Raw genomic sequence first — 56,559 nt, 5'->3', positions numbered from 1 at the left:
CCGCTGACGCGGTTGTTAAACCAGTTGTACATCACCCAGCCGTCAACATAGACGCCTTCGCGGGAAACGGCGTTCTGGTACCAGGTGCCGTAAGCCCCGACGCTGTAACCGTCCAGCTCGGACTCAGAGCGATAGCCGGTCAAATTTGAACGTGAGTTGCCCTGCACGTTGCCATAGCCTGCCATCAGCCCAGCGCCCCAGCGGTCGGTCTGATTGCTGGTGCCGTGCAGGAATTCATTCCCCAGTTGCGCAACGTAGCGGTTGGCGCTGGAGCTTACCTGGCCTTCCCCGGTGCGGAAGCGGTTCTGCCCGCCCTCCTGACGCAGCCAGAAAGTGCTGCGGGCCATGCCGCGTTCATCCAGCGGGGCATGGTATTCTGTGGCACCTTCGCGATCGTCCAGCGTCAGGTTGAAAAGCGTATTCGCCGCCGTCAGGTTCACCAGATAGCTGCCCGCCTCAGGCCGATAAACCGGCACCGGATCGGGCTGGATCGGTGGTACCGTAGGCCTGACAGGATCGACTGGTGGTGTCACAGGATCAACAGGCGGTTCCGGAGGTAGATTGCTCATAGAGGTCAGATACCAATTCTGCCCCTTCTGCACCAGGCTGTAGTCCCATGCCCCGGCAACAATACGCCCGGATTGAGTGAATACGCCTGACGCAGAGTTGCCGCCCACGGCCACCACTTCTATCCCCTGCTGTGTTTCAGCCCCCTGGCCGCCAACGTTGTTGACCGCCAGCACGGTTGAACCAGACGTCGCCCCCTGAATCACTAGCTTGTCAGTGACAGATGCATCATCCCCCAACACGGTATTCACGTTCAGTTGGCTGTCGGTGCCGCCTGTATAATCGCCGCCGACATTCAGTGTGTTACCGACGATATCGGCACGGCGAGAAAGATTCACAAGTCCGCTGTTATTCAGATCGCCGTTCACGGTGAAACTGGCTGCGTCGTCGTTTGTCTGCTGCGGGCTGCCGATGGTTAAGGTACTGCCGGTTTCCAGCGTGGCTGCGCCGATACTGCCCGTACCAGAAAGCAGAGTCGCGCTCTTAGCCATAACATCGCTGACCAAAGATCCCGTCACGTCCAGGCTCCCTTCCGCCAGCGTGGTCGCGCCGGTGTAGGTGCTGTCCCCGGCCATGGTCAACGCCCCGCTGCCAAGCTTGGTCAACGCCCCGCTGCCGGTCACGCCCTGATTGATGGTTGTATTGAACCCCTGAGTGTCCAGCGTCCCACCCGCGTTTTCCAGCGTGATGGGGCGCTCTAAATCAAAGCTATTAGTTACCTGCAGCGTACCACCGTCGAAGGTCAACAAACTGGTGTCGGCCCCCAACGCACCGTTCTGCGCAATCTGTAAAATGCCGGCGTACAAAGTCCAGGGCGTGGCCGCTGCCGTGGTATTGTTCAATGCCCAAGTGCTCGCCCCCGTTTTATGGAAATGTTCGAACCCTTGATACTGGACGCTGTCGCCAATCTTGGCGGCATCGAACTGGCTATTGGCATCACCGCCCAAAATAAGCGTGTCATCACCGGCCGTAGCCTGCACGGTGCCCTGCACGTTATAGCCGTCGCGCAGCTCCAGGGAGTTGGTTCCGCCGTTAAAAAGAATGGCCTGCGAGTGGTTTTGCCCGTTGAAATCCAGCCCACCGCTGATGGTTCCGCTGTTGACGATAGTCATATCGCTGCCGCTGATCCCGACTCCGCCGACGCCAATATCCCCGACGCCGTTTATTCCGCCTGCTGTACCGGGTTCACCGCCGTTACCGCCCGAAATCCTGCCGGTATTAACGACGCTCCCGCCGCCGGAGGTCATGCTGATCCCAGCGCCACCAGCGCCACCGGCATTACCTCCCCCGCCTCCCCCGCGGTTACCCGTGCCGCCAAGGATATCGCCGTTATTTATGACCTGGCCGCCAGCGCCAATCAGGACGCCACTCCCGCCTTGACCGCCGCTACCGCCGCGGCTGGTATCACCGCCGCTGCCGCCCCCGGTTCCCCCCAGGCCACCGGAGATACTCGCGCCATTGTCGTTAGTCAGCGTACCGTTGCCGTCAATGGACAAGCCGTTCCCGCCTTTTGCGCCGATCCCGCCGTCGGAGGTCGGGCTGTTACCGTTCGCCCCCGCGCCACCGTCGCCGCCCACAAACGCGCTGTGGTTGGTCACGCTCCCGGCTCCGACAATGGAGACTGCATCACCGCCTGCGCCACCTACGCCGCCGCCGCCCGCAGAATCATCCCCACCTTTACCGCCGGTGACGACGCCGCTGGCTTCGTTGACAACATCCCCGCCACCGTTGATTTCAATTCCAATGCCCCCGGCACCGGAGTCACCGCCCTGCGAGGTACTTAAGTTCCCGCTACCGCCTCCGCGGTTGCCGAGCCCGCCGGTCACTTCGCCGAAGTTACTGACGCTGCCGCCGCCTTCAAGCTCGATCCCGCTGCCGCCTTTCCCGCCGTCACCGCCGTCACCACCGCTGAGATTATCCCCGGTACTGTTAGAGTTACCGCCGCCACCGGTCCCGGCGTTGCCACCGATAATATGGCCGCCATTGTTATTAATGACGTTGCCGCTGCCTTTAACCGTAATCCCGCTGCCGCCGTTGCCGCCTGCAGAACCATACCCTACAACGCCTGTTCCCTGGCCAGACTCAACCGCCCCGCCGTTACCACCGTCGCCGCCGCCGCCGCCCAGGATTCTGCCGCTGTTGGTTATCGTACTGGTGTCGCTCAGCCAGACCCCGCTCCCGCCTTCGGCCGCCTCACCGCCGCTTCCGCCAACGCCGATCACATTGGCGTTGCTTTTGGTGTCGGCATTAGCCGCAAGGCCGCCCGTGGCCCCCCGCCCACCGGTAATTTCCCCGGTGTTAGTGACATTCCCGCCCTGGGTCAACATGACGCCATCCCCGCCCGCGCCGCCTGCTCCACCGCTGCCGCCGTGGAGCGTTTCTCCCGCCGTCGTTTGGTCGTTTGCCGCTGCGCTTCCGGTGTTACCCCCGGTACCACCGTCGCCGCCGGTGATGGAACCGCCGTTGGTATAGCTGCCCGTGCCGGTGATCAGCACGCCAGCGCCACCGTCACCACCGTCACCGCCGTTACCCCCGTTGCCCGCATCGGCCACGTCCGTGGTATTGCTGCCGCCGTTGCCTCCCCGACCACCATTTCCGCCTGTGATATCGCCGCTATTGCTACCGCTGCTGCTGTTCAGCACCGACCCGGCTGAGCCGCCACCGCCGCCGCCGCCGGCAGAACCGCTGCCGTTGGTGGCTGTCCCGTCTGGCTGCTGGCCTGTGCCTCCGGTAGCGGTGCCTGGAGGGAGTGAATTATCCACGCCATTCACGCTTCCTGCGCCGCCATTTTCCCCCTGGCTGCTCCCCTGCCCACGCTCACCGGAACCACCGTCACCGCCGTTGCCGCCGATGCCCGTTGTGGTATCCATTGTGCCGCCACCGCCGCCCTGAGCGCTGTCAGAAGAGGTCGCCGGGCCACCGGTCTGGCCATCTGCGGCAAACGTTAGCTGTGGAATGGCGCTTAATAAGGCGGCACTGATAGCGGTGGCAATCAAGCGTCGCTTGCCGGGGTTCGGTAATATACGGGGCATTTGCATCCTCTTTAACTCTGCGGAGTCTGTTGATTCGAAATATCAGAAACAGGCGTGCAACAATTTATTTAAAATTGCCTTCGGGTTTTAAAAGACGAACGAAAACAACTTTCAAATGAAAGATAAAATCACTAAAAAATGTTTCTGGTGTTAATTTAATGTAATTACAAAAACACCAGAGCGATGACGAAATTAACATTTCACGGCCATATATTTCATGAAAAAAATTTATTTCGACGACTAATTTTAACACCGCAAAAATAGACTTAAGCAAAACTAAATTGTATTACAATTTGATTTGACGCATGGAATGAATAATAAGGAGAATTTGAGCGAGGATAAAAACTGATGTTCCAAGACAAAAAACACAGAGTAACTAATTGTTTTTATTTACCTTAAAACCATTAAACACCCATAGGCGTGAAATACTCAAAAACGACAACTTACAGATTAATCCTATTAGCAAGTGAGCATTAATTTTGTTTTTGAAAGCAAAAAATCAATTTAGCTATCAAAAAAACATGAATAAAAACCCTGACTTCAGTGCAACAAATAAACCATTAACAAGTTTAAAAAGCCCCAGCAAAGTCTATTTAATATCACGTAAATGCGTCGCAATCCCCCATTTAACCAATTTGATACATTCACCTTCAATATTCATGATGCTATAACTGCAGTTTTGATGTCCATATTGTCTGAGATCGTCGGTAATTAAAGCGCCTTTCAATTGCCAGATGACAATTTCCAAAGCATGGCCGTGAGTCACAATAATCACCGTGTCGTTCCGGTGGCGTTCATTCAAATCGTTCAGGCAGGAAAACAGGCGGCGACTAACGTTATCCAGGCACTCCCCTTCAGGAGTCACCCGGTGCGGCTCGCCCGATAGCAGGGTATTAAACAGCCCGGGATGTGTTTTTTGCGCCTCGATAACATTTAGCCCCTGGAGTGGGCCAAAATCACGTTCCTGTAGACGTTCATCCACGGTTGTCTGGCTGCGCAATTCACTGGCCAGCACATTAGCCGTGCCCTGTGCACGCAGCGCCGGTGACGTATAAATATGGGGGGCGGATAAATCGGCCAACTCGGCAGCCAGCGCAAAGCTCTGCCGGAGCCCCCGCGCCGTGAGCTGGCTTTCCAGCCTCCCCTGAATAATCCCCTGTTGATTCCCCTCACTTTCGCCATGCCGTACCAGAATTGCCCGCACGCTCTTTCCTTTGTTGAAAATTTAATTTAGCATTTACTAAATTTAGAGTTATCTAAAGTAAAAATCATGACACCTGAACTTTCCCAGCTTCAGTCCAGTGCGGACGAAGCCGCCAAATTGCTAAAAGCCATGAGTAATCCCCGGCGTTTGCTGATCCTCTGCCTGCTGCTCGACTCCCCAGGCACCGGGGCCGGAGAACTTGCCGCCGCCGCAGGATTGAGCCCCTCAGCGACCTCCCAGCATCTGACGAAAATGAAGGATGAAGGGCTCATAGCGCACCAGCGTAATGCTCAGCGTGTGCTCTATTTCATCAAAAATAGCGCGGTACGCGAAGTGATCGCGACGCTGAAAACCATTTACTGCCCCTGAGGAACATCATGACTATTTCATCCATCTTGCCAGAAGAAGCGAAAAAGCTCATTGCCGGCGGTGCCGCGCTGATCGACATCCGCGAACCGGATGAACATGCCCGTGAGAACATTCCAGAGGCGCATCTGATGCCGCTTTCCGCCATTGAAAACGGCGCCAGGCTGGGGCCGCTAGATCCTCACGACGTGGTGATTTTCCACTGTCAGTCCGGAATGCGTTCTTCTCAGCATGCCCAAAAGCTGGCGGCGCTTGCCGAACCGGCCCAGGTCATGCTGCTGGCTGGGGGCCTCGAAGCATGGAAAAAAGGCGGGCAGGAGATTCTGGCGGATAAAAGCCAGCCTCTGCCAATCATGCGGCAGGTACAAATTGTGGCGGGGACGTTAATCCTGCTTGGGGTCGTGCTCGGGTACAGCGTTAATAGCGGATTTTTCCTGCTTTCCGGCTTTGTTGGAGCAGGTTTGTTGTTCGCAGGTATCAGCGGATTTTGCGGTATGGCACGTCTACTGGCCTGGCTGCCGTGGAACCGGCGCTAGCGTATCTTGCTTTATCCGCCTCGATTTCTGATCTATGGTTATCAGGCGGCAAAACCGCATTAAATTCCCTTAGCATTCAGAGGTTTTTCTATGTTCAAACCAGGTGATGTGGTGCAGCCCAAACAGGGCGGCCCTAAGCTACAGGTGGTTGAGGTTCAGGGAGAAGATTTGATTTGCGTCCCGGCCGCGACCTTAGGTGCGGATCAACTGACGCTGAAAGCAGATTCGGTTTCGCTGTACCAGGAAGAAGGCGATTTCGGCGTTTGCTAAGCAACAAAAAACGGCGTGAGGTTAATCACGCCGTTCTTCTCAATAAAAGTGCCCCTATCCTTGTCGTCGCCATTCATAAACAACCGGGCACGGCGGCAATCCAGGCCAGCAATCAATAGCCCTTCTCATAACCCGCAAAGAAACATCGAACCACAACGTCCGCGTTGACCTCTTTCAGAAAGTCAGCCACAGACTCTTTATCCAGCTGATAGCGGCGAGTTAACACCCCGGCTTCCCAGGCTGCACGCTGGCGATCGCCGGTCTGCTCGGCCATATGGTGAGTAAAGCCCAGCACAAAGCCGCGTTTGTAATCCGCGCAGAAACGCTCCACGTTAACTGCGCTGTCGGCCTGTCGGGCTTTCATTCCGGCCATCAGGCCCTTACCAAAATGGTTATCCATCAGCGACTCCTCATCACTCGCTATATAAATAATTATATAACGATTCTAAGCGCGATGGATATCCCTAAAACCCGGAGTTTTGGGGGATGTTGTGCATTAAGACGTAATTAAATCATCTCGTTGATAATCAATAAGAAATTAAAAACGGAACCACAAAATCAGGAAATGCCAGCGGCAAAGTGTGTTTCAACGCACTTTATCGACAAAAAACCTATAAATAAAAATTTATAGCTAATTGATGAAAACATTGCAGTGACATACTCTACACACAGTGATTTACATGTTTTATAACACCAATAATTAGCCATAAAAGTAGCGCAAGCGACTACTTTTAAACCGGAGTCAACATTATGTTTTCCCCTGAGTCACGCTTACGCCATGCCGCCGCAGATATTTTTGCAATGGTAGTGTATTGCTCGGTAGTGAACATGATGATTGAGATCTTCCTCTCAGGCATGACCTTCGAGCAGTCGCTCTCTTCCCGCCTGGTCGCCGTGCCGGTCAACATTATTATCGCCTGGCCCTATGGCTTCTACCGCGATGCCTTTATGCGTACCGCGCGCCGCATGACCCCGGCGAGCTGGGCGAAAAACCTGGCTGACGTGCTGGCTTATGTGACTTTCCAGTCCCCGGTTTACGTGCTGATTTTATGGAGCGTGGGCGCTGACTGGCACCAGATTGTGGCTGCCGTGACCTCGAACCTGTTGGTGTCGATGATGATGGGTGCCGCTTACGGCTACTTCCTGGATTTCTGCCGCCGACTGTTTCGCGTCAGCGGCCAGATGGGCGTGAAAGCGGGCGCCTGAGTCCCGACATGCAAAGGCGACTGGCCTGAAGCCAGTCGTTCACTTATTCAGATTCGCCAAATAACCCTGTCAGATATCTTTCCAGCGCAATACGGGAACTGAAACCATGCGGAATACCGTAGTGCTCGTGCGTTTCGCCGGCAAGATAGAGCGGGAACTGCTGGTAGTGATCGCAGGTTTTCATCTCTGAAGCCGGTTCGGCCAGCGACTGGCTGCGCTCTCTCAGGGTAGGGTGAATAATCAGAGCGGTGCGCCCCATGCGCGCTTCGCGGTTAACATAAACGTAATTCTCACCACGACGGTAGCCGTAGGTTTTTTCCGTTACCACATCCATGGTAAAACCCGATTTCTCAAGTACTCGGGCCACCTCATCCGGTCGTAAATACATAGATTTTCCTCGTCATCATTTACTGCATCGCAACCATACAATAAGCAGCATTGGCAACGCTTTCGGAATTGTCCAGAAAGGCCGGCAAAGGCTTTGCGCCGCCCCATAACTAAAATCCATGGTCTACACTTAGCGTTACATCTTAAAAAGGGAGACAATAATGGCTAGCCGAGCAAACAAAAATAACGTTGACGATCAGGTAGACGAAATCAATAACGATGTCAGTCAGCTGGCAGATACGCTGGAAGATGTATTGAAATCCTTCGGTAGTGATGCGAAAGATGAAGTTGATGCCGCACGTAAAAAAGCCGAAGCGCTTCTGAAAGAGACTCGTGCAAGGATTAACGGTAATCAGGGCCGAGTGACGCAAGCCGCGCGAGATGCTGTTGGCTGCGCAGATTCCTATGTTCGCGATAAACCCTGGCAGAGCGTGGGGATTGGCGCGGCGGTAGGTATTGTCCTTGGGGCATTGCTGGTGTCACGCCGCTAACCCCAGGCGTTTAACAGTCGATAAATGAGACTAAATGCGCGTTGTAACCCCGGCCCATTCGCCGGGGTTTTTACTTTATGGCCAACCGCAGTTGAAGCGCATAGCGCTGGGCCATTTCATACGAACTGATATTGGTAAAACTCAGCAGCAAACCACCGGGCCCATGATGTTCAATTCGCCAGTGGCTGAGTGCCTGGACGGCAAGTCCTGCGGCTCTGGCTTTGCCCTCGATAATCAACTCGTCACCTTCGACTTGCATCACCATCTGAATGCCGCCTTCCTGAGGCACAACCGTAAACCCTTGCTCACGTAGCGCCTCCTCGAGCCATAACCGGCGTTCGGCGTAGCACTGACGCATTTTTTTTAAGTGCCGCCAGAAATGCCCCTCCCGCAAGAAGTCGGCGATAGCCTGCTGAATAAGTATTGGAGCGGTACAGGGTTGCCTGCGAGCCTGACGCTGAAAATCTTCTACCGCGTGGGAAGGCACCACCAGCCATGCAACACGCAGGGCCGGAAACATCGACTTACTGAAAGTCCCCGCGTAAATAACCCTCTGCGGGCTGTCCAGACTTTTTAGCGGCGGCAAGGGCTTGCCGTGGTAGCGAAACTCGCTGTCGTAATCATCTTCAATGATCCAGCTTTGTTCCCGACTGGCCCATTCCAGCAGCGCGTGTCGCCGTGAAAGAGAGAGCGCCACGCCTGACGGACTTTGGTGCGCAGGCGTCAAAAGTGCAAAACGGGCATTGGGAAAATGGTTCACGCCGTAATCAACCTGCATGCCCTCATCGTCCACGGGGATCGCCCGGATCGCCATCCCCGCTTTTACAAAATCAGGCCGAACAAAGCGGTAGCCCGGATCTTCCAGCCAGATGCCATCCCCGGGCCGCGCAAGCGTGGCGAGGATCAGGGCAATACCAGCCTGGAAGCCGGGGGTAATAAAGATTTGCTCCGGCTGGCAGTCAATGCTGCGGGAGAAGCGCAGGTAATCCACAATCGCCTGCTTCAATGAGGCTTCCCCGCTGGGTTCCGGCAGCATCAGGTCAAAACGAGTTTGCTGCCGCAAACGCCGCCCCATAAGCCTCGCCCAAATAGCCCGGGGGAAGAGATCCAGCGCGGGCAGCCCCATCTGAAAAGGCCTGGGCGCGCCCTGCGGATGAGCGGCCGAAATGTTTTGACCACCGGGATCGTGCTTCACCGATGGACTCACAAAAGTGCCCGCCTGCCCACGTCGCTCCAGCCAGCCCTGAGCCACCAGGTCGCCATAAGCGTTCTCAACCGTGGCTCTGGCAACCCCCAGCTCTAGCGCCAGCGTCCGGCTGGACGGCAGGCGACTCCCTGCCGCCAGTTCACCGCTGTTTATCGCCTGCTTTAGCTGACGGGCAATTTGCTGGTAGCGCGGCTGAGCGGGATGAGAGGTCACGGTAAGCGGCGCAAATTTTTGTTTCATGGTCTGGTTTTTTAGTTAATTTATGGCTCTCTTTGATAGTCCATCATAGTGGTAAATTGTCCTCACACCAACCTGAGGAGCCACACCATGATCGAATTACGTCAGCCTTACTATGAACTCTCCCCCAACGTGATCAAACCGATGCGGCAGGCGCTGCAGGGGCTGGAAAACGGCCCCTTGAGCAACGAGCTGATCGAGTTGGTTTTCCTGCGTGTGTCGCAGATTAACGGCTGCGCCTATTGCCTGGAGATGCATGCCAAAGCGCTGCGTAAATCCGGCGTTGACCAGGTGAAGCTGGATTCACTGGCGGGCTGGAAAGTCAGCCACCAGTTTACGGAGAAAGAACGTGCGGCGCTGGCATGGGCAGAAGCGCTCACCCTGATTGCCGACAGCAATGCCGAAGATGATGTGTACCAACCGCTGCTGCAGTTTTTCAGCGCCGAGGAGATTGTAGATTTGACCCTGGCGGCCAGCATGATGAATGCGTTTAACCGCGTTGCGATTGGGATGCGGCAGTAAGAGATTTTTTTGTCTTTGAGACACAAACACGTTCTATGTAGCCTGGAGAATATTACGTTCACTTCCAGGCCTGTTTGATATGCAGCCACTGTAACGGTGAGCGTCTTAGGGGAGTCACCGTCACTCCCCTAAGAACCTGGACTCCCGGCGAAATAAATCGCCTCTGTTTTATCTCCCAGTCCTGGGTCGGAGATAAAACAGAGGCGATTTAAGCCGGAGCCGGGCCTCGCTTTTAACCTGCAGCCACACGGGACGTTAACGTTGCTGTAAGTTCCTCAGCCACACCCTTGTTCCCGGCTCTCAGCGCCCCGGTTATGACCCAACTCAGACGGGGTTGAGCTGTCGGGAACGAATCGCGAACGACCCCGAATGTTTGGGTGATAACCGGTGGGTTTACCGCTTCAGCGGCGACGAGCTCGCAGGGCGACGGGGGTTGTCAGGGGCCCCCTGACACGTTCACGTGCTTTGAACATGCATAGGAAACAGGATTACAAGTGAACGGAATCTCAACCGATATTTCATAGGTAAAAGCTCTTTCTGCCGAAGACTCGCCCCCTTCCCCTACACTTTTCAACCCCCTACAAAAAATCACAGAAACACTATATCTTGCGTGGTTGCAAATTTTAAAATCAACATCTAGTATTTCTTTCAGTACGAACACACCACCCGCTGTCCACTTTATGCGGCGTTCCATTATTCTAAAGGGAAATACGAATCATGCGCATTACTATTTACACTAAAGATGACTGTGTTCAGTGTCATGCTACAAAACGGGCGATGGAGAGCCGGGGTTTTGCCTTCGACATGATCAACCTTGATCAGTATCCGGAAGCGGCTGACGACCTGCGGGCCAAAGGCTTTCGTCAGCTGCCGGTGGTGGTGACCGAAGCCGAAAGCTGGAGTGGTTTTCGCCCGGATATGATCAATCGCCTGTGCGTTGCTGCCAGCGCATGAGCACCCTCGTCTACTTCTCCAGCGAGTCGGAAAACACCCTGCGTTTTATCGAACGCCTGGGACTGCCCGCCTTACGCATTCCCCTGGAGGTAAAAGCGCGCCTGGAAGTGACGGAACCCTACATTTTAATCGTGCCCAGCTATGGCGGCGGCGGCATTGCCGGGGCGGTACCGCCGCAGGTGATCCGCTTCCTGAACAACCCGAACAATCGCGCGCTGATCCGCGGCGTGATCGCCAGCGGTAACCGCAGTTTTGGCGAAGGGTTTTGCCGGGCCGGGGACGTCATTTCACAAAAATGCCAGGTGCCTTACCTCTACCGTTTTGAGCTACTGGGCACCCCGCAAGACATCGACAACGTGCGTAAGGGAGTAAGCGAATTTTGGCAACGACAGAAGCAGTCCGTTTAGCAACGGAAAGCGTGGACTACCACGCCCTGAACGCCATGCTCAACCTCTATGACAAAGAGGGAAACATCCAGTTTGATAAAGACAAACGGGCCGTGGAAAGCTTCTTTGCACAGCACGTCTTACCGAACACCGTCAGCTTCCCTAGCCGGCAGGCGAAGCTGGACTATCTGGTGGCCGAGCACTATTACGACGATGCCGTGCTAACCCGCTATTCGCGCCCGTTTATCCTTGAACTGTTCGACAGAGCGCACGGCAGCGGCTTTCAGTTCCAGACCTTTTTAGGCGCGTGGAAGTACTACACCAGCTACACCCTGAAAACTTGGGACGGGAAGCACTATCTGGAACATTTCCCGGACCGTGTTTGCATGGTGGCCCTGACCCTGGCGCAGGGAGATGAGCCGCTTGCCACACGCCTGATGGAAGAGATGCTCAGCGGCCGTTTCCAGCCTGCCACGCCAACGTTCCTCAACTGCGGTAAGAAGCAGCGGGGCGAGCTGGTTTCCTGCTTCCTGCTGCGGATTGAAGACAATATGGAGTCGATTGGCCGCGCGGTTAACTCGGCGCTCCAGCTGTCCAAACGTGGCGGCGGCGTTGCCTTCCTGCTTTCCAACCTGCGTGAAGCCGGGGCGCCCATCAAACGCATTGAAAACCAGTCATCGGGCGTGATCCCGGTAATGAAGATGCTGGAAGACGCGTTTTCCTACGCCAACCAGCTTGGCGCACGCCAGGGCGCGGGCGCGGTTTACCTCAACGCGCACCACCCGGATATCCTGCGCTTCCTCGATACCAAGCGGGAAAATGCCGATGAGAAGATCCGCATTAAAACGCTGTCGCTCGGGGTGACTATTCCGGATATCACCTTCCAGCTAGCCAAAACCAATCAGCAGATGGCGCTGTTTTCGCCTTACGACGTGGAAAGAATCTACGGCAAGCCGTTTGGCGACATCAGCGTCAACGATCTTTATCAGCAAATGGTGGAGGACGATCGGATTCGTAAGAGCTGGATCAACGCTCGCGACTTCTTCCAGACGCTGGCGGAGATCCAGTTTGAGTCCGGCTACCCGTACATCATGTTTGAGGACACGGTTAACCGGGCCAACCCGATTGCCGGGCGTATTAACATGAGTAACCTCTGCTCGGAAATTTTGCAGGTAAACAGCGCCTCGACCTACGATGAAAACCTGGATTACGCGCAAACGGGCAAAGACATATCCTGCAACCTTGGTTCGCTGAACATCGCCCATGCCATGGACTCTGAGGATTTTGGCCGCACCGTGGAGACCGCCATTCGCGGCCTGACGGCGGTGTCTGATATGAGCCATATTCGCTCGGTGCCGTCGGTTGAAGCCGGGAATGCCGCCTCCCACGCTATTGGCCTCGGGCAAATGAACCTGCACGGCTACCTGGCGCGCGAGGGCATTGCCTACGGCTCAGCCGAAGGACTGGATTTCACCAATATCTACTTCTACACCATCACCTGGCACGCGCTTCGCGCTTCCAACGCTTTAGCCCGGGAGCGACAGCAGCGTTTTGCCGGTTTCGAACAGTCGCGCTATGCCAGCGGCGAATATTTCCGACAGTACCTCGAACAAACGTGGGAGCCAAAAACGGAGAAAGTCCGGGCGCTGTTTGCCAAAGCAGGGATTGCGATTCCAGGGCGCGAACAGTGGCAGCAGCTATGCGACGACGTACGCGAGCACGGCCTGTATAACCAGAATTTGCAGGCTATCCCGCCGACGGGATCAATCTCTTACATCAATCACGCGACTTCGAGCATCCACCCGATTGTCTCCCGGATTGAGATCCGTAAAGAAGGTAAAACCGGGCGTGTGTACTACCCCGCCCCGTTTATGACCAACGACAATCTTGAGTTTTACCAGGACGCCTACGATATCGGCCCGGAAAAGATCATCGACACCTACGCCGAGGCCACCCGACACGTTGACCAGGGGCTTTCGCTGACGCTGTTCTTCCGCGATACCGCCACCACCCGCGACATCAATAAAGCGCAGATTTATGCCTGGAAGAAAGGCATTAAAACGCTCTACTACATTCGTCTGCGGCAGCTGGCGCTGGAAGGCACAGAGGTGCAGGGCTGTGTGTCCTGCGCGCTATAACGCAAAGTACCAGGCTAAAGGACAAGGAAAGAAAATGACGCAACTGACGCGCGTAAGCGCCATCAACTGGAACAAAATCGAGGACGATAAAGACCTCGAGGTCTGGAACCGCCTGACCAGTAACTTCTGGCTGCCGGAGAAGGTGCCGCTCTCTAATGATATTCCGGCCTGGCAATCGCTCAGCGAGCAGGAGCAGCAGCTCGTTATCCGCGTGTTTACCGGCCTGACGCTGCTGGACACTATTCAGAATACCGTGGGTGCCCCCGCGCTGATGGCCGATTCGCTGACGCCACACGAAGAGGCGGTGATGTCGAATATCAGCTTTATGGAAGCGGTGCATGCCCGTTCCTACAGCTCGATATTTTCTACGCTCTGCCAGACCAAAGATGTGGACGCCGCCTACGACTGGAGCGAGCAGAATGAAGCCCTGCAGCGTAAAGCCTCGATTATTCTGGGCCATTACCGGGACAACGACCCGCTGAAGAAGAAAATTGCCAGCGTATTTCTCGAGTCCTTCCTGTTTTACTCCGGCTTCTGGCTGCCGATGTATTACTCCAGCCGCGGCAAGCTGACCAACACCGCCGATCTCATTCGGCTGATCATCCGCGACGAGGCGGTGCACGGCTACTACATCGGCTACAAGTACCAGAAAGCGCTGGCGCAGCAGAGCCCCGAGCGCCAGACCGAGCTGCAAAACTTTGCCCTCGATCTGCTGATGGATCTCTACGATAACGAGCTGGCGTACAGCGAAACGCTTTACCGTGAACTGGGCTGGGAAGACGAAGTGAAGGCGTTTCTGAGCTACAACGCCAATAAAGCGCTAATGAACCTGGGCTACCAGGCGCTGTTCCCGGCGGAGATGGCGGAAGTTAACCCGGCCATTCTCGCGGCGTTGTCCCCCAATGCCGATGAGAACCACGATTTTTTCTCCGGCTCAGGCTCCTCCTACGTAATGGGCAAGGCGGTGGAAACCGAGGACGAGGACTGGGATTTCTAGTAATCTGGCCATTGAGCATTTTGCGAGGTGGCCTATGTCGTTATTTCGTTGTTCTGTTTTGGCGCTGCTTTGCGGCAGCGCACCGTTAGCCTTTAGCGCCCCGCTGCTGCTGGACACTGCACAGCTGGCGCACAGTAAGCAAGAGATTGGCCAGCAAAACCCGGCCCTGATGCCCGCCTGGCAAGCCCTTAAGCATAAAGCCGACCAGGCGCTAATTCATCCGCTCTACAGCATCACCCAAAAAAGCCCCGGCGCACCGGCAGGCGATCCTCACGACTATTACAGCTTTTCTGACTACTGGTGGCCCGATCCTAAAAGCCCCGACGGCCTGCCGTGGGTGCGAAAAGATGGCCAGATCAATCCCGTCGCGGTCGGCAAGCAAAGCGATCAAGCCCGCCTGAACAGCATGACCGATGACGTATGGAATCTGGCGCTGGCCTGGCAGCTATCCGGTAAAGATACCTACGCGGATAAAGCCCGCCAGCAGCTGGTGAATTGGTTTATCACGCCGGAAACCCGGATGACGCCGAATCTCGCTCACGCCCAAACCATTCCCGGGAGAAAAGGCGTGCGCGGCACTGGTATTCTCGACGGACGCGGCTTTGTGCGGCTTATTGATGCCATTGAGCTGCTGCACGACGGCGGAAAGCTGGATGATAAAACCTGGCGCTCGCTCAGGCAGTGGTACCGGGATTATTACCAGTGGCTGACCACCAGCGAAAACGGCCAAAAAGAGGCTGCGGCTGAAAATAATCATGGCACCTGGTACGACGTTCAGGCCGCCGCGATTGCCCTGTGGCTGGGGGATAAGGACGCGGCCAAACAGCGTTTGATTTCTGCCACCCAGCGCATTCCGGTGCAGTTTGACGCCAAAGGCGTGCCGGTGACGGAAATTGAGCGCACGCGTTCCTGGCACTACAGCAACTTTATTCTCGATGCCTGGAACCCGTTAGGGCTGTTGGGTGAAAAAGTTGGGGTCAACGTCTGGCAGGCCAAAAGCGGTGAACACAGCCTGCAAAATGGCTACCTTTACATCGCCCAGTTTGTCGATAGCCAAACCCCGTGGCCGTACCCCAATATCGAGCCGTTCAAGCCCGATGAGGCGCTGGAAAATATGGTGACCGCGGCACATGCCTGGCGGGAAAATAATACATTTAAAGACAAAGCCCAATGGCTGCTTAACCGGAATAAAACTGCCGTCATTAATTTAATTGCTCAGCCGTAATACGCCTGTCATTTCAGCCTGAATCACCCAAATTCAGGCTGAATATTCACCTCATTGACAAAAAATATTCCACCGCACTTATTCCCTCTCAGGCCAGTGCTCATGGGAAATTTCTCCCACATTCATCGCTCGGATATTTTGACATCACAGAATCGAGGGTTGCCTCAGATTCTTAGTATGTTAGGGTATATACCGGTCATTATTTCCATCAGGAATCATCTATAAATAAATTAAATACAGGAAGCCGTTTATTGCATGGCAATTAAATTAGAAGTGAAGAATTTATATAAAGTATTTGGCGAACATCCACAGCGCGCGTTCAAATACATTGAGAAGGGCATTTCCAAGAGTGAATTACTGGAAAAAACGGGTCTGTCGCTTGGCGTAAAAGACGCCAGTCTGGCCATTGAAGAAGGCGAGATTTTTGTCATCATGGGGTTGTCCGGCTCAGGAAAATCCACCATGGTTCGCCTTCTCAATCGCCTGATTGAACCCACCCGTGGACAGGTACTGATTGACGGCATTGATATTGCCAAAATATCAGACTCAGAACTCCGCGAGGTGCGCAAAAAAAAGATCGCAATGGTCTTCCAGTCCTTTGCTTTAATGCCGCATATGACGGTGTTAAATAATGCCGCTTTCGGTATGGAGCTTGCGGGAATTCCGGTCAAAGAACGGCATGAAAAAGCGCTGGATGCGCTACGTCAGGTCGGACTTGAGAATTATGCTCATGCTTATCCCGATGAATTGTCCGGCGGGATGCGTCAGCGCGTAGGTCTAGCCCGTGCGCTGGCCATAAATCCAGACATATTACTTATGGATGAAGCCTTCTCCGCGCTTGACCCCTTAATTCGGACCGAAATGCAGGACGAATTAATTAAGCTGCAGGCAAAACATCAGCGCACCATCGTGTTTATTTCCCACGATCTCGACGAAGCCATGCGTATTGGCGATCGCATTGCCATTATGCAGGGCGGCGAAGTGGTGCAGGTCGGTACGCCGGATGAAATCTTAAATAATCCGGCCAACGATTACGTGCGCACCTTCTTCCGCGGCGTGGACATCAGCCAGGTCTTTAGTGCCAAAGATATTGCCCGCCGCAGCCCGGCTGGGTTACTGCGTAAAACCAGCGGCTTTGGCCCTCGTTCGGCGTTGAAACTGCTGCAGGATGACGACCGCGAATATGGCTATGTCATTGAGCGCGGACAAAAATTCCTTGGCATCGTCTCCACAGATTCGCTAAAAGCGGCACTGGCGGCGGGCGAAGGTCTGGACCATGCGTTTCTGGCTTCCCCGGAGGCGGTTTCCGCCGAAACCTCGCTGAGCGATCTGCTCTCTCATGTCGGCCAGGCTCCGTGCGCGGTGCCGGTGGTCAGCGAAGAGGGGCAGTACGTGGGCATCATCTCAAAAGGGGTGCTGCTGCAGGCATTAGATCGTGAGGGGGCAAGTCAATGAGTGACGCAACTAATCCATGGGATACCGGCAGCGCGGCAACAGACGCCGCAACCAGTCAGGCAACAGGTTCTGCAGACGCATGGGGCGCTCCGGCGTCGGATGCGGCCACCAGCGGAGGCGCTGACTGGCTGAATTCGGCCCCGGCAGCCGCGCCTGAACATTTCAATATTCTGGATCCGTTCCACAAAACGCTGATCCCTCTCGACAGCTGGGTGACGGAGGGGATCGACTGGGTGGTGACCCATTTCCGCCCGGTGTTCCAGGGCATTCGCGTACCGGTGGATTATATTCTCAGCGGCTTCCAGCAGCTGCTTTTGGGGATGCCCGCGCCGGTCGCGATTATCGTCTTTGCGCTGATTGCCTGGCAAATGTCCAGTCTCGGCATGGGCGTCGCCACGCTGATCTCGCTGGTCGCCATTGGCGCGATTGGGGCCTGGTCGCAGGCGATGGTCACTCTCGCGCTGGTGCTGACGGCCCTGCTGTTTTGTATGGTGCTAGGCCTGCCTCTCGGGATTTGGCTGGCGCGCAGCGAACGTGCGGCGAAAATCGTTCGCCCCTTGCTGGATGCCATGCAGACCACCCCGGCGTTTGTTTACCTGGTGCCTATCGTGATGCTGTTCGGCATCGGCAACGTGCCTGGCGTGGTGGTGACGATTATCTTTGCCCTGCCGCCTATCGTGCGCCTGACTATCCTGGGCATTAAGCAGGTGCCGGAAGATTTGGTCGAAGCGGCGCGCTCATTCGGTGCCAGCCCGCGCCAGATGTTGTTCAAAGTGCAGCTTCCGCTGGCGATGCCAACCATTATGGCCGGCGTTAACCAGACGCTGATGCTGGCGCTGTCGATGGTGGTTATCGCGTCGATGATTGCCGTGGGAGGGCTCGGCCAGATGGTTCTGCGCGGCATTGGCCGCCTTGATATGGGTCTGGCTACGGTCGGTGGCGTGGGGATCGTGATCCTGGCCATTATTCTCGACCGCCTGACTCAGTCCATTGGGCGCGATTCCCGCTCCCGTGGCAACCGCCGCTGGTATACCACCGGCCCGCTGGGTCTTGTGACCCGTCCCTTCATGAAATAAGCCTGGCGGCGGCTTCGGCCGCCCCTCGCCCCATCACCATTAAAAAGGAATAACGATGCGACACAACGCTATTTTAGCCACAGCTCTTGCGACACTCGTTACCACCAGCGCTTTTGCCGCAGACCTGCCGGGCAAAGGCATTACCGTTCAGCCGGTACAGAGCACCATCGCCGAAGAAACCTTCCAGACGCTGCTGGTCAGCCGCGCGCTGGAGAAAATGGGCTACACCGTGAACAAGCCAAGCGAGGTGGACTATAACGTAGGCTACACCTCCATCGCTTCCGGCGACGCCACCTTCACCGCCGTTAACTGGCAGCCGCTGCATGATGATATGTACGCCGCTGCGGGCGGGAGCAAGAAATTCTACCGGGAAGGCACCTTCGTGACCGGCGCGGCTCAGGGCTACCTTATTGATAAGAAAACCGCTGACCAGTACCACATCACCAATATCGAGCAGCTTAAAGATCCGAAAATCGCCAAACTGTTCGACAGCAACGGCGACGGCAAAGCTGACATGATGGGCTGTACGCCAGGCTGGGGCTGCGAGGCGGTGATTAATCACCAGAATGAAGCCTATAAGCTGGCGAATACCGTGACCGTGAACCACGGCAACTACTCGGCGATGATGGCCGACACTATCGCGCGCTTCAAAGAAGGTAAGCCGGTGCTGTATTACACCTGGACACCGTACTGGGTGAGCGATGTGCTGAAGCCGGGCAAAGACGTGGTGTGGCTGCAAGTGCCGTTCTCTTCCCTGCCGGGCGAGCAGAAAGATATTGATACTAAACTGCCTAACGGGGCGAACTACGGCTTCCCGGTGAACACCATGCACATTGTTGCCAACAAGGCCTGGGCCGAGAAAAACCCACAGGCGGCGAAGCTGTTTGCCGTCATGAAATTACCGCTGGCGGATATCAATGCCCAGAATGCGATGATGCATAACGGTAAGTCTTCTGAGGCCGACATTAACGGCCACGTCGACGGCTGGATTAAGGCGCACCAGGCGCAGTTTGACGGCTGGGTGAAAGAGGCACTGGCGGCGAAATAAACCGCCCCTCACCCTGACCCTCTCCCCAAAAGGGATAGGGGATAAACAGACAAACACCTTTTCTCTTCTCCTTCTTTTCCCCCTCTCCCTTCCAGGGAGAGGGCCGGGGTGAGGGTCAATAACCGCACGATCCGACACCCACCTTCGCTTCTGCTGTCATCATTTTTCGCTATTATTCAGACCTCTCTTTGGCAAGTTGAAGATAATAATGAAAAACAATACTCACGGACTCAGCCCGGCGCTGATCGTCCTGATGTCCGTCGCGACCGGCCTCGCGGTTGCCAGCAACTACTACGCGCAGCCGCTGCTCGACACCATCGCAAACGCCTTTTCACTCTCGGTGAATCAGGCCGGATTTATCGTTACCACTGCACAGCTCGGCTATGCCGCAGGGCTGTTGCTGCTGGTGCCGCTTGGGGATATGTTCGAGCGCCGGGGCCTGATCGTCTTTATGACGCTGCTGGCAGCCGGTGGGATGCTGATCACCGCCACCAGCCAGTCCCTGTGGATGATGATTCTGGGCACCGCGCTGACCGGGCTCTTCTCCGTGGTCGCGCAGATTCTTGTGCCGTTTGCCGCGACGCTCGCGGCACCGGAAAAGCGCGGGAAGGTTGTCGGGACTATCATGAGCGGGCTGCTGCTCGGGATCCTGCTGGCGCGTACCGTCGCCGGTTTATTGGCAAGCCTTGGCGGCTGGCGCACCGTTTATTGGGTTGCCAGCGTGCTGATGGCGCTGATGGCGCTGGCCCTGTGGCGCGGGCTGCCGCAGGTGAAGCAGGACAGCCACCTCAACTACCCGCAACTGCTGACCTCAATCTTCAGCCTGTTTATTAAAAACAGCCTGCTGCGCACCCGCGCCTTGCTGGGCTGCCTGACCTTCGCCAACTTCAGCATTCTCTGGACGTCGATGGCGTTCCTGCTGGCCTCGCCGCCGTTTAACTATTCCGAAGGGGTTATCGGCCTGTTCGGCCTTGCGGGAGCCGCTGGCGCGCTCGGCGCTCGCCCCGCAGGCGGGCTGGTTGATAAGGGCAAAGGGCACCACACCACCACCATTGGTCTGCTGCTGCTGTTACTTTCCTGGGCCGCAATCGCTTTTGGTCAGTTCTCTGCCCTCGCCCTGATTGTGGGTATCCTGGTGCTGGATCTCACCGTCCAGGGCGTCCACATCACCAACCAGAGCCTGATATACCGCATGATGCCGGAAGCCCGTAACCGACTGACCGCCGGGTACATGACCAGCTACTTCATTGGCGGCGCGGCGGGTTCTTTGATTTCAGCGAGCGCTTACCAACATGCCGGCTGGAACGGGGTGTGCATTGCCGGCGCCAGCGTCGCCCTACTAAATTTGGTAGTGTGGTGGCGCGGATACCAGCGGCAGGCCGATTAGCGCAATATTGTCGCTTCCCGTAAGGGAAATTGAAGATGTAATGGCGGGGCCAGTCTGTTAAGGTTGTCCCCGTTTACTAATTCGAGTGACATTAACGCAGGTTATTTATTAACACCCTATATGGATAGACCCGCAACTGTTTCAGCTGACAACCGCCACGGGGCGGAATTGTTCTTCAGTCTGAAAGCAGCGTTTCCATTGCCATTTCTCCTGTCCTCAAGGCACAAAGCCTCCGGCTTCGCTGCCGTTAAACGCCGTTATACCACTCGAAACCCATTTTCTCTCCCCACGCTGCTTAGCACTCTGGGCTACGGCTTAGCGTGGTTTACGCCGATGGTGGCAACAACCAAACGTATATAAACGTATAAATAATACATTTACTTTATTTGTCACCATCGTTACTATATCGGCTGCAACTAATGAGGTTATGCCAAAATGGATAGTTCGTTCACGCCCATAGAACAAATGCTGAAGTTCCGCGCCAAACGTTATCAGGAGTTCCCGTACCAGGAAGTTCTGTTGACGCGTCTTTGTATGCACATGCAGGGTAAACTGCTGGAAAACCGCAATAAGATGCTGAAGGCGCAGGGGATCAACGAGACCTTATTCATGGCACTCATTACCCTTGAGTCCCAGGAAAATCACAGCATCCAGCCTTCTGAGCTGAGCTGCGCGCTGGGTTCATCCCGCACCAACGCCACGCGTATTGCCGATGAGCTGGAAAAACGCGGCTGGATTGAGCGCCGTGAAAGCGACAATGACCGCCGCTGCCTGCATCTGCATTTGACCGAAAAAGGTCACGAATTCCTGAGACAGGTCCTGCCACCGCAGCATAACTGCCTGCATCAACTGTGGTCCGCTCTGGATGTTGACGAAAAAACACAGCTGGAAACAATCACCCGTAAGCTGCTCAACCGCCTCGACCAGATGGAAGAGGACAAAGTGATCCTTGAAGCTCTGAGCTAAGCTTTTACCGTCTGTACGTCTGACCACAATCCGATTTCAAAACAACTCTCAGGCCAGCAATCTCCTTGCTGGCCTGTCAGGTCTAACAGGTCGGCTCAGCTGACCGGAAATAATAATAACCAGGTGGAGATTAGCATGAGCGCAAATGCGGAGACTCAAGCCCCGCAGCAACCGGCTAACAAGAAGGGGAAACGTAAAAGCGCCCTGATCTTGTTGACCTTGCTCTTTGTCATTATTGCTGTGGCATATGGAATCTATTGGTTTTTGGTGCTGCGTCACTTTGAAGAGACCGATGATGCTTATGTGGCAGGCAACCAGGTGCAGATCATGGCCCAGGTCTCCGGTAGCGTCACCAAAGTCTGGGCAGACAATACCGATTTTGTGAAACAGGGTGATGTGCTGGTCAGCCTCGACCGCGCCGACGCCGAACAGGCGTTTGAAAAGGCCAAAACCCAACTGGCCTCCAGCGTGCGGCAGACTCGCCAGCTGATGATCAACAGCAAGCAATATCAGGCCAATATCGAACTGCAGAAAACGGCTCTGGCGCAGGCGCAAAGCGACCTGAACCGCCGTATTCCGCTGGGCAGCGCCAACCTGATTGGCCGCGAAGAACTGCAGCACGCCCGTGATGCCGTCACCAGCGCTCAGGCTCAGTTGGATGTGGCCGTGCAGCAATACAATGCTAACCAGGCCATGATTCTCGGCACCAAACTGGAAGAGCAGCCTGCGGTTCAACAGGCGGCGACCGAAGTGCGTAACAGCTGGATGGCGCTGCAGCGTACCACCATCGTCAGCCCGATGACCGGCTATGTTTCCCGCCGTGCCGTGCAGGTTGGCGCCCAAATTAGCCCGTCCACCGCGCTGATGGCCATCGTGCCGGCCAGCGGTATGTGGGTTGACGCTAACTTTAAAGAAACCCAGCTGGCGCATATGCGCATTGGCCAGTCGGCCACCATCGTCAGCGATATCTACGGCGATGACGTGAAGTACACCGGGAAAGTTGTCGGCCTGGATATGGGCACCGGCAGCGCCTTCTCGCTGCTGCCAGCGCAGAACGCCACCGGGAACTGGATCAAAGTGGTTCAGCGTCTGCCGGTACGTATTGAACTGGACGCCAAACAGGTTGAACAGCATCCGCTGCGTATCGGCCTGTCCACGCTGGTGAATGTGGATACCAGCAACCGCGACGGGAGCGTACTGTCCTCTCAGACCCGCACCACGCCGGTTTACGAAAGTAACGCGCGTGAGCTGAATCTGACGCCGGCTAACCAGCTTATTGACCAGATTATTCAGGCCAATGCGGGTTAATAAAGCGGAGGGTGTATGGCACAACAAAAACCGCTAGAAGGCGCCCAGCTGGTCATTATGACCATCGCCCTGTCGCTGGCGACCTTTATGCAGGTGCTGGACTCCACCATCGCTAACGTGGCTATCCCGACGATTGCCGGTAACCTGGGCTCATCCCTGAGCCAGGGGACGTGGGTTATCACCTCGTTTGGGGTGGCAAACGCCATCTCAATCCCGATCACCGGCTGGCTGGCAAAACGCTTCGGGGAAGTGAGGCTTTTCCTGTGGTCGACCGTGCTGTTTGCTATCGCCTCCTGGGCGTGCGGCATGTCCAACAGCCTGACGATGCTGATCTTCTTCCGCGTTATCCAGGGGATCGTTGCCGGGCCGCTGATTCCGCTGTCCCAGAGCCTGTTGCTGAGCAACTACCCGCCCGCCAAGCGCAGCATTGCGCTAGCGCTGTGGTCGATGACGGTGATCGTGGCGCCGATTTGCGGCCCGATACTGGGCGGCTACATCAGCGACAACTATCACTGGGGCTGGATCTTCTTCATCAACGTGCCGATTGGTATCGTCGTGGTGCTGATGGGCCTGCAGGCCCTGCGAGGCCGCGAAACCCGCACAGAGCAGCGCCGCATTGATGGCGTAGGGCTGGCCTTGCTGGTGCTGGGGATCGGTAGCCTGCAGATCATGCTCGACCGGGGTAAAGAGCTGGACTGGTTTAACTCGACCGAAATCATCGTGTTGACGGTGATTGCGGTGGTCACCATCAGCTTCCTGATTGTCTGGGAGCTGACCGACGATAATCCGATAGTCGACCTGTCGCTGTTTAAGTCGCGAAACTTTACCATCGGCTGCCTGTGTATCAGTCTCGCCTACATGCTCTACTTCGGCGCGATTGTGTTGCTGCCGCAGCTGTTGCAGGAAGTGTATGGCTATACCGCAACCTGGGCCGGGCTTGCGTCCGCGCCGGTGGGGGTCATCCCGGTGCTGCTGTCGCCGATTATCGGCCGCTTCGCGCACAAGCTCGATATGCGCCGTCTGGTGACCTTCAGCTTCATTATGTATGCGGTGTGCTTCTACTGGCGCGCCTATACCTTTGAGCCGGGGATGGACTTCGCCGCGTCGGCCTGGCCGCAGTTTATTCAGGGCTTTGCGGTGGCGTGTTTCTTCATGCCGCTGACCACGATTACCCTGTCTGGCCTGCCGCCGGAGCGCCTTGCCGCGGCGTCGAGCCTGTCGAACTTTACCCGTACGCTGGCGGGTTCGATTGGGACGTCGATAACCACCACGCTGTGGACGAACCGCGAGTCGCTGCACCATGCACAGCTCACGGAGTCTGTGACGCCGTATAACCCGAACTCGGTTGAAACCTACAACCAGCTTCAGGGCTTGGGCATGTCGCACCAACAGGCTTCCGGCTACATCGCCCAGCAGATCACCAACCAGGGGCTGATCATCTCCGCCAACGAGATTTTCTGGTTCTCGGCAGGGGTGTTTATTCTGCTGCTTGGGCTGGTGTGGTTTGCCAAACCGCCTTTCGGGGCGGGCGGTGGCGGCGGTGGCGCACACTGACATTCCTCCCTAAAGGAGCCTTCGGGCTCCTTTTTCTTTGCCTCAACCTGGCGGTTTCGCCACACAGGTTGTCAGCTTTGCGCCAGCCCCTGCCCAGATTATTCGTCAGGATAAACAGACCACATGACCTGGAGAATCCTGATGCTGACCAACCCATCGCAAAAATACCTCGCCCATGCGCCGATTCAGTTACCCGACCGACAGTGGCCGGATAGAACCCTGACGCACGCTCCTCGCTGGCTTTCCACTGACCTGCGCGACGGCAATCAGGCGCTGGCCGAGCCGATGGACGCGGCCCGCAAGCTGCGCTTCTGGGATTTACTGCTGAAGTGCGGCTTCAAAGAGATCGAGGTCGCCTTCCCTGCCGCCTCAGAAACCGACTTCCAGTTTGTGCGTCAGCTGATTGAAGAAAATCGTATTCCTGAAGATGTCACCATTCAGGTGCTGACCCAGGCGCGCAGCGACCTGATTGAACGCACCTTTGCATCCCTGGCAGGCGTACACAGCGCCACAGTACATCTGTACAACGCCACCGCCCCACTGTTCCGCAGGCTGGTCTTCCGCCAGAGCAAAGAAGAGATCGTTCAGTTGGCGGTCACCGCCACGCGCCAGGTGCGAGCGCTGTGTGAGGCTAACCCGCAGACGCGCTGGCGCTATGAATATTCCCCGGAAACCTTTTGCTTCACCGAACCGGATTTTGCCCTGCAAATTTGTGAAGCGGTGGCGGATGTCTGGGAACCATCTCCCGATCGACCAATGATTATCAATTTGCCCGCCACCGTGGAGGTGAACACGCCCAACGTCTATGCCGACCAGATTGAGTATTTCTGCCGCCATTTCTCCCGCCGGGATGCGGTGTGCATCAGCGTACATCCACATAACGATCGCGGCAGCGGCGTGGCCAGCGCCGAACTCGCGATCCTCGCCGGTGCGGATCGGGTGGAAGGCTGCCTGTTTGGCAACGGCGAGCGTACCGGGAACGTCTGCCTGGTCACGCTGGCGATGAATCTTTATAGCCAGGGGATTTCGCCGCAGCTGGATTTCAGCGATATGAAGCAGGTGGTGGAACTGGTTGAACAATGCAATCAGTTACCGGTGCACCCTCGCCATCCTTACGCCGGGAAGCTCGCTTTTACCGCTTTTTCCGGGTCGCATCAGGATGCCATTAAGAAAGGGTTTACCGCGCGGGGCGAGTCCAGCTCAGCGCGGTGGGAAATGCCCTATCTGCCCGTTGATCCGAACGATATTGGCTGCAGCTACGAAGCCGTGATCCGCGTCAACAGCCAGTCCGGGAAAAGCGGTGCCGCGTGGATGCTGGAGCAAAACCACGGCCTGGTGCTGCCGCGCGGTTTACAGCAGGACTTTAGTCGCCACGTCCAGGCGCAAACCGACAGGGAGGGGAACGAGATGACGCTGAGCGCCCTGTGGCAGCTGTTCCGCACACTGTATGGCCCGCATCAAACCGCCCCGCGTCAGTTGCTGGATTACCGGACGGAGAGCCAGGCCGATGGTTCACTCCGGCTGTGGGCCCACGTTCAGACGCACGGCGGCGTTATCGCTCTGCAGGGCAAAGGCAACGGTTTACTTTCCGCCGCAGCCGATGCCCTCAAATCTCGTTTTAACCTGGTATTTTCTATTGAGGATTATCATGAGCATACGCTCGGCAGGCACAGCGAAAGCCGCTCGGCGGCTTATCTCCGCTGCACCTTCAGGGAAGGCGTGAGCCGCTGGGGAACCGGCATTGATAACGATGTATCGCGTGCGTCGCTCCAGGCGCTGTTAAACGCGCTGCCCGAGGGTTAATCAGAGAAGAAATATTCGCTCGGTGAAACGCCGAGCGTTCGCCGAAACATAGCGCTGAAGGCGCTGTGGCTTTCATATCCCAGATCCAGCGCAACGCGCAGCACGGACTGCCCCTGGGCAAGGCGCTCAAGCGCCGCCATCAGCCTTGCCCTGCGCAGCCATTCGCTAAACGCCAGACCCGTTTGCTGACGAAAATGGCGCAGCAAGGTTCTCTCACTGACGTTAAGCCGTTCAGCGGCCAGCGCGTTTGTCCAGGGCTGACCGGGTTCCGCCTGAATCTGGCGACACAGCGCCAGTAGCCCCGGTGACTGCGGCTCGGGAAGATTAAACGGCAGCGCGGCGGTGCCCCGAATCTCATCCAGGATAAGCTCGTAAATTCGCTCTGCCCGACTTCCCGCCGGGTAAGCTTCCGGTAACTGGAGCGAGCAGATAATCAGCTCGCGCAGTAAAGCGGATATCTGCACGACCTGGCAAACCGACGGTAAGTCAGCCCGGGCAAACGGATCAATAAACAATGTGCGCGCCGCTACGTGGCCGATGATTTGCAGGCGGTGCTGAGTGCCAGCGGGTAACCAGACGCCGCGCCCCGGCGGAACCACCCAAATCCCCTGCCCGGTTTCGACGCGCACAACGCCGCTCAGCGTATGCAGCAGCTGAGCGCAGTCGTGACTGTGCCAGGGCTCCGAGGCACCATGGCTGTAATCATGGGCAAAAGGAACCAGCGGCCGCGTGGCAAAACTGAATTTCAGGCTGGTGGACATAGTTCGTTTCGTGAGCAAAAAGATGACGATAGCATACCGCAGGCGTAAAAAAAGGAGCCATATGGCTCCTTTTTACTGTGTGCACAAAACTAGATGTGCAGTTCCTGCAGCTTCTCTTTCGGCAGAGCCAGCTCATCATTGCTGTTGACGCTGACGCCATGCTCAATGATGTGGCGCGCGATGTCCTGCGCTTCCTGCAGAGAGTGCATCTGATAAGTCCCGCACTGGTAAACGTTCAGCTCTGGGATCTGGTTTTGCTCTTTCACTTTCAGCACGTCCTGCATCGCCGCTTTCCAGGCATCCGCCACGCGCTGCTCTGCCGGGACACCGATCAGGCTCATGTAGAACCCTGTGCGGCAGCCCATTGGGGAGATGTCGATGATCTCTACCCCGTTCCCGTTCAGGTGGTCACGCATAAAACCGGCGAACAGGTGCTCCAGAGTATGGATCCCTTTTTCCGGCATCACTTCCTTGTTTGGGACACAAAAGCGCAGGTCAAACACCGTAATGGTGTCACCGTGTGGCGTGTGCATAGTTTTGGCTACACGGACTGCAGGCGCACCCATACGAGTATGGTCGACTGTGAAGCTATCCAACAACGGCATCTGGTCACCTCCGATAAAATGATTTTTTTTAAAAATAATTGAAACTATTTTTACGCACGCGAGTCTGAGTATATGAAAGACGCGCATTTGTTATCATCATCCCTGTTATTCAGAGATGAATATTTGGCCACAAGTATGTGGCCATTTTCTTTTCTGTCAGGCATTCTTTTCCAGCCAGCTATCGAACGACTCCGTATCCGCCGCCTCAATATCCCGCTGACGCTGCCATGAAGCATCATGCTCTTTCTGCAGGGCATCCGCGGTTAAAATCTCCAACGGCTCCTGAATCAGCATCTGACGGTATTGTTCAGCCAGCGCAAGGCCGGTGCCACCAATCCCGTTATCAATCATAGAACGTAAAATACGTGCTGAATACGTTAATTCTGGATCGTCAAAGCTGGCAACCAGTTGGTCACAAACTTGCTGGTATTCCTGGCTGTCGGTCATGCCGTCCAGCGTTTCCGCCACGCGGCGTAAATCGGTGAACAGATCTTTGCCTACTTTTGACAGCGGGTGCTGAGCCGTTTCACAGCCAATACCAAGGGTAAGCCCAGGTTTGCGCCCTTCCAGAATCACTCGGTTCCAGTTGGTGCGGGTGCACAGCAGCTCGTCGCTGCTCATCTCCGGCGCATCCGCCAGTACGCACCAAATCATAAACAGGTCGAGGAAGCGAACCTGCTGCTCATCCACGCCGATTGGCGAGAACGGGTTGATATCCAGCGAACGCACTTCGATATACTCGATGCCGCCGCGCAGCAGCGCATCCGACGGCGACTCTCCGTCACGCGTCACGCGCTTTGGACGAATCGGCGCATAGAGTTCGTTTTCAATTTGCAGCACGTTGGTGTTGAGCTGCAGGTGCTTGCCGTCCTTCATCAAACCAATCTGAGCGTACTCTTCCGACGGGGTTTTAATCGCCCGCTTCAGCGCATCGACATAGGTGATCAGATCGTTGAAGGTAATGCCCAGATTGCTCTGCGACTTGTTGGTGTAACCCAGATCGCTCAGGCGTAATGACGTGGCATACGGCAGGTAATACATGCCGCATTCGGTTTTCTCAAACGGCAACGCGCTCTCTTTGCCCTGCAGGAATGAAGAGCAAATAGCCGGAGAAGCACCGAACAAATAAGGGATAACCCAACCAAAGCGGTAATAGTTGCGGATCAGGCGGAAATAACCGGCAGAAATGGCCTCTTTGCCACTTTCTGCGTCCTGTACGCCGCATTTTGCCTGCCAGAAAGCCATCGGCAGGGAGAAATTGTAATGCACGCCGGAGATGGTCTGCATCAGCGCGCCATAACGATTTTTCAGCCCTTCGCGGTACAGCGTTTTAAAGCGCCCCGCATTAGAAGAACCGTACTGGGCCAGCTCGATGTTCTGACCGTCGTCGATGTAACACGGCATACTTAGCGGCCACATACGTTCCTCGCCCAGTTCACGCGCCGTGTGGCGATGAATGTCACGCAGGAAGGTCAGCATATGGTCAATGTCACCATCAACCGGGGTAATAAATTCCAGGAGGGCTTCGGCGAAGTCCGTGGTAATCCATTTATGTGTAAACGCTGAGCCAAGGCTTTCAGGATGCCCGGTGGTGGCTAAATCGCCTTCTGGCGTCACGCGCAGCGTTTCACGCTCAAGACCACGGCAAATGCCTTTTACTGCTTCAGGGTGTTTTTCCAGCCAGGCCAAAGCCTGTGATACGTCCGGGATCAAATTGACCTCCCGCCTGTCGAATTTATTTTAATAAGCATAATTGTTTTCGCCGGTGATGAAGACTCATCCCACGCAATTAGTGCCACCACGCCATGCCTTGTACCGTTGCAGCCGCGACAACGATGTAGCGTAGCGCTTTGCCAAGGCATAAAAAGAATATCACCGGCCCCCAGCTCAGGCGTAACCACCCGGCCAGCAGGCATAACAGATCGCCTATCAGCGGCATCCAGCTCAGTAACAACGTCGCTGGGCCAAAACGAGTCAACCAGTCGGTCGCTTTCCCCTGCCAGCGCGATTGTATACGCTGCGGGAAAAAGCGCCCCAGAATAACGTTAGTCATACCGCCAAGGCTATTACCGATTGTTGCTATTATCACAAGAACCGATACCGGGCCGCTACCGGCAACCAAAAGCGCCACAAGTACCGCTTCTGAGCTCCCCGGCAGCAGCGTCGCGCTCAGGAAACTGCTGGTGAACAGTGAAAGGAGCGATAGCGTGTCGCTCACAGTAAGCGCACGTCCACAACATCCATTCCCGCGCTACGCGCCGCCTGAAGACCAAAATCAGCATCTTCAAATACCACACATTTTTCCGGCGCCACGCCCATCAGTTCGGCGCAGCGTAAGAAGGTATCAGGTGCTGGCTTATGGTGTTTAACATGATCTGCTGCCACGACCGCCGCAAAATACTGACGTAAACCAAGATGCTTAAGCAGCGCTTCTGCAATATCGCTTTCGCTACCTGTGCCGACCGACATCGGACGGCGGCCATGCCAGGCTTTCACCACTTCAATCAGCGGCAGCGGACGCACGGTATCAAGCAGCATGGCTCGAACGGCAACAGTTTTTTCAGCCGCCAGACTGTGGGGATCGAGATCGGCATTGTGGCTTTCGATAATTGCAGCAGCAATTTTCCAGCTTGGCGCGCCATTCAGGGCAACCATCGCCTGCTCGTCGAAGCTCATGCCATAGCGGCCAAGGGTTTCGTGCCAGGCTTTACGGTGAGTCGGCTCCGTATCAAGGATCGTGCCGTCCATATCAAAGATTAAACCGTCATAGCGATCGTACATCTCACCCTCACTTCACTGAATGTCGAGGCGGTACTTTAGCGTAAATGGCTGAAATTGTCGCTGTCTGCGGGTAGAGGCGATATTGCGAATAAGGAGTATGAAAAGCTGAACGGTATATTTGTAACAGGGGAATTTAAATGAAGTTTGAAGGGGTGAGTCGTGCTGGTGAGAAAGTAACTTTCTCTTTCACACCGTCATCGCTAATGATGAGGAAGAATATGGTGCATCCGGGAGGATGACTCACCGAAGGCTCGCCCTAAAGGGCCGTTGCTGAAGCAACGTTATCCTCCCTGGTGTTGGCGGAGAAAGTAACTTTCTCTTTCACACCGTCATCGCTAATGATGAGGAAGAAAATGGTGCATCCGGGAGGATTCGAACCTCCGACCGCTCGGTTCGTAGCCGAGTACTCTATCCAGCTGAGCTACGGATGCATCGGGATTACTGCTTTTACTGCTGACTCAATGTCGCTCATCATGCCGCAACACTGATGAAAATGGTGCATCCGGGAGGATGACTCACCGAAGGCTCGCCCTAAAGGGCCGTTGCTGAAGCAACGTTATCCTCCCTGGTGCTTGCGGAGAAATCGACTTTCTCTTTCACACCGTCATCGCTAATGATGAGGAAGAATATGGTGCATCCGGGAGGATTCGAACCTCCGACCGCTCGGTTCGTAGCCGAGTACTCTATCCAGCTGAGCTACGGATGCATCGGGATTACTGCTTTTACTGCTGACTCAGTACTACCTACACTCTCAGGCAATACCGGAGAAGAATGGTGCATCCGGGAGGATGACTCACCGAAGGCTCGCCCTAAAGGGCCGTTGCTGAAGCAACGTTATCCTCCCTGGTGCTTGCGGAGAAAGTAACTTTCTCTTTCACACCGTCATCGCTAATGATGAGGAAGAATATGGTGCATCCGGGAGGATTCGAACCTCCGACCGCTCGGTTCGTAGCCGAGTACTCTATCCAGCTGAGCTACGGATGCAAAATGGCGGTGAGGCGGGGATTCGAACCCCGGATGCAGCTTTTGACCGCATACTCCCTTAGCAGGGGAGCGCCTTCAGCCTCTCGGCCACCTCACCACACGCCTCTTTCGAGTGCTTCGAGTTACTCGTAAGAGCTTCTCGTCGCTGCGTGGCGCACATATTACTTTCTGGGACTTATAAGTCAAACAATTTTTCCCTACTCGCTATCGATTGCACAAATCACGCTCGATTAGCGTAATTTGGAGGCAAAAAGAGTGTTTTATCAACAGGCAAACGGCAATACACGCGCAGAAACGGCACGCTGATAAGCGAAGCAAAAATGACGTTAACGGGAGAGAAAGGAAACAGCAGGCAGAAGAGGTGCGCCTCGCTGTAGATTTCAGCGAGGCGCGATATTTTTAGAAATTCGTTTGCTGGGATTTTTCAGCCTGGATACGTTGGTAGATTTCTTCGCGGTGTACAGAGACTTCCTTCGGGGCGTTAACACCGATACGGACCTGGTTGCCTTTTACCCCAAGCACAGTCACGGTCACCTCATCCCCAATCATAAGGGTCTCACCAACTCGACGAGTCAGAATTAACATTCTTTGCTCCTTGAAAGATTAAAAGAGTCGGGTCTCTGTATCCCGGCATTATCCATCATATAACGCGAAATCGTAACGAATGACAAATAGATAACACGCACTCTGTCATAGCATTACACTCTGTTATATCTAAGTTTAGCCGATATACACAACTTCAACCTGACTTTATCATTATTGATAGTGTGTAAATGGTAGTACGCCATAACTGAGAACAGTTATGGCGCAATTACACTTTTAGTTATTTTCAGAGTTTTGCCGTAACCCAGGCCTCAACGCCGGCCAGTGCGCCCGGCAATGCCGCTGCGTCTGTACCACCCGCCTGAGCCATATCAGGACGACCGCCCCCTTTGCCGCCTACCTGCTGTGCAACCATCCCCACCAGTTCCCCCGCTTTCACGCGGTCGGTCACTTCTTTGGAGACACCAGCAATCAGAGACACTTTCCCTTCTGCCACGGTGGCCAGAACAATTACGGCGGAGCCGAGCTGATTTTTCAGGTCATCGACCATAGTGCGCAACATCTTAGGCTCGACGTTGCTCAGCTCGCTTACCAGTAATTTAACGCCTTTTACTTCAACCGCTTTGCTGGAGAGGTTTGCGCTCTCCTGCGAAGCCTGCTGTTCTTTCAACTGCTGCAGCTCTTTTTCCAGCTGGCGGGTACGTTCCAGCACCGAACGGACTTTCTCGTTCAGGTTCTGGCTGTCGCCTTTCAGCAGTTGAGCGATGTCGTGCAGCTGGTCGCTTTGCGCATGGAGATTGGCCAGTGCGCCTTCGCCAGTCACGGCTTCAATACGACGCACCCCAGCCGCCGTACCGGACTCCGCAACAATGCGGAACAGACCGATGTCGCCCGTACGGGATGCGTGAGTACCGCCACACAGCTCGGTGGAGAAGTCCCCCATGCTCAGAACGCGCACATGGTCGTCATACTTCTCGCCAAACAGCGCCATTGCGCCCTTCGCTTTCGCTGCTTCGAGATCCATGACGTTGGTCTCAACAGGCAGGTTACGGCGAATCTGCGCGTTAACGATATCTTCTACGGCGCGGATTTCAGCCGGCTTCATCGCTTCAAAATGAGAGAAGTCGAAGCGCAGGCCTTTGTCGTTTACCAAGGAGCCTTTCTGAGCAACATGGGTACCAAGTACCTGACGCAGCGCAGCATGCAGAAGGTGCGTTGCGGAGTGGTTCAGACGAATACGAGCGCGACGAGCTTCATCAACTTTCGCTTCCACGCTGTCGCCGACTTTCAGCACGCCGGAAACCAGCTTGCCCAGGTGGCCGATGGCCTGGCCGTATTTCTGAGTATCGCCAACCGCGAAATCAACGCCGTTACCTTTGACGGTACCTTTGTCGCCAACCTGGCCGCCGGACTCACCATAGAATGGCGTCTCGTTCAGCACCACGACAGCATCCTGACCAGCAGTAATCTGGTCAACGGATTTGCCGTCAACGAACAGCGCGGTCACTTTCGCGTTCAGGTCGAGGCTGTCATAGCCTTTAAATTCAGACGCAGAATCCACGCGGATCATGCTGTTGTAGTCTGCGCCAAAACCGCTGGACTCGCGCGCGCGACGACGCTGCTCTTCCATTGCGGCTTCAAAGCCGGCTTCGTCAACTTTGATGTTGCGCTCGCGGCACACGTCAGCCGTCAGGTCCACAGGGAATCCGTAGGTGTCATACAGGCGGAAAGCGGTTTCGCCATCCAGCGTGTCGCCCTTCAGCTTCGCCAGTTCGTCATCCAGCAGTGCGAGACCACGCTCCAGCGTGCGGGCAAACTGCTCTTCTTCGGTTTTCAGAACCTGCTCAACCAGCGCCTGCTGTTTGGCCAGTTCTTCGCCTGCGGAACCCATGACTTCGACTAGCGGGCCAACCAGCTTATAGAAGAAGGTGTCTTTCGCACCCAGCATGTTGCCGTGGCGAATAGCGCGACGAATGATGCGACGCAGAACGTAACCGCGGTTTTCGTTAGAAGGCGTTACGCCATCCGCGATCAGGAATGCACATGAACGAATGTGGTCCGCAATAACGCGCAGGGATTTGTTCGACAGATCGGTCGCGCCGGTCACTTCGGCAACGGACTGAATCAGCTTTTTGAACAGGTCGATATCGTAGTTGGAATTAACGTGCTGCAGAACAGCTGCAATACGCTCCAGACCCATACCGGTATCTACAGAAGGTTTTGGCAGAGGCAGCATCGTGCCGTCGATCTGACGGTTGAACTGCATGAACACGATGTTCCAGATCTCAATGTAGCGATCGCCATCTTCTTCAGGACTTCCCGGAGGGCCGCCCCAGATGTGATCGCCATGATCGTAGAAAATCTCGGTGCAAGGACCGCAAGGGCCAGTGTCACCCATCTGCCAGAAGTTATCGGATGCGAAGGCTGCGCCTTTATTATCGCCAATGCGAATAATGCGCTCCCGCGGCACACCCACTTCCTTTTCCCAGATCTCATAGGCTTCGTCATCGGTTTCGTAGACGGTCACCCACAGGCGTTCTTTCGGCAGCGCAAACCAGTTTTCGCCGGTCAGCAGTTCCCAGGCAAAGTTAATCGCATCGTGTTTGAAATAGTCGCCAAAGCTGAAGTTACCCAGCATCTCGAAGAAGGTATGGTGACGCGCGGTGTAACCGACGTTTTCCAGATCGTTGTGCTTGCCGCCTGCGCGGACGCAACGCTGAGACGTTGTAGCGCGGGAATAGTTACGTTTGTCGAGGCCCAGGAAAACATCCTTGAACTGGTTCATCCCGGCATTGGTAAACAGCAAAGTTGGATCGTTGTTCGGGACCAGGGAGCTGCTCGCTACAACCTGGTGGCCTTTACTACGGAAAAAATCGAGAAACGCCTGACGGATCTCAGCGGTGCTCTTGCTCATAATTATCCTGGAATCAAGCTAACGAAGAGTTGTAAAGCTGCCATGACGGCCGTAACGCAGACGGCTCAGGCCAGCTTACCTGGAAAAAAGTGGGAATAAGATAAGTTTTCTGGCGAGGGAAGTAAAATCCAGTGTGGCCCTAATCAGCAAAATTTCGCCAGATCTCCTGAATGTCTTCCATAAAGAAACCACGATAGAGAAGAAAACGCTGCACTTTCGCCTTCATCTGCCACTCTGTTGGCAGCGGCGAGCCAAACTTGCGTTCGGCCAGTTCGCGTGCCAGCGGCTGCCAGTCAATTTCACAGGCCATCATCGCGGACTCCCCAATGGCCCGTTCGATGCCCTTTTGCTTCAGTTCTTGCCGAATACGCTGCGGTCCATACCCTTTCCGACTGCGGCTGGCAATAAAACGTGACGCAAACTGCACGTCGTCCAGCCAGCGGTGTTCGTAACACCAGGCAATAACCTTATCAATGTCTTCCTGAGTGACCTCAGGTTCGTCCTCTTTAGCAAATTTTGCCGCAAAGACAGAAGGCGTTGCCAGCTTACGGCGCAGCTCATATTCGCTGTGGTCACGCATGGCAAGAATACGGGTCGCCTTATCCAGAAGGCGGGCAAAAGGGCTGCGGCGGGGAAAAGTGGTGTTGTCGGACATAGGGTCGGGTGGCAAAGATCGATATCAGGAGAGAGAAAGCACAAAGGGCCGCGTTAGCAGCCCTTTGTCTTGTTTTAGAAGTCTTCGTTAGTTTCGACCGCGTCTTCGTCGTGGTCATCAACCGTGAAGTCCGGCGTGCTGTCCTGGTTATTCAGCAGCATTTCGCGCAGTTTCTTCTCAATTTCTTCCGCCATCGGCTTGTTCTCTTTCAGGAAGTTGCTGGCGTTTGCCTTGCCCTGACCGATTTTTTCACCGTTGTAGCTGTACCATGCACCCGCTTTTTCAATCAGCTTGTGCTTCACGCCCAGGTCAACCAGCTCACCGTAGAAGTTGATGCCTTCGCCGTAGAGAATTTGGAATTCAGCCTGTTTAAATGGCGCGGCAATTTTGTTTTTCACGACCTTCACGCGGGTTTCGCTACCGACGACGTTTTCGCCATCCTTCACTGCACCGATACGACGAATGTCGAGACGGACAGACGCGTAGAATTTCAGCGCGTTACCGCCGGTCGTGGTTTCCGGGTTACCGAACATCACGCCAATTTTCATACGGATTTGGTTGATGAAGATCAGCAGCGTGTTGGACTGCTTCAGGTTACCCGCCAGCTTACGCATTGCCTGGCTCATCATACGTGCCGCAAGGCCCATGTGAGAGTCGCCGATTTCACCTTCGATTTCCGCTTTCGGCGTCAGCGCCGCAACGGAGTCAACGATGATGACGTCAACCGCACCTGAACGTGCCAGTGCATCGCAGATTTCCAGCGCCTGCTCACCGGTATCCGGCTGGGAACACAGCAGGTTGTCGATATCAACACCCAGCTTTTTGGCATAAACCGGGTCCAGCGCGTGCTCGGCATCGATGAACGCACAGGTTTTACCGCTTCGCTGTGCGGCCGCAATAACCTGCAGGGTCAGCGTTGTTTTACCGGAAGATTCAGGCCCGTAAATTTCTACGATACGGCCCATTGGCAGGCCGCCGGCGCCCAGCGCGATATCCAGAGAAAGTGAACCGGTAGAGATCGTTTCCACGTCCATGGAGCGGTCTTCACCCAAGCGCATGATGGAGCCTTTACCAAATTGTTTTTCAATCTGGCCCAGTGCTGCCGCTAACGCCTTCTGTTTGTTTTCGTCGATAGCCATTTCTACTCCTGTCATGCTGAGTGATGCGATAATTCGCAACCCCGCGTTCTCAATACTGTTTCGTTGAGGCAATTATACTGTACAATCATACAGTATCAAGTTTATTTTTTAGAAAATCGTCCCACAGGCTCTGCAGGGCGAATTCCGTGGCCTGGCGGCGAACGGCATCGCGGTCGCCGTCAAAGCGCTGCACTTTTGCCAGCGTTCTGCCGTGCTTATCCGCAAACCCAAACCACACCGTACCGACCGGTTTTTCTGGCGTGCCGCCATCTGGCCCGGCGATACCGCTGACAGAAACCGCATAATCCGCTTTCGCGGCGGCAAGCGCTCCCTGAGCCATCTCAAGCACCACGCCTTTACTGACGGCGCCATAGGCTTCCAGCGTGGTTTCGTTCACGCCGATCAGCTGATGTTTGGCTTCATTGCTGTAGGTCACAAAGCCCCGCTCAAACCAGGCTGAGCTGCCGGCAACGTCAGTAATCACTTTCGCGATCCAGCCGCCGGTACAAGATTCAGCAGTAGTCACGGTGGCCCCAAGCTGCCCAAGGCCATTCCCTACCCGCTGGCTTAGCTCAAACAATGCGCTGTCTGTCATGCTGGCTCCGATTGTAGACATATCATTAGCCAACACGATAGCACTTTACGGGCATTGCAGGGGATTACATCGGGATACTCGGGAAGGATTCCAGAAATGGAACGGCCAGCGAAAGCTGGCCGGGAGAAAAACTACTTCATGCTGTTGGCGATGGTGTCCACGTTGTGCTTGAACGCCTTTTCGTAGGTACTTGCCGGGCCGCCAGGGCCTGAAAGCGCCTCAGGATAAAGCTCACCGCCGGGCTTAGCGCCGGTCGCGCTGGCAATTTGCTTCACCAAACGTGGGTCGGTCTGATTTTCGATGAAGTAGGTGGCGATATGTTCATCTTTCAACTGTTTAATCAGAGATGCAACGTCGCTGGCGCTGGCCTGAGCTTCAGTGGAAAAGCCCACTGGTGCCAGGAACGTGACGCCGTAAGCCTCACCAAAGTAGCCAAATGCATCATGGCTGGTCAGTACCTTGCGTTTAGCCTGCGGCACATCCGCAAAGCGTTTTTTCGCCCAGCCGTCTAGCTGCTTCAGGCGAGCTGCATAGCTATCGCCGCTTTTACGGATAGCCGCTGCATCCTGTGGGTCGGCAGCAACCAGCGCTGCAGCAATATTTTCCGCGTAGATTGCCCCGTTTGCCGCGCTGTTCCACGCATGTGGGTCAGTGATTGATTTACCGTCTTCTTCCATGCTGCGGGTGTTAATTCCCTGGGAAGCCACGATAACTTTGCCCTTGTAGCCGGACGCCGTCACCAGGCGATCCATCCACCCTTCCATGCCGAGCCCGCTCACAATCACCACATCCGCATTACGCAACGCGACGCTGTCTTTCGGCGAAGGTTCAAAGCTATGCGGGTCGCCATCCGGCCCCACCAGGCTGGTGACTTTGACGTGATCGCCGCCAACCTGCTTAGCCATGTCGGCCAGCACGGTAAAACTTGCCACTACATTCAGCGTTTTCGCTGCAGCCATCTGGCTGGAGAGCGCCAGAGCCAGCGCAATACCAATCCCTAAACGTTTCATTTAACCCCCTTTATGATTGCCAATTTCCTACGCAGCAGGCTCCCTGCAAGCACGCTGCGCGGTCCGAAAAGTATTGAGATAAAGAATGCGACGCTCGCGGTAAGCACAATGGCCGGCCCGGCGGGTAACGAGGCGTAGAAAGACCACACCAGCCCTAACCAGGCACAAATCAGGCCACACACCACGGCAAGAGCGATCGAGCCCGGCAATGTCTTAGCCCAGCAGCGCGCGGCAATGGCGGGGAGCATCATCAGGCCAACGGACATTAATGTGCCGAGGATTTGGAAACCGGCCACCAGGTTAAGCACCAGCAGCGCCAAAAACGTGCCGTGTATCAGCGACGGCAGCAGCCGGTTGTTCACCTGTAAAAAGCTGCGGTCAAACGACTCCAGCACCAGGCCGCGATAAAGCAGCGCCAGTGCAATCAGCGTCACGCTTGCAATGAGCCCCACAAACTTAATAGCCTCACCATCCACGGCGAGAATTGAGCCAAATAGCAGGTGCAGCAGGTCAACGCTTGAACCGCGCAATGATATCAACGTCACGCCGAGTGCCAGCGACCCAAGGTAGAATCCGGCAAAGCTGGCATCTTCTTTTAACGGCGTCCGGGCGCTAACCCAGCCGGAAAGTAAAGCCACCAGCACGCCAGCGACAAACCCACCAATGCCCATTGCCACCAGAGACATACCGGCAACCAGATAACCCACGGCAACGCCGGGTAAAATGGCATGAGAAAGCGCGTCACCCACCAGACTCATACGACGAAGCAGAAGAAAAATGCCGAGCGGAACGGTACTCAGAGAAAGCGACAGGCAGGCCACCAGCGCGCGGCGCATAAAGCCGTAAGCCACAAACGGCTCAATAAAAAGGTGATAAATCATGCAGTTTGTACCAGGCGTGGGCGAAAGGAAGCATATTGCGCTAAGGCTTCGTCGGCGTTACCCCACTGGTAACCCTCCGGGGTGAGCAGCAAGACTTCAGGAAAATGCCGACGTACCAGCTCGTTGTTATGCAGCACGCTGATAAGCGTCTTGCCATCCCGGTGCATCTGGCACATCAGTTCCATTAAAAATTCACTGGTCTGCGCATCCACGCCGGTGAACGGCTCATCGAGCAGGACCAGCGGTGCGTCCTGAACCAGCAGGCGAGCAAACAGCATGCGTTGAAACTGTCCCCCTGAGAGCACATCAATCGGCCGCAGGTAATGCTCACTTAATCCCACGCGCTCAATCGCTTCCGTCACGCGTTCACGGTGCTGGCGACGAAGGCCGGAAAACAGCCCGCGTCCCGGCCAGCTCCCCATACAAACCACGTCATAAACCGTGGCGGGAAATTGCCGATCCATCTCCCCTAACTGCGGCAGCCAGGCAATGCGCGGGCGCATATTGTCCTGAAACTTTACGCTGCCAGAAATGGGAGGCAGTAGCCCGGCCAGGGTTTTTAACAACGTCGATTTACCGCAGCCGTTCGCCCCAATCACCGCCGTCATGCTGCCGCGCTGAAACTGGCCGCTGAGGGCCGACACAACCACGTTGCCGTAATAGCCCAGCTCGAGATTCTGCAGTTCGATCATGGCAGGATAACCGCCCAATGAATGGCGCCCCACAGGCCGAGGATCAGCAGCGCGACAAGGGCCGCGCGAAATAGCCCGGAAAGGCTAAACAGTGAAGAGGGAGCTGCAACAGACATACCGGCACCAATATTGTTTCGTTATAACATAACATAATCTACCCAGTAGTCCTTGTAAATTCCTGTTTTACACCTCGGCATAAACGAACCCTCAATCAAGCCCCCTTTTCCCTTCCGTTAATCAGAACGTCTTTTTTTCATCTCTTTCACTACCCAATAATCTTTCAAACTAACAGTTTTATATTTCACAATGAGATCTAAATAACATATTTACGCATTTCAAAATGATTAATATGAGCCACCACCGGGAACAACGGTGAGCAGATAACCCTACAGGAGACAGAAATGATCGACATGATTACCCACGGGGCGGAGTGGTTTATAGGCCTGTTTCAGAAAGGCGGAGAGGTCTTTACCGGTATGGTGACCGGCATTCTCCCTCTGCTGATCAGCCTGCTGGTGATAATGAACGCGCTGATTAACTTTATCGGCCAGCACCGCATTGAGCGTATGGCGCAGCGCTGCGCCGGCAACCCCGTTTCGCGTTACCTCTTGCTGCCCTGCATCGGCACTTTCGTGTTCTGCAATCCGATGACGCTAAGTCTGGGACGCTTTATGCCTGAGAAGTACAAACCGAGCTATTACGCCGCCGCATCGTATAGCTGCCATTCGATGAACGGTTTGTTTCCCCACATCAACCCTGGCGAACTGTTTGTTTATCTGGGTATTGCCAGCGGGTTAACCACGCTGGGCCTGCCGCTGGCCCCGCTTGCAGTGAGCTATTTGCTGGTTGGGCTGGTTACCAACTTCTTCCGCGGCTGGATAACCGATCTCACCACCTCGATTTTCGAGAAAAAAATGGGCATTGAGCTGGAACGCCAGGTCCGCCTCTAAGGAAAAATCATGACTCAAAGCATTCGTATTGAAAAAGGCCAGGGTGGATGGGGCGGGCCGCTGATCGTCCCGGTCGATCCGAGCAAAAAGATCGTTTACATCACGGCGGGTACGCGCCCGGCAATCGTCGATAAGCTGAGTGAAATGACCGGCTGCCAGGCGGTAGACGGTTTTAAAGACGGCGAGCCGCCGGAGGCAGAAATTGCGCTGGCAATCATAGACTGCGGGGGCACGCTGCGCTGCGGGCTCTACCCCAAACGCCGCATCCCGACCATCAATATCCACGCCACCGGCAAATCAGGCCCCCTGGCGCAGTACATCGTTGAAGATATTTACGTATCAGGCGTCCGGGAAGAAAACATTAGCTGGGCCGATGGCGAACCGCAGGCCGAACGCAAACCTGCGCCAGCGCGGGACTACGACGCCAGCAAAAAAATCACCGAACAAAGCGACGGCCTGCTGGCCAAAGTCGGTATGGGAATGGGTTCAGCCGTCGCCGTGCTGTTTCAGGCGGGGCGCGACACTATCGACACGGTTCTGAAAACGATTCTGCCTTTTATGGCCTTCGTGTCGGCGCTGATTGGCATCATTATGGCCTCCGGGCTGGGCGACTGGATTGCCCACGGCCTGGCCCCGCTGGCCAATAACCCTCTCGGTCTGATTACGCTCGCGCTGATTTGTTCCTTCCCCCTGCTCTCACCTTTCCTTGGCCCTGGGGCGGTGATTGCGCAGGTCATCGGGGTGCTGATTGGGGTGCAGATTGGCCTCGGACATATCCCTCCTCACCTGGCGCTGCCCGCGCTGTTCGCCATTAACGCCCAGGCCGCCTGCGATTTTATTCCTGTTGGCTTGTCTCTGGCGGAAGCGCGCCAGGAAACGGTGCGCGTCGGCGTGCCTTCTGTGCTGGTCGGGCGCTTTTTAACGGGCGCCCCTACCGTGCTAATTGCCTGGCTGGTGTCCGGCTTCATCTACCAATAAAGGAAAGCCCCATGCAAACCATTTACCAGACCACCATCGTCCAGATTGGAGAGTGCGCTCGCGAGGCGCTGGCAGACAACATGCTTATTACCTTTCGGGAAGGCGCCCCGGCGGATATTCAGGATTACTGCTTTATCCACTGCCACGGCGAGCTGACCGGCCAGCTAAAGCCAGGTATCCACTTTGAACTCAATGGCCAGCATTACGCCGTTACCGCCGTCGGCGACGTGGCCCAGCAAAACTTGCAGGAGCTCGGGCACATCACCCTGCGCTTCGATGGTGAAGCACGGGCGGAATACCCTGGCACCGTACACGTCGCTGGCCCGCTGCCTAAGGGCATTGAACCCGGCTGCCAGCTGAAGTTTGTTGCATAAACATTGTCATTTAATCAAAGGAGTAAAACATGAATCAGGTTGCCGTTGTCATCGGTGGAGGGCAAACGCTCGGGGCGTTTCTCTGCCATGGGCTGGCCCAGGAAGGCTACAAAGTTGCCGTGGTGGATATTCAAAGTGAGAAAGCGGCCCGCGTCGCGCAGGAAATTACCGACCAGTACGGGCCGGGTTCTGCCTGGGGATTTGGCTCGGACGCCACCAGCGAGCAAAGCGTTACCGCGCTGGCTCACGGCGTGGACGAGATTTTCGGCCAGGTCGATCTGCTGGTTTACAGTGCGGGCATCGCCAAAGCGGCGTTTATTGGTGATTTCGCTCTGGGGGATTTTGACCGTTCGCTGCAGGTAAACCTTGTGGGGTACTTCCTGTGCGCCAGGGAGTTCTCCCGCCTGATGATTCGCGACGGGATTAAAGGCCGCATCATCCAGATTAACTCAAAGTCCGGCAAGGTCGGCAGCAAGCACAACTCCGGCTACAGCGCGGCGAAATTCGGTGGCGTGGGGCTGACGCAGTCTCTCGCCCTCGATCTGGCGGAATACGGCATCACGGTGCATGCGCTCATGTTGGGTAACCTGCTCAAGTCGCCAATGTTCCAGTCTCTGCTGCCGCAGTACGCGGAAAAACTCGGCATTCCTGCTGACGAAGTAGAGCAATACTACATCGACAAAGTCCCCTTAAAACGCGGCTGTGACTACCAGGATGTGCTTAACACGCTCCTGTTTTACGCCAGCGATAAAGCCTCTTACTGTACCGGACAGTCGATCAACGTCACCGGCGGGCAGGTTATGTTTTAACTCTCGGGTCACCGGTTGCCTCTGGCCCTCAGCCAGAGGCGGCCCAAAGGAGGATGCATGATGAATGCACTGATCGCCCTGGCGGCGATCGCCTGGCTAAGCCAGCTACTGCTCGGCGGCTGGCAAATTCGTCGTTTTAATCGGGCCTTTGACCGGCTCTGCCAGCAGGGTGCCGTTGGTGTAGGCCGTTCATCCGGGCGTTTTCGGCCCAGAGTGGTCATTGCCCTCGCCTTTGATGAGCGGCAAAACGTCCGCGACAGCCTGATAATGAAAGGCCTGACGGTTTTTGCCCTCCCACAGCCAGTAATGCAGTTACACGGCATGAATCGGCAGGAATTGCAGCCCGATGTGATCTTTCCCCATGATCGTGATTGTCAGAATGCTCTATCATTAGCGCTTAAACTGAAACAGGGTTAATTTCGTTTCGAATGCTTATTGCTTGCGAAATTACCGAATCGAAATTTATTGCAAGGTAATAAGAGCCTATGAAACCACGTCAGCGGCAGGCGGCGATCCTGGAACATCTGCAAAAGCAGGGAAAATGCTCGGTGGAAGATCTCGCCCAGCATTTTCAAACCACCGGCACCACGATCCGTAAAGATTTGGTGCTGCTTGAAACGGCTGGCACCGTGATTCGCACCTATGGCGGCGTAGTGCTCAGTAAAGACGAACCCGATCCGCCCATTGACCACAAAACGCTGATCAATACCCAGCAAAAACAGCAAATTGCCGAGGCGGCGGTCAAGTACATCCACGATGGCGATTCCATTATTCTGGATGCGGGCAGCACCGTTTTGCAGCTGGTCCCGCTGCTCCAGCACTTCAATAACATTACGGTGATGACCAACAGCCTGCATATCGTCAACGCGCTGTCTGAGCTGGACAACGAACAAACTATCCTGATGCCAGGCGGCACCTTCCGTAAGAAATCAGCCTCGTTTCATGGCCAACTGGCGGAAAACGCCTTCGAACACTTCAGCTTTGACAGGCTCTTTATGGGCACCGATGGCATCGATCTCACCGCCGGGGTCACAACCTACAACGAGGTTTATACCGTCAGCAAAGCGATGTGCAACGCGGCGCGCGAAGTGATCCTGATGGCCGACTCCTCAAAGTTTGGCCGTAAAAGCCCGAATATTGTCTGCGGACTGGAGAGAGTGGATACGATCATCACCGACAGCGGCATTAGCCACGAATTCCTCACCGCGCTGCGTGAAAAAGGCGTGAAAGTGATTGTTACCGGAGAAGAAGATGCATCAGCGAATGATTGACGCCGCACGAGAAACCCTGCTGCTGGAATTACAGGAAGCGAGCCGCCTGCCGGACAGACTTGGCGAAGATTTTGTCGCCGCCGCCAACGCCGTGCTCACCTGTCAGGGGAAAGTGATTGTTTCCGGCATGGGCAAGTCCGGGCATATCGGGAAGAAAATTGCCGCCACCTTTGCCAGCACCGGCACGCCCGCCTTCTTCGTTCACCCCGCCGAAGCGTTACACGGCGATTTGGGGATGATCGAAAGCCGCGACATCCTGCTGTTTATCTCCTATTCCGGCCATGCGAAAGAGCTGGATTTAATTATTCCTCGCCTGCAGGAAAAGGCCGTTAAGCTGATTGCGATTACCGGCAAAGCTGAGTCGCCGCTGGCGAAAGCGGCCTTTGCCACCGTAGATATTTCGGTAGAGCGTGAAGCCTGCCCGATGCGCCTGGCGCCGACCTCCAGCGCGGTTAATACATTAATGATGGGCGATGCACTGGCCATGGCCGTCATGCAGGAGCGCGGCTTTAACGAAGAGGACTTTGCGCGTTCCCACCCTGCCGGTGCGTTAGGTGCCCGTTTGTTAAATCGGGTTCATCATCTGATGCGCACCCACGAGCAGCTCCCACAGGTGGCGGACAGCGCCTCCGTCATGGATGCCATGCTGGAGCTAAGCCGCACAGGCCTGGGGCTGGTTGCCGTCTGCGACAAAGCGCAGCAAGTTGCCGGCGTCTTTACCGATGGCGACCTGCGCCGCTGGCTGGTGGGCGGCGGTAAGCTGGAAGCCGGGATCAAAGATGCCATGACGAAGAATGGCACGGTGCTGAATGCCGAGACCCGGGCGATAGATGCCAAAGAGATGCTGATGAAAAAACGCATTAGCGCGGCGCCGGTCGTGGATGAAAACGGCAGGCTGCTGGGGGCAATTAACCTGCATGATTTTCACCAGGCAGGTATTTGAGAACCGCCTTTATCGCCCCCAAACGGGGGCGATAAAACGTATTACTGAACGCGAGCCAGCGCGACGGCCTGCCCTAATTGCCACACCGCCATCGCATAATGGGTGCTGTGGTTGTAGCGGGTAATGGCGTAGAAGTTTGGCAGCCCGTACCAGTACTGGTAACGATCGCCCATATCCAGGCGCAGCAGGCTCACTTCCTGATGGTTGCCCAAAGCGCCCTGCGGGCTCAGGCCGGACTGGCCCAGCGCCGCCACGGAGTATTTGGTGTTGAAGCCGTTAGCCAGCCCCGGTACCTGCCCATTGGCCGGCACGGCAACCATGTCGCCCTTCTCCCAGCCGTGTGCTTTGAAATAGTTCGCCACGCTGCCGATGGCATCTTCCGGATCCCACAGGTTCACGTGCCCGTCGCCGTTGAAGTCCACCGCGTACTCTTTAAATGAGGAAGGCATGAACTGCCCGTAACCCATTGCTCCGGCGAAGGAGCCTTTGAGCGCCAGCGGATCGTCCCCTTCATTACGCGCCATCAGCAGGAAGGTTTCCAGTTCGCCCGCAAAGTATTGCGCGCGGCGCGGATAGGCAAAGGCAAGCGTCGCGAGAGCATCCACGATGCGTGTTTTACCCATCACGCGGCCCCAGCGGGTTTCAACCCCGATGATCCCGACGATGATTTCCGGCGGCACGCCATAAACCTGATAGGCGCGGTTCAGGGCCGATTCATACTGGTTCCAGAACTTAACGCCGTTCTGTACGTTATCCGGCGTGATGAATTTAGCGCGATAGCGTAGCCATGCCCCGTTCGGCCCGGCAGGCGGCGCGGTCGTCGGTGCCTGCTGATCCATCAGGCGCAGCACGTAATCCAGACGTTTGGCCTGGGACAACACTTCATGCAGCTGGCGACGGTCAAAGCCATGCTCATTCACCATTTTGTCGATAAACTTCTCTGCTTCCGGGTTGTAAGCAAAATCACCGGTTTGCATAAAGACATCGTGCTGTGGCTGGAGCAGGAAACCGCCAGACGGCGTGCCGCTGGTCGTCTGCTGTTCGGCGGTTTTCGGCTTACTGCTACAGGCAGAGAGTAAAACCAGCATAGGAAGAAGTGCTGCGGCTGAATAACGCATCTGATGGGCTGTCCCTGTGAATGTTCGCGAAAGTTTCGCAATAATGGTAATCCATAATTACTCATCTGAATATGTCTCTCTGGCCCCTCACGTCATACTCGACGGGTCTCTGGTCGCGACTTATTGGCAGCCCGGAGATGAATCTTCCCTCTGCCAAACCGCCGCAATGCGTTACCAGAAGCGTCGGCAGGGCATATCATTTAAAAAAGTGATCTAAATTGATATAACCGTTCAAAATAGCGAACAATAAGCCCTGAGATGAACAATAAATTTCAAGCGATGGAAGTCTTTGTGCAGGTGGTTGACGCCGGCGGATTCAGTCGTGCGGCGGAAGCCATGAAGCTGCCCAAAGTGACGGTGTCGACGCTGATTAAGACGCTGGAGACAACGCTGGGGGTCAGGCTGCTGAACCGTACCACACGTCACTGCAGCGTCACCGCGGACGGTGCCGCCTACTACGAACATTGTTTACGCATTTTGACGGAGATTCGCGTAGCGGAAGAATCGCTCTCAAGCACCAGGCTCAGTCCAAAAGGACGGCTGCGGGTAGATGCCCCCACCGGTCTTGCCAGCGAAGTTCTGGTGCCCGCCCTGCCTGATTTCTTTGCCCGTTTCCCTGACATCAGGCTAGAACTGGGCTGCAGCGATCGCTCAGTCGATCTGATCGAGGAGGGCGTAGATTGTGCCGTGCGGGTCGGCGAGCTACGCAACTCTAGCTTGATTGCACGTCGCGTGGGCGTTATGCACTACATGACCTGCGCGGCCCCGTCCTACCTGAAGTGTCATGGCCGCCCCCTGCACCCGGACGATCTGGTGCATCATCAATGCCTGAATTATTTTTCGCCCCGCACTGGCCAGATTTTTGATTGGCATTTTTCCCGTGAGGGGGAACGTATCAAGCGTCCTCTCACCGGCCCCATCGCACTGAATGACAGTTATGCATATACCGCGGCTGGCTTATCCGGCCTGGGCATCGTGCAAATGGCGGCGTTCCTGATGGAACCCATGCTGAAAGATGGCCGTTTCGAGTTGATACTCGACGACTGGAGCAATGATCCGATGCCTATTCATGTGGTGTATCCGCAGAATCGCCATCTATCGACCAAGGTCCGCGTTTTTGTGGAGTGGATTGTCGAGCTTTTTGCGAAGCATCCAGGTATGGCCCCGGCGACAGCCCGTCGTGCCCGTCGCACTTAACTTCTCATGTCATGGCGTTGAGTTGCCGCTGGCCCCCACTTCTTCGAAAACGATCCCACCTGCCTTGACCCCGCCCCGCACATCCCAGCTAGCTTGAAGCCGGAGCCATAGCCCTACCCGGGAGGGTAACCCGACCGGGAAACTCTCCTGCCGGCTGGACATATCTTGAAGCTCGAGCCCCGAATTGGCTGCCTGTCATTGTTCGCTATTTCGAACAGTCATATCCATTTACATGGCTTTTTCCGACTACAGGCCATGTTTAAGATGGCCGCAAGAAAGCCGCCAAAACGGCAAGGCAATCTGACTTTGACAACCAGCCGCAGAGCGGCTTCTGGAGGATCATATGATGGGCAAAACCGTAAACGGTATCAACGTCGCCGACCTACAACAATTCGCCCAGGACGTGCGCGACAACCCGGCCAGGGGCGCAATCCGCTTCAACGTTAAAACGAAATGGCAGGGCCAGACGCGGACGGTAGCGAGCGTCGATCATTACGAACTGGGGGGCGAGAAACACGCACGCCATTTCGAGATTGCCGCCGACGAACCGGCCCAGCTGCTGGGACAGAATACCGCGCCTAACCCACAGGAACTGCTGATGGCAGCGCTAAACGCCTGCATGTCAGTCGGCTATGCGGCGAATGCGGCTGCCATGGGCATCACCCTCCACAGCCTTGAAATCGAAACTGACGGTGAACTGGACCTGCGAGGTTTCCTGGGCCTGGATGACAGCGTGAATCCCGGCTATGACGAAATCCGGTATGTGGTGCGCCTGCGCACTGATGCCACCCGCGAGCGGGTTGAGGAATTACACGCCAAGGCGACAAGAACGTCGGTCAACCTGGCGAACTTCTCCCGGGCGATCCGCATGGTCGAAACGCTGGAAATCCTCGAACCATAACCGCCAACAAGCTCAACATTAAATCTGAGGACTCATGAAACTCTATTACTCCCCTGGCTCTTGCGGGCTTTCCCCGGCCATCGCGCTGCGAGAGGCGTGCCTTGCCTTCGATCTGGTCAAAGTAGACTTCGCCACGAAGACGACTGTCGAGGGCAATTATCTCGATGTGAACCCGAAAGGCTTCATTCCGATTCTGGTGCTCGATAACGGTGACTTGATTACCGAAGGTGCAGTCATTCTGCAGTGGATCGCCGACCAGAACCCCGGCCTTAACCTGCTGCCACCCTTTGGCACGCAGGAGCGCTATCGCGCGCTGGAATGGCTCAATGTCATCGCGACCGACCTTGCCAAAGGGATGTCGACGATGTTCCAGCCCTTTTTCGACGATGCGGCGAAAAACCGCTACGCCGAAGGATTCCTCAAAGGTCGGTTCGCCTTTGTTGAAGAGCATCTGTCGAACAACGACTATGTGCTCGGCAACGAATTTTCGGCACCTGATGCCTATCTCTATAACGTACTGAACTGGCCGCCCCGCGTTGGGATCGACATGTCCGTTTACCCGGCCATTGAGCGATTCATGCGGCGCATGGAACAGCGCCCCAGCGTTCAGGCCGCACGCGCGGCAGAAGGTCTGCCCCCGCGCTGAGCAGTAAGTAGATCGCAAGCCGCCGGCCAATACCCGCCGCCGGCGGCAGCGGTTATTCATTCGGGGTTCAATGCCTCAGCGGCGCTCTAATTTCCCATCAAACAGCGCCGCGCTTTATTGTTTCCAGGAGTCCAGGATGATCGTTGAAAAGTGCAATGGGTTATCGGTGCAGATCCTGCCCGTTCTCGAAGATAATTATATTTTCCTTATAGAAGATTTACGGACAGGTGCCCTGGCCGTCGTTGATCCAACCGAGGCCAGTCCGGTACTGGATGTGCTTGAAGGGAGGCGCGTAGATCTGATCCTTAATACGCACCATCATTGGGACCACGTTTCAGGCAACACGGAGATCAAGCGAAAAACAGGGGCACGCGTCATTGGCCCGGCGGCCGAAGTGGATGATATCCCGGGTATCGATCGGGGAGTGATCGGAGGCGATACGGTAGCATTGGGGGAGCATATTGCCCTGGTTATCGACGTGCCGGGGAATACGAGCGGGCACATCGCCTTTTGGTTCAAGGAGGCCGGGCTTCTCTTTTCCGGCGACACCATCTTTCATCTTGGCTGCGGGCGTGTCCAGGAAGCTGTGCCGGCCCAGATGTGGACTTCGATCGATAAAATAAGATCGCTGCCGCCGGAAACGCTCATCTATTCCTCGCACGAATACGCCGCCGACAATGCCCGCTTCGCGCTCACAATCGAACCAGACAACGCCGATCTGCTGAAGCAGATCGCGCTGATAGAGAACAAGAGGCAAGCGGGCATGCCGACCGTTCCATCGACACTGGCAACGGAGCTCGCGGCCAATCCGTTTCTACGCGTCGATCGGGCTTCCATACGCTCCCGATTGGGTTGCATGGAGAGCGCCAACTGGGAAGTCTTTGCCAAACTACGCCGTATGAAAGACGCTTTCCGGGAGCTAAAAAATCTGTGAATGGTTTCGGAAATTTTTAGCTCACGTCGATATAACAGGCTAAACGAGATAGCTAAAGCTCTGTTACGTCCAAAAGTGGCGTAACAGATGCATAAGCCGGTTATTAAAAACCGCCACTCGTTGCCCAATGCCAGCCGGTTGAAGTTTCCTGGGAGGGAAGATTCAAAGACACACAGGCGGAAAGTAAAAGCGTGTGTTTATGCTGTCTGCCCTCTTAAGTACCCAAAAAGCAACTGAACCAATTCCCGCTTCAGCGCCGATGAACCGGTCAATCCGCGCAAGGCAGCCTGATGCACAATCCCTTCAATAGCAGCGGATAATGTCCACGCCGCTGTCTGAATATCATCGGCATTCCGTCGCGCCCCATACCGGGAAACAAGGGCGAGGTAGTACTCGTTATACTTTTTTTCAAATTCGGCGTGAGCCGAAATAGCCTCGTCGCTCCGGGGGGCTTCTTCCACCAGGGCCCGATGTAGAGCGGGATGTGCCCCATGTACCGACAGCATACCTTCGATCAGCAGGTTGAAGCTCTGGTTCACATCCTCGGTATTTTCACTGGCAGCCTGCAGGACGTTGATAACATCGCTGAAATGCTTCTTTCTAATGGCCTCTACGAGTACGAGCTTGTTGGGAAAGTATTGGTAAAGCGACCCGATGCTGACACCCGCAAACTCGGCCACTTCATTGGTGGTGAAGTATCGCCAGCCTTTTTCACCTAAAACCTGAGTCGCAGCCTCGACGATCGCGCTCACTGTCGCCTGAGAACGCTTCTGCTTTGGGAGCTTCCGCATCCCGTTATCGCACGGCTGAATGCGAGTAGACATCACTGTGCCTCCAGCTCAAAATGTGAACTCCAGGCTCACATTATACAAGGATTGGTCAGGTGCATCCTCTACCAGCCACAAGCCGTGAACTCCGACTCGAGGTCAGACCCACCAGCCGCCCAAAGGTTTCTGACTTTGAGATAGTCGAAGTGGCTTTACCCGTTGCACAAAACGATGAGGTTCTGGTCAGGAACCGTTATTCGCGAGTCTCCGCCTCGCTGCGCATGATGATCAGCGAGGGCGCCGAAGCCATCCCTGGCGTACCGTTTCCGGCGCTGAAGCCGGGCGACACTCTGGCGGAGGAAACGCTCGGCGAGGTCCTTTCTTCTCCACCTGGGAGTGAACTCAGGCCGGGCGATCGCGTTCGGCATTTCATGGGCTGGCGCGAGTATGCCGCCGTCCCGCTCGCGGAGTGCGTCCGTGTTGATAGCCGAGTTTATCCGGACGTCGCGAGCCTTTCGCATGGCTCGACGGCTTATGCGGCATTGACGCGAGGCGTTGAAATCAGGCCCGGTGATACCGTCCTTATCACCAGCGCGGCCGGCGCAATAGGCTCTATGGCCGGGCAGATCGCCCGACAGCTTGGCGCTGGACGAGTGATTGGCAGCACAAGCTCCAGGCAAAAAGCCGAACGGCTTGTTAAGGAATTAGGTTACGACGCGGCGGTGATTCGGGGCCGCGGCAGCGACGTGGCACAGCTGCGTGAAGTCGCTCCGGAAGGCATTGATGTCGTGCTCGATTGCGTAGGCGGGGAACAACTGCAGTCAGCCATCGTGGCTGCACGCCCAGGTGCCCGAATTGCGATCGTCGGGGCTCTGTCGGGCCAGCTCGCTGATGCAGGAACGGGACGGGAAGCCCCCGTCGAGCTCGATTCAGTCCAGATCCTCCTGAAAAAGATCACGATACGCGGATACAGCGCTGACGACGACCCGGATGCTCACGCGGAATGGGATACGAGATTTGCAGAATGGCTTCAAACAGGGGATATCGTGTTTCCACATGTCATCGTCAATGGGATAGAGCGGGCGCCAGAGGCCATTCAGGCTATTGCGGAGGGCAGATACTTCGGCACCGTGTTTGTCGAGTTTTAGGGCTTGTCATCATGTTGCCGTAAGCATACCTGCCTGGGTGCCACGTGCTATTTAAGCTTTGTGGTTTTTCAGCCCCGACAGGTACGCTTCACTGCCAGATTCTTCAAAAATTATGAGAGCGCGGGCGGTTGTATTCCACCAGCCCTTGCTCTGTCAGGCTTCACCGGCTGGCTGACTAAAGCGTCGATGTTCGCCGTCTCGCGCCCTTCTGCCGTTAAAATAGCACCGGCAGCCCCAGCGCACGTTTCACTTCGTCCGCCGTTTGCTGCGTCAGCGCTCGCGCTTTCTCACTCCCGGCTTTCAACACCTCTTGCAAATAAGGCTTATCTTCGATAAAGCGATTTCGCCGCTCTCTGATCGGCGCCAGCAGGTTTTGCAGACAGGTTTCCAGCTCGTTTTTACACTGCCGATCCCCCAGCCCACCGCGCTGATAGTGCTCTTTCATCGCCTCAACGTTCTCTTTGTCTTCATGGAAAGCATCCAGATAGGTAAACACCACATTGCCTTCAATTTTTCCCGGATCGTTGACGCGCAGATGATCCGGGTCGGTAAACATGGCGCTCACGGCCTGATGAATCTGCTGTTCGCTGGCGGAAAGGGTGAGCGTATTGCCCAGGGATTTTGACATCTTAGCGTTACCGTCAATGCCCGGCAGACGACTGACCGGGCTGAGCAACGCTTTGCAGGGGGTTAATATCGGCGTCGGCGTCAGGCTATTCATCTTGTGCACAATTTCATTGGCCTGTTCGATCATCGGCAGCTGATCGTCCCCCACCGGCACCAGGCTGGCTTTAAATGCGGTAATATCCGCGGCCTGGCTTATCGGATAGACAAGAAAACCAGAAGGCAAAGAGCGAGCAAACCCCTTCTGGGCTATCTCGCTTTTTACCGTCGGGTTTCTTTCCAGCCGGGCGACGGTCACGATGTTCATATACAACATGGTGAGTTCGGCCAGCGCTGGCAGAGAGGATTGCAGGCAGATTGTGGTTTTCTGCGGATCAATGCCAACCGCCAGGTAGTCCGCCATCACCTGCAGAATGTTTTCGGCGACTTTCTCCGGGCGGCTGCCGTTGTCGGTTAGCCCCTGAAGGTCGGCGACCAAAATGTGCTGCAGGTGCTCATCCTGAAGCTGAACGCGTTTACGCAGTGAGCCGACGTAGTGCCCAAGGTGGAGCTGGCCGGTTGGACGGTCGCCGGTAAGAATGGTTTGCTGTAAAGCGTGTGAACTGCTCATAACTGCCTCCTGAAGCTGATAAATCTTGCCGGAGGGCGAACAGTTAAACGAAATAGCCGCCTTCCGGCGGCTATTAGAAAAGGGTGAACGAATTCCTGCCGCCTCTAAAGAGACAGCCACCAGCGGATAACGATATGTGCGGTGTGATTTATGTTCATTCGGCTACCCTATCACATTTCGCGATGGTTTCCGTAGCGGGATTTAAAAGTTTATAATTTCCCCATCGCTCGCAAGATGCCCTCGCGACGAACAGATAAAAAGGAAAGTTGGGAATCTATGGTTGTTATGAATGATCCTTCGCCAGGCGTCCTGTCGGTTTTTGATTTTGACGGCACGCTGACCCATAGCGATAGCTTTGTCCCGTTCCTGCGGTTTGCCTTTGGGCGCAAAACCTTCGCGCGCAAGATGATGCGTATGGTCATTCCGACGCTCAAATGCCTGCGCCGGAAACTGACCCGCGATGAATTAAAAGAAATCCTGATTTCAACCTTCTTAACCGGCGTGAATGAGCAGTGGGTTAAGGATAAAGCCGAAGTGTATTGCGCGAAAAACTTCGAAAAAATGATGCGCCCGCGTGGGCTGATGGCGGTTGCCGCTGAGCTACGTTCTGGCGCTGAAGTTACGCTGTGCTCTGCGTCTCCGGCCATCGTGCTGCTGCCGTTCGCCGAACGTCTGGGCGTGAAGCTCATCGGCACTCAGCTTGAAGTGGTGGACGGCGTGTTAACCGGCCGCATTAACGGCCATAACTGCCGCTGCGATCAAAAGATTCAGCGTCTGGAACAGATTTATGGCCCGCTTAACCAGCTGCATTTGCGCGCCTGGGGGGATTCAAGAGGGGATTATGAGCTGCTGACCGCAGCCAGGGATTACCACTGGCGCCACTTCCACCGCGCCAAATCTCGTCGTCGCTCACCTATCGAAAGATTACGCCTCGACAAACATCTCTGAGTCTCGTCATCAGGACGCCCTCGCCCGAAGGCGTCCTTCATCCTGTTCAGTTCTTACTGTCGCTTGATTCCGCTTTTGCCGGGAACATCACGCTGAGGATGATGCCCACGGCCAGCACGCCCAACACAACGTACAGGCTGGCGGTGGCCGAAATGCTGTAACCGTGGTGCCAGATATGTTCGCTGGCGTTAAGCCCGAGCTTAACGGCGATAAAGAACAGCAGCACCACCACCGCTTTTTCCAGGTGAACGAGATACTGTTTTAACGCTTCCAGCACAAAATACAGGGTACGCAAGCCAAGTATTGCAAACATCATTGCGCTGTAGACGATCAGCGGTTCACGGCTGACGGCAATAATGGCCGGGACAGAATCAAAAGCGAACATCACGTCAGACAGTTCAACCACCGCCACGCAAAGCATCAGCGGCGTAGCATACAGCGTGGCTTTTTTTACTCGCCCAACGGTGATGGCCTGGTTTTCTGGCTTCGCCAGCTCGTGGTCAACCTCAGCCTGGTTAAGCAGGAATTTGCGCCCGGCAAGCTTTGGCCAAAGAGGGAAAAAGCGTTTTACCAGCCGATAAGCCAGATGCTGAGAGTAGTCCTCAACTTCGTCCTCTCCATCGTTGCCTTTGAGCATCATCACCGCCGTCCACGCCACAATCAGCGCAAACACGATTTCAACATAAGGCCCCAGCGACAACAGCCCGGTGCCGATGGCCACAAAAATGCCTCTGAAAACAATCGCGCCGATAACGCCCCAGTACAACACGCGGTGCCGGTAGCGATCCGGAATGCCGAACCAGGCAAAAATCGCCATCATCACAAACAGGTTATCGACGGAAAGCACCTTCTCAAGCGCGTAGCCGGTGACAAACAGGCTGGCGACTTCTGCGCCGTGATGAAGATATAAAAAACCGGCAAAAAGCATTGCCACTGCAACCCAGAACACCGACCACAATGCGGCACTTTTCAGCGAGATGGGCTCGTCTTTGCGGTGCATAAAAAGGTCAATAAAAATGGCACCCACCGAAAGCGCAAGAAATACCGCTACCGTTTCGGTCGGGAAGCCAATATGTGTAGATATCATGTTTTATCCTTCAGGAATGACGGAGGCAGCTTCGGGGGATCCGAGTGCCGCCTCACTCCATTCAGGATAAGACCTTCAGGCAAAAATGGTATATTTTTTCTGACATTGGCGAATAAACCGACGCCTGCATTAAATTGCTCGCGCATCCCCCGCGTACTGCGCTACCGCCTGTTGTAACCTCGCCGTCTGGCTGTCATTGGCCGGGCTTATCATCGCGTAGTTATAGCGGCGATCGCTCCAGTACTGCGCGGTCAGGTTATCGGCCTGTCGCTCCCCTTTCCCCAGCGTAAACATGCCGGAGGGCCGGATATAATACGCCACGCGCGTGCCCTGAGCGTCCCGGTAGACCACCAGCGCCGCCGGCCCCTGCTCGGTTACCATTAAACGCCCGCCCACCAGCGTAAAACCGTAATTATCGAGGTCTGGTGCCAGCGCCCCGTTAATAAAGTAGCGACTCATCCAGTTATTCACCTCCGCGCGATCGCTGGCCACAACGTCCAGCGCTTTCACGCTGCCACTGTTCACCAGACGATAGGCCTGCACGGCATCTTCCATCGGCAGAATTTGCCGCAGAACTTCGCTGGCATGCAGCTGCCACCCGGCCACGCCGCCCATGCCGACGGAGAACAGCAGGCTAAAAGCAACGGCTAACCGCCACCGGCGAGTGCGCTGGATTTGCTGCCGCGCCCGCTGTACTTCCGAAGCAGGGGCAGAAACCTGTGGCACAAATTCATCCAGCGAAAGACGTAAACGCCGGGCATCGGCCTGCCATTTTTTGACCTGTGCGGCCTGCTCGGGGTGCTGCTGCAAATAGTGCTCAACCCACTTTTTGCGCTCGTCATCCAGCTGCCCGTCAACCCAGGCATGGAGATCCTGCTCGTCAGGTATGCGCGATTTCATTTTAATCTCCTTAACGCCGGGGTGGATGGCGTGCCTTCATCCCATTTTTGCAGCTGTTTTCTGGCTCGGGACAAACGCGACATCACGGTTCCCAACGGAATATCCAGCGACTCAGCCGCCTCTTTATAGCTCAAACCTTCTACGCTGATGAGCAGCAGTAATGCACGCTGCTCCACGGGAAGCTGGCTGAACATCGCCAGCATATCGTCGTTGATCAGCATCTCCTCCGTTGACGCGGCCACCGGGTGTGCATCGCCGGTAAACAACGACAAAATACGCTGATAGCGTCTTTTTCGCCGCTCGCCGTCAATGAATTGCCGGTAGAGAATAGAGAACAGCCAGCTGCGAAGGCTTTCCCTTGCCGCCAGATTCCTCTCGCGGGTAAATGCTTTCTCAAGGCAGGACTGCACCAAATCCTCCGCGGCATGAGGATTGCGCGTGAGCCATAGGGCGAAACGCTGCAGATGCGGCA

At 55.6% G+C, this 56,559-nt stretch carries 56 protein-coding genes and 4 tRNA genes (2 of these 60 cut by a window edge); 32 read left to right on the top strand and 28 right to left on the bottom strand.

All coding sequences use genetic code 11. From position 1 onward, the window contains the following. Positions 1 to 3,599, bottom strand: the 5' portion of a protein-coding gene (locus tag WFK85_RS17885; RefSeq protein ID WP_336709455.1) for an autotransporter outer membrane beta-barrel domain-containing protein. Its footprint begins 502 nt before the window's first position; the window shows 3,599 of its 4,101 coding nt (coding positions 1-3,599); the start codon lies at positions 3,597 to 3,599; the stop codon falls past the left edge of the window. 589 nt (positions 3,600 to 4,188) lie between these two features. Then, entirely contained in the window at positions 4,189 to 4,803 is a 615-nt protein-coding gene (locus WFK85_RS17880) for a histidine phosphatase family protein (protein ID WP_336709453.1), read from the bottom strand. Positions 4,804 to 4,869: 66 nt separating this feature from the next. Here WFK85_RS17880 and WFK85_RS17875 point away from each other — a divergent pair, with 66 nt between their 5' ends. The 3 genes from WFK85_RS17875 (at position 4,870) to WFK85_RS17865 (ending at position 5,975) form a co-directional block, all read left to right on the top strand. After that, entirely contained in the window at positions 4,870 to 5,172 is a 303-nt protein-coding gene (locus WFK85_RS17875; protein ID WP_166995667.1) for a metalloregulator ArsR/SmtB family transcription factor, read from the top strand. An 8-nt stretch (positions 5,173 to 5,180) separates the two neighbouring features. Next, positions 5,181 to 5,705 carry a rhodanese family protein gene (locus WFK85_RS17870; RefSeq protein ID WP_008458218.1) on the top strand — a complete coding sequence of 175 codons (525 nt, stop codon included), beginning with the start codon at positions 5,181 to 5,183 and terminating at the stop codon, positions 5,703 to 5,705. A gap of 90 nt (positions 5,706 to 5,795) precedes the next feature. Further along, positions 5,796 to 5,975 carry a hypothetical protein gene (locus WFK85_RS17865; RefSeq protein ID WP_008458219.1) on the top strand — a complete coding sequence of 60 codons (180 nt, stop codon included), beginning with the start codon at positions 5,796 to 5,798 and terminating at the stop codon, positions 5,973 to 5,975. A 112-nt stretch (positions 5,976 to 6,087) separates the two neighbouring features. Here the strand turns inward: WFK85_RS17865 and WFK85_RS17860 are convergent, their stop codons facing one another. Further along, positions 6,088 to 6,375: a DUF2623 family protein gene (locus WFK85_RS17860; RefSeq protein WP_008458220.1), complete on the bottom strand. Its 288-nt coding sequence runs from the start codon at positions 6,373 to 6,375 to the stop codon at positions 6,088 to 6,090. Between the two features lie 350 nt (positions 6,376 to 6,725). On the opposite strand from WFK85_RS17860, the gene WFK85_RS17855 reads away from it, so the two are divergent. Beyond that, positions 6,726 to 7,181: an L-alanine exporter AlaE gene (locus tag WFK85_RS17855; protein ID WP_008458221.1), complete on the top strand. Its 456-nt coding sequence runs from the start codon at positions 6,726 to 6,728 to the stop codon at positions 7,179 to 7,181. A 43-nt stretch (positions 7,182 to 7,224) separates the two neighbouring features. Here WFK85_RS17855 and WFK85_RS17850 read toward each other — a convergent pair whose 3' ends face one another. Further along, a complete protein-coding gene (locus WFK85_RS17850; protein ID WP_336709450.1) occupies positions 7,225 to 7,569 on the bottom strand; it encodes a DUF2002 family protein in 345 nt (114 codons plus the stop codon). Positions 7,570 to 7,729: 160 nt separating this feature from the next. On the opposite strand from WFK85_RS17850, the gene WFK85_RS17845 reads away from it, so the two are divergent. Beyond that, complete coding sequence (locus tag WFK85_RS17845; RefSeq protein ID WP_008458223.1) at positions 7,730 to 8,059, top strand: DUF883 family protein; 330 nt, start codon at positions 7,730 to 7,732, stop codon at positions 8,057 to 8,059. Positions 8,060 to 8,129: 70 nt separating this feature from the next. On the opposite strand, the gene pdxR is transcribed toward WFK85_RS17845, so the two are convergent. Continuing rightward, positions 8,130 to 9,506, bottom strand: a complete 1,377-nt coding sequence (gene pdxR, locus WFK85_RS17840) for a MocR-like pyridoxine biosynthesis transcription factor PdxR (protein ID WP_336709449.1) — start codon at positions 9,504 to 9,506, stop codon at positions 8,130 to 8,132. An 87-nt stretch (positions 9,507 to 9,593) separates the two neighbouring features. Between pdxR and WFK85_RS17835 the strand changes: the two genes are divergently transcribed. The 14 genes from WFK85_RS17835 (at position 9,594) to leuA (ending at position 26,322) form a co-directional block, all read left to right on the top strand. Beyond that, a complete protein-coding gene (locus WFK85_RS17835) occupies positions 9,594 to 10,025 on the top strand; it encodes a carboxymuconolactone decarboxylase family protein (protein ID WP_008458225.1) in 432 nt (143 codons plus the stop codon). Between the two features lie 717 nt (positions 10,026 to 10,742). Further along, positions 10,743 to 10,979 carry a glutaredoxin-like protein NrdH gene (gene nrdH, locus WFK85_RS17830; protein ID WP_008458226.1) on the top strand — a complete coding sequence of 79 codons (237 nt, stop codon included), beginning with the start codon at positions 10,743 to 10,745 and terminating at the stop codon, positions 10,977 to 10,979. Then, positions 10,976 to 11,386 (top strand): class Ib ribonucleoside-diphosphate reductase assembly flavoprotein NrdI, encoded by a 411-nt coding sequence (nrdI, locus tag WFK85_RS17825; RefSeq protein ID WP_008458227.1) that lies wholly within the window; start codon positions 10,976 to 10,978, stop codon positions 11,384 to 11,386. Before nrdH ends, nrdI begins: the two co-directional genes overlap by 4 nt. After that, positions 11,359 to 13,503 carry a class 1b ribonucleoside-diphosphate reductase subunit alpha gene (gene nrdE / locus WFK85_RS17820; RefSeq protein WP_166995661.1) on the top strand — a complete coding sequence of 715 codons (2,145 nt, stop codon included), beginning with the start codon at positions 11,359 to 11,361 and terminating at the stop codon, positions 13,501 to 13,503. Before nrdI ends, nrdE begins: the two co-directional genes overlap by 28 nt. A 34-nt stretch (positions 13,504 to 13,537) precedes the next feature. Continuing rightward, the gene (nrdF, locus tag WFK85_RS17815; RefSeq protein ID WP_166879019.1) at positions 13,538 to 14,500 is read left to right on the top strand and encodes a class 1b ribonucleoside-diphosphate reductase subunit beta; all 963 of its coding nucleotides are present in this window, start codon (positions 13,538 to 13,540) and stop codon (positions 14,498 to 14,500) included. Between the two features lie 34 nt (positions 14,501 to 14,534). Further along, positions 14,535 to 15,725 (top strand): alginate lyase family protein, encoded by a 1,191-nt coding sequence (locus WFK85_RS17810; RefSeq protein WP_336709447.1) that lies wholly within the window; start codon positions 14,535 to 14,537, stop codon positions 15,723 to 15,725. A 255-nt stretch (positions 15,726 to 15,980) separates the two neighbouring features. Further along, on the top strand, positions 15,981 to 17,180 hold the full coding sequence (gene proV, locus WFK85_RS17805) for a glycine betaine/L-proline ABC transporter ATP-binding protein ProV (RefSeq protein WP_008458231.1): 1,200 nt from the start codon (positions 15,981 to 15,983) through the stop codon (positions 17,178 to 17,180). Next, complete coding sequence (gene proW / locus WFK85_RS17800; protein WP_166879014.1) at positions 17,177 to 18,256, top strand: glycine betaine/L-proline ABC transporter permease ProW; 1,080 nt, start codon at positions 17,177 to 17,179, stop codon at positions 18,254 to 18,256. The genes proV and proW overlap by 4 nt, the downstream gene beginning before the upstream one ends. A 55-nt stretch (positions 18,257 to 18,311) precedes the next feature. Continuing rightward, a complete protein-coding gene (gene proX, locus WFK85_RS17795) occupies positions 18,312 to 19,304 on the top strand; it encodes a glycine betaine/L-proline ABC transporter substrate-binding protein ProX (RefSeq protein WP_008458237.1) in 993 nt (330 codons plus the stop codon). A 208-nt stretch (positions 19,305 to 19,512) separates the two neighbouring features. Then, positions 19,513 to 20,691: an MFS transporter gene (locus WFK85_RS17790; protein ID WP_008458239.1), complete on the top strand. Its 1,179-nt coding sequence runs from the start codon at positions 19,513 to 19,515 to the stop codon at positions 20,689 to 20,691. A 435-nt stretch (positions 20,692 to 21,126) separates the two neighbouring features. After that, entirely contained in the window at positions 21,127 to 21,657 is a 531-nt protein-coding gene (gene mprA / locus WFK85_RS17785; RefSeq protein ID WP_336709443.1) for a transcriptional repressor MprA, read from the top strand. Between the two features lie 135 nt (positions 21,658 to 21,792). Then, complete coding sequence (gene emrA, locus WFK85_RS17780; protein WP_008458242.1) at positions 21,793 to 22,965, top strand: multidrug efflux MFS transporter periplasmic adaptor subunit EmrA; 1,173 nt, start codon at positions 21,793 to 21,795, stop codon at positions 22,963 to 22,965. A 15-nt stretch (positions 22,966 to 22,980) separates the two neighbouring features. Beyond that, on the top strand, positions 22,981 to 24,519 hold the full coding sequence (gene emrB, locus WFK85_RS17775; RefSeq protein ID WP_008458243.1) for a multidrug efflux MFS transporter permease subunit EmrB: 1,539 nt from the start codon (positions 22,981 to 22,983) through the stop codon (positions 24,517 to 24,519). Positions 24,520 to 24,660: 141 nt separating this feature from the next. Further along, complete coding sequence (gene leuA, locus WFK85_RS17770; RefSeq protein WP_166995744.1) at positions 24,661 to 26,322, top strand: 2-isopropylmalate synthase; 1,662 nt, start codon at positions 24,661 to 24,663, stop codon at positions 26,320 to 26,322. Here the strand turns inward: leuA and WFK85_RS17765 are convergent. From WFK85_RS17765 to WFK85_RS17685, 17 genes are all read right to left on the bottom strand, one after another. Then, the gene (locus WFK85_RS17765) at positions 26,319 to 27,083 is read right to left on the bottom strand and encodes a helix-turn-helix domain-containing protein (protein ID WP_166995650.1); all 765 of its coding nucleotides are present in this window, start codon (positions 27,081 to 27,083) and stop codon (positions 26,319 to 26,321) included. The genes leuA and WFK85_RS17765 overlap by 4 nt on opposite strands. An 89-nt stretch (positions 27,084 to 27,172) precedes the next feature. Further along, positions 27,173 to 27,688, bottom strand: a complete 516-nt coding sequence (luxS, locus tag WFK85_RS17760) for an S-ribosylhomocysteine lyase (RefSeq protein WP_008458247.1) — start codon at positions 27,686 to 27,688, stop codon at positions 27,173 to 27,175. A 156-nt stretch (positions 27,689 to 27,844) separates the two neighbouring features. After that, entirely contained in the window at positions 27,845 to 29,401 is a 1,557-nt protein-coding gene (gene gshA / locus WFK85_RS17755; RefSeq protein ID WP_336709442.1) for a glutamate--cysteine ligase, read from the bottom strand. A 76-nt stretch (positions 29,402 to 29,477) separates the two neighbouring features. Continuing rightward, a complete protein-coding gene (locus WFK85_RS17750; protein WP_008458252.1) occupies positions 29,478 to 29,906 on the bottom strand; it encodes a YqaA family protein in 429 nt (142 codons plus the stop codon). Beyond that, a complete protein-coding gene (gene yqaB / locus WFK85_RS17745; protein WP_039297558.1) occupies positions 29,903 to 30,469 on the bottom strand; it encodes a fructose-1-phosphate/6-phosphogluconate phosphatase in 567 nt (188 codons plus the stop codon). Before yqaB ends, WFK85_RS17750 begins: the two co-directional genes overlap by 4 nt. Before the next feature lie 354 nt (positions 30,470 to 30,823). Then, positions 30,824 to 30,900, bottom strand: a tRNA-Arg gene (locus WFK85_RS17740). 198 nt (positions 30,901 to 31,098) lie between these two features. Beyond that, positions 31,099 to 31,175, bottom strand: a tRNA-Arg gene (locus WFK85_RS17735). Positions 31,176 to 31,376: 201 nt separating this feature from the next. After that, positions 31,377 to 31,453, bottom strand: a tRNA-Arg gene (locus tag WFK85_RS17730). Positions 31,454 to 31,457: 4 nt separating this feature from the next. Further along, positions 31,458 to 31,550: transfer RNA gene (locus WFK85_RS17725), tRNA-Ser, on the bottom strand. 302 nt (positions 31,551 to 31,852) lie between these two features. Further along, positions 31,853 to 32,038, bottom strand: coding sequence for a carbon storage regulator CsrA (csrA, locus tag WFK85_RS17720; RefSeq protein ID WP_008458257.1), 186 nt, complete (start codon positions 32,036 to 32,038; stop codon positions 31,853 to 31,855). A gap of 244 nt (positions 32,039 to 32,282) precedes the next feature. Next, positions 32,283 to 34,910, bottom strand: a complete 2,628-nt coding sequence (alaS, locus tag WFK85_RS17715; protein WP_336709862.1) for an alanine--tRNA ligase — start codon at positions 34,908 to 34,910, stop codon at positions 32,283 to 32,285. A gap of 139 nt (positions 34,911 to 35,049) precedes the next feature. Further along, positions 35,050 to 35,565, bottom strand: coding sequence for a RecX family transcriptional regulator (locus tag WFK85_RS17710; protein WP_166995646.1), 516 nt, complete (start codon positions 35,563 to 35,565; stop codon positions 35,050 to 35,052). A gap of 74 nt (positions 35,566 to 35,639) precedes the next feature. Then, complete coding sequence (recA, locus tag WFK85_RS17705; protein ID WP_008458263.1) at positions 35,640 to 36,704, bottom strand: recombinase RecA; 1,065 nt, start codon at positions 36,702 to 36,704, stop codon at positions 35,640 to 35,642. 85 nt (positions 36,705 to 36,789) lie between these two features. Next, entirely contained in the window at positions 36,790 to 37,299 is a 510-nt protein-coding gene (gene pncC / locus WFK85_RS17700) for a nicotinamide-nucleotide amidase (RefSeq protein ID WP_166868356.1), read from the bottom strand. Positions 37,300 to 37,430: 131 nt separating this feature from the next. After that, entirely contained in the window at positions 37,431 to 38,309 is an 879-nt protein-coding gene (locus WFK85_RS17695; protein WP_166995642.1) for a metal ABC transporter solute-binding protein, Zn/Mn family, read from the bottom strand. Next, positions 38,306 to 39,190: a metal ABC transporter permease gene (locus WFK85_RS17690; RefSeq protein WP_008458268.1), complete on the bottom strand. Its 885-nt coding sequence runs from the start codon at positions 39,188 to 39,190 to the stop codon at positions 38,306 to 38,308. The genes WFK85_RS17695 and WFK85_RS17690 overlap by 4 nt, the downstream gene beginning before the upstream one ends. Continuing rightward, the gene (locus WFK85_RS17685; protein WP_034809049.1) at positions 39,187 to 39,882 is read right to left on the bottom strand and encodes a metal ABC transporter ATP-binding protein; all 696 of its coding nucleotides are present in this window, start codon (positions 39,880 to 39,882) and stop codon (positions 39,187 to 39,189) included. The genes WFK85_RS17690 and WFK85_RS17685 overlap by 4 nt, the downstream gene beginning before the upstream one ends. Positions 39,883 to 40,283: 401 nt before the next feature. Between WFK85_RS17685 and srlA the strand changes: the two genes are divergently transcribed. The 7 genes from srlA to gutQ all read left to right on the top strand — a co-directional run bounded on the left by srlA (position 40,284) and on the right by gutQ (position 45,207). After that, positions 40,284 to 40,832, top strand: coding sequence for a PTS glucitol/sorbitol transporter subunit IIC (gene srlA, locus WFK85_RS17680; RefSeq protein ID WP_008458272.1), 549 nt, complete (start codon positions 40,284 to 40,286; stop codon positions 40,830 to 40,832). 9 nt (positions 40,833 to 40,841) lie between these two features. Then, the gene (srlE, locus tag WFK85_RS17675) at positions 40,842 to 41,810 is read left to right on the top strand and encodes a PTS glucitol/sorbitol transporter subunit IIB (RefSeq protein ID WP_336709857.1); all 969 of its coding nucleotides are present in this window, start codon (positions 40,842 to 40,844) and stop codon (positions 41,808 to 41,810) included. 11 nt (positions 41,811 to 41,821) lie between these two features. Further along, positions 41,822 to 42,184 carry a PTS glucitol/sorbitol transporter subunit IIA gene (srlB, locus tag WFK85_RS17670; RefSeq protein WP_336709855.1) on the top strand — a complete coding sequence of 121 codons (363 nt, stop codon included), beginning with the start codon at positions 41,822 to 41,824 and terminating at the stop codon, positions 42,182 to 42,184. 29 nt (positions 42,185 to 42,213) lie between these two features. After that, positions 42,214 to 42,993, top strand: a complete 780-nt coding sequence (gene srlD, locus WFK85_RS17665) for a sorbitol-6-phosphate dehydrogenase (protein ID WP_166995639.1) — start codon at positions 42,214 to 42,216, stop codon at positions 42,991 to 42,993. Between the two features lie 57 nt (positions 42,994 to 43,050). Continuing rightward, on the top strand, positions 43,051 to 43,410 hold the full coding sequence (gene gutM, locus WFK85_RS17660; protein WP_008458281.1) for a transcriptional regulator GutM: 360 nt from the start codon (positions 43,051 to 43,053) through the stop codon (positions 43,408 to 43,410). Between the two features lie 68 nt (positions 43,411 to 43,478). After that, complete coding sequence (gene srlR / locus WFK85_RS17655) at positions 43,479 to 44,264, top strand: glucitol operon DNA-binding transcriptional repressor SrlR (protein ID WP_336709852.1); 786 nt, start codon at positions 43,479 to 43,481, stop codon at positions 44,262 to 44,264. Then, positions 44,245 to 45,207 carry an arabinose-5-phosphate isomerase GutQ gene (gene gutQ, locus WFK85_RS17650; protein WP_008458285.1) on the top strand — a complete coding sequence of 321 codons (963 nt, stop codon included), beginning with the start codon at positions 44,245 to 44,247 and terminating at the stop codon, positions 45,205 to 45,207. The genes srlR and gutQ overlap by 20 nt, the downstream gene beginning before the upstream one ends. Positions 45,208 to 45,248: 41 nt before the next feature. On the opposite strand, the gene mltB is transcribed toward gutQ, so the two are convergent. After that, the gene (mltB, locus tag WFK85_RS17645) at positions 45,249 to 46,325 is read right to left on the bottom strand and encodes a lytic murein transglycosylase B (RefSeq protein ID WP_034809051.1); all 1,077 of its coding nucleotides are present in this window, start codon (positions 46,323 to 46,325) and stop codon (positions 45,249 to 45,251) included. Between the two features lie 258 nt (positions 46,326 to 46,583). Here mltB and WFK85_RS17640 point away from each other — a divergent pair, with 258 nt between their 5' ends. The 4 genes from WFK85_RS17640 to gloB all read left to right on the top strand — a co-directional run bounded on the left by WFK85_RS17640 (position 46,584) and on the right by gloB (position 50,003). Further along, positions 46,584 to 47,522 (top strand): LysR family transcriptional regulator, encoded by a 939-nt coding sequence (locus WFK85_RS17640; protein WP_336709851.1) that lies wholly within the window; start codon positions 46,584 to 46,586, stop codon positions 47,520 to 47,522. Between the two features lie 343 nt (positions 47,523 to 47,865). Further along, complete coding sequence (locus tag WFK85_RS17635; protein WP_286180340.1) at positions 47,866 to 48,423, top strand: OsmC family protein; 558 nt, start codon at positions 47,866 to 47,868, stop codon at positions 48,421 to 48,423. Between the two features lie 34 nt (positions 48,424 to 48,457). Then, a complete protein-coding gene (gene gstA / locus WFK85_RS17630) occupies positions 48,458 to 49,069 on the top strand; it encodes a glutathione transferase GstA (protein ID WP_008458293.1) in 612 nt (203 codons plus the stop codon). A gap of 136 nt (positions 49,070 to 49,205) precedes the next feature. Further along, entirely contained in the window at positions 49,206 to 50,003 is a 798-nt protein-coding gene (gloB, locus tag WFK85_RS17625) for a hydroxyacylglutathione hydrolase (protein WP_336709848.1), read from the top strand. Positions 50,004 to 50,200: 197 nt separating this feature from the next. Here the strand turns inward: gloB and WFK85_RS17620 are convergent, their stop codons facing one another. Continuing rightward, on the bottom strand, positions 50,201 to 50,827 hold the full coding sequence (locus WFK85_RS17620) for a TetR family transcriptional regulator (RefSeq protein ID WP_166995630.1): 627 nt from the start codon (positions 50,825 to 50,827) through the stop codon (positions 50,201 to 50,203). Between the two features lie 59 nt (positions 50,828 to 50,886). Between WFK85_RS17620 and WFK85_RS17615 the strand changes: the two genes are divergently transcribed. Beyond that, entirely contained in the window at positions 50,887 to 51,918 is a 1,032-nt protein-coding gene (locus WFK85_RS17615; RefSeq protein WP_336710386.1) for an MDR family NADP-dependent oxidoreductase, read from the top strand. Between the two features lie 214 nt (positions 51,919 to 52,132). On the opposite strand, the gene trpS is transcribed toward WFK85_RS17615, so the two are convergent. Continuing rightward, positions 52,133 to 53,152, bottom strand: a complete 1,020-nt coding sequence (gene trpS, locus WFK85_RS17610; RefSeq protein WP_336709437.1) for a tryptophan--tRNA ligase — start codon at positions 53,150 to 53,152, stop codon at positions 52,133 to 52,135. 276 nt (positions 53,153 to 53,428) lie between these two features. On the opposite strand from trpS, the gene WFK85_RS17605 reads away from it, so the two are divergent. Beyond that, complete coding sequence (locus WFK85_RS17605; protein WP_008458304.1) at positions 53,429 to 54,100, top strand: HAD-IB family hydrolase; 672 nt, start codon at positions 53,429 to 53,431, stop codon at positions 54,098 to 54,100. 46 nt (positions 54,101 to 54,146) lie between these two features. On the opposite strand, the gene WFK85_RS17600 is transcribed toward WFK85_RS17605, so the two are convergent. From WFK85_RS17600 to WFK85_RS17590, 3 genes are all read right to left on the bottom strand, one after another. Further along, positions 54,147 to 55,187, bottom strand: a complete 1,041-nt coding sequence (locus WFK85_RS17600; RefSeq protein ID WP_008458305.1) for a TerC/Alx family metal homeostasis membrane protein — start codon at positions 55,185 to 55,187, stop codon at positions 54,147 to 54,149. A gap of 129 nt (positions 55,188 to 55,316) precedes the next feature. Continuing rightward, positions 55,317 to 56,087, bottom strand: coding sequence for an anti-sigma factor family protein (locus WFK85_RS17595; RefSeq protein ID WP_008458308.1), 771 nt, complete (start codon positions 56,085 to 56,087; stop codon positions 55,317 to 55,319). Beyond that, positions 56,084 to 56,559, bottom strand: the 3' portion of a protein-coding gene (locus WFK85_RS17590; RefSeq protein WP_336709433.1) for an RNA polymerase sigma factor. The gene runs 37 nt beyond the window's last position; the window shows 476 of its 513 coding nt (coding positions 38-513); its start codon lies off the right edge, out of view; it ends in the stop codon at positions 56,084 to 56,086. Before WFK85_RS17590 ends, WFK85_RS17595 begins: the two co-directional genes overlap by 4 nt.

This window comes from Cedecea sp. VD22, assembly GCF_037150195.1.
In the GTDB taxonomy this organism is placed as follows: Bacteria; Pseudomonadota; Gammaproteobacteria; order Enterobacterales; family Enterobacteriaceae; genus Cedecea.
Note: the sequence above shows the minus strand (reverse complement) of the source record. Positions and strands in the feature narration are given on the sequence as shown.

Excerpts from the sequence above, each read along its gene's own strand:
- WFK85_RS17600 (WP_008458305.1), bottom strand. The coding sequence starts at position 55,187 with ATGATATCTACACATATTGGCTTCCCGACCGAAACGGTAGCGGTATTT.
- WFK85_RS17835 (WP_008458225.1), top strand. The coding sequence starts at position 9,594 with ATGATCGAATTACGTCAGCCTTACTATGAACTCTCCCCCAACGTGATC.
- yqaB (WP_039297558.1), bottom strand. The coding sequence starts at position 30,469 with ATGTACGATCGCTATGACGGTTTAATCTTTGATATGGACGGCACGATC.
- nrdI (WP_008458227.1), top strand. The coding sequence starts at position 10,976 with ATGAGCACCCTCGTCTACTTCTCCAGCGAGTCGGAAAACACCCTGCGT.
- WFK85_RS17865 (WP_008458219.1), top strand. The coding sequence starts at position 5,796 with ATGTTCAAACCAGGTGATGTGGTGCAGCCCAAACAGGGCGGCCCTAAG.
- leuA (WP_166995744.1), top strand. The coding sequence starts at position 24,661 with ATGCTGACCAACCCATCGCAAAAATACCTCGCCCATGCGCCGATTCAG.
- WFK85_RS17810 (WP_336709447.1), top strand. The coding sequence starts at position 14,535 with ATGTCGTTATTTCGTTGTTCTGTTTTGGCGCTGCTTTGCGGCAGCGCA.
- WFK85_RS17690 (WP_008458268.1), bottom strand. The coding sequence starts at position 39,190 with ATGATTTATCACCTTTTTATTGAGCCGTTTGTGGCTTACGGCTTTATG.
- WFK85_RS17605 (WP_008458304.1), top strand. The coding sequence starts at position 53,429 with ATGGTTGTTATGAATGATCCTTCGCCAGGCGTCCTGTCGGTTTTTGAT.
- nrdF (WP_166879019.1), top strand. The coding sequence starts at position 13,538 with ATGACGCAACTGACGCGCGTAAGCGCCATCAACTGGAACAAAATCGAG.
- WFK85_RS17695 (WP_166995642.1), bottom strand. The coding sequence starts at position 38,309 with ATGAAACGTTTAGGGATTGGTATTGCGCTGGCTCTGGCGCTCTCCAGC.
- WFK85_RS17620 (WP_166995630.1), bottom strand. The coding sequence starts at position 50,827 with ATGTCTACTCGCATTCAGCCGTGCGATAACGGGATGCGGAAGCTCCCA.
- proW (WP_166879014.1), top strand. The coding sequence starts at position 17,177 with ATGAGTGACGCAACTAATCCATGGGATACCGGCAGCGCGGCAACAGAC.
- pdxR (WP_336709449.1), bottom strand. The coding sequence starts at position 9,506 with ATGAAACAAAAATTTGCGCCGCTTACCGTGACCTCTCATCCCGCTCAG.
- luxS (WP_008458247.1), bottom strand. The coding sequence starts at position 27,688 with ATGCCGTTGTTGGATAGCTTCACAGTCGACCATACTCGTATGGGTGCG.
- srlD (WP_166995639.1), top strand. The coding sequence starts at position 42,214 with ATGAATCAGGTTGCCGTTGTCATCGGTGGAGGGCAAACGCTCGGGGCG.
- WFK85_RS17710 (WP_166995646.1), bottom strand. The coding sequence starts at position 35,565 with ATGTCCGACAACACCACTTTTCCCCGCCGCAGCCCTTTTGCCCGCCTT.
- WFK85_RS17765 (WP_166995650.1), bottom strand. The coding sequence starts at position 27,083 with ATGTCCACCAGCCTGAAATTCAGTTTTGCCACGCGGCCGCTGGTTCCT.
- srlR (WP_336709852.1), top strand. The coding sequence starts at position 43,479 with ATGAAACCACGTCAGCGGCAGGCGGCGATCCTGGAACATCTGCAAAAG.
- WFK85_RS17860 (WP_008458220.1), bottom strand. The coding sequence starts at position 6,375 with ATGGATAACCATTTTGGTAAGGGCCTGATGGCCGGAATGAAAGCCCGA.
- srlA (WP_008458272.1), top strand. The coding sequence starts at position 40,284 with ATGATCGACATGATTACCCACGGGGCGGAGTGGTTTATAGGCCTGTTT.
- WFK85_RS17595 (WP_008458308.1), bottom strand. The coding sequence starts at position 56,087 with ATGAAATCGCGCATACCTGACGAGCAGGATCTCCATGCCTGGGTTGAC.
- gutM (WP_008458281.1), top strand. The coding sequence starts at position 43,051 with ATGATGAATGCACTGATCGCCCTGGCGGCGATCGCCTGGCTAAGCCAG.
- emrA (WP_008458242.1), top strand. The coding sequence starts at position 21,793 with ATGAGCGCAAATGCGGAGACTCAAGCCCCGCAGCAACCGGCTAACAAG.
- mprA (WP_336709443.1), top strand. The coding sequence starts at position 21,127 with ATGGATAGTTCGTTCACGCCCATAGAACAAATGCTGAAGTTCCGCGCC.
- srlE (WP_336709857.1), top strand. The coding sequence starts at position 40,842 with ATGACTCAAAGCATTCGTATTGAAAAAGGCCAGGGTGGATGGGGCGGG.
- gstA (WP_008458293.1), top strand. The coding sequence starts at position 48,458 with ATGAAACTCTATTACTCCCCTGGCTCTTGCGGGCTTTCCCCGGCCATC.
- proV (WP_008458231.1), top strand. The coding sequence starts at position 15,981 with ATGGCAATTAAATTAGAAGTGAAGAATTTATATAAAGTATTTGGCGAA.
- WFK85_RS17790 (WP_008458239.1), top strand. The coding sequence starts at position 19,513 with ATGAAAAACAATACTCACGGACTCAGCCCGGCGCTGATCGTCCTGATG.
- srlB (WP_336709855.1), top strand. The coding sequence starts at position 41,822 with ATGCAAACCATTTACCAGACCACCATCGTCCAGATTGGAGAGTGCGCT.
- WFK85_RS17685 (WP_034809049.1), bottom strand. The coding sequence starts at position 39,882 with ATGATCGAACTGCAGAATCTCGAGCTGGGCTATTACGGCAACGTGGTT.
- emrB (WP_008458243.1), top strand. The coding sequence starts at position 22,981 with ATGGCACAACAAAAACCGCTAGAAGGCGCCCAGCTGGTCATTATGACC.
- WFK85_RS17850 (WP_336709450.1), bottom strand. The coding sequence starts at position 7,569 with ATGTATTTACGACCGGATGAGGTGGCCCGAGTACTTGAGAAATCGGGT.
- gloB (WP_336709848.1), top strand. The coding sequence starts at position 49,206 with ATGATCGTTGAAAAGTGCAATGGGTTATCGGTGCAGATCCTGCCCGTT.
- WFK85_RS17870 (WP_008458218.1), top strand. The coding sequence starts at position 5,181 with ATGACTATTTCATCCATCTTGCCAGAAGAAGCGAAAAAGCTCATTGCC.
- trpS (WP_336709437.1), bottom strand. The coding sequence starts at position 53,152 with ATGAGCAGTTCACACGCTTTACAGCAAACCATTCTTACCGGCGACCGT.
- proX (WP_008458237.1), top strand. The coding sequence starts at position 18,312 with ATGCGACACAACGCTATTTTAGCCACAGCTCTTGCGACACTCGTTACC.
- WFK85_RS17855 (WP_008458221.1), top strand. The coding sequence starts at position 6,726 with ATGTTTTCCCCTGAGTCACGCTTACGCCATGCCGCCGCAGATATTTTT.
- WFK85_RS17875 (WP_166995667.1), top strand. The coding sequence starts at position 4,870 with ATGACACCTGAACTTTCCCAGCTTCAGTCCAGTGCGGACGAAGCCGCC.
- mltB (WP_034809051.1), bottom strand. The coding sequence starts at position 46,325 with ATGCGTTATTCAGCCGCAGCACTTCTTCCTATGCTGGTTTTACTCTCT.
- csrA (WP_008458257.1), bottom strand. The coding sequence starts at position 32,038 with ATGTTAATTCTGACTCGTCGAGTTGGTGAGACCCTTATGATTGGGGAT.
- pncC (WP_166868356.1), bottom strand. The coding sequence starts at position 37,299 with ATGACAGACAGCGCATTGTTTGAGCTAAGCCAGCGGGTAGGGAATGGC.
- recA (WP_008458263.1), bottom strand. The coding sequence starts at position 36,704 with ATGGCTATCGACGAAAACAAACAGAAGGCGTTAGCGGCAGCACTGGGC.
- WFK85_RS17640 (WP_336709851.1), top strand. The coding sequence starts at position 46,584 with ATGAACAATAAATTTCAAGCGATGGAAGTCTTTGTGCAGGTGGTTGAC.
- gutQ (WP_008458285.1), top strand. The coding sequence starts at position 44,245 with ATGCATCAGCGAATGATTGACGCCGCACGAGAAACCCTGCTGCTGGAA.
- WFK85_RS17845 (WP_008458223.1), top strand. The coding sequence starts at position 7,730 with ATGGCTAGCCGAGCAAACAAAAATAACGTTGACGATCAGGTAGACGAA.
- WFK85_RS17635 (WP_286180340.1), top strand. The coding sequence starts at position 47,866 with ATGATGGGCAAAACCGTAAACGGTATCAACGTCGCCGACCTACAACAA.
- nrdH (WP_008458226.1), top strand. The coding sequence starts at position 10,743 with ATGCGCATTACTATTTACACTAAAGATGACTGTGTTCAGTGTCATGCT.
- alaS (WP_336709862.1), bottom strand. The coding sequence starts at position 34,910 with ATGAGCAAGAGCACCGCTGAGATCCGTCAGGCGTTTCTCGATTTTTTC.